This window comes from uncultured Methanobrevibacter sp. (genome assembly GCF_902771435.1).
Taxonomy (GTDB): Archaea; Methanobacteriota; Methanobacteria; order Methanobacteriales; family Methanobacteriaceae; genus Methanocatella.
Genome location: NZ_CACXXB010000004.1, coordinates 1 through 57,671, shown reverse-complemented (window position 1 = coordinate 57,671; position 57,671 = coordinate 1). Strand labels below are relative to the sequence as shown.

54 protein-coding genes, 1 tRNA gene and 1 pseudogene (1 of these 56 running past the window's edge) are annotated in these 57,671 nt (G+C 35.5%); 41 read left to right on the top strand and 15 right to left on the bottom strand.

What is annotated here, in order from left to right; all coding sequences use genetic code 11:
- The 3 genes from QZU83_RS01980 to QZU83_RS01970 all read left to right on the top strand — a co-directional run.
- Positions 1 to 879 carry the 3' portion of a Mur ligase family protein gene (locus QZU83_RS01980; RefSeq protein WP_295609282.1) on the top strand. The gene continues 405 nt to the left of window position 1, outside the view, so only the last 879 of its 1,284 coding nucleotides appear in the window; the start codon falls outside the window, past its left edge; its stop codon occupies positions 877 to 879.
- 92 nt (positions 880 to 971) lie between these two features.
- On the top strand, positions 972 to 2,159 hold the full coding sequence (locus tag QZU83_RS01975) for a hypothetical protein (protein WP_295609281.1): 1,188 nt from the start codon (positions 972 to 974) through the stop codon (positions 2,157 to 2,159).
- Positions 2,160 to 2,184: 25 nt separating this feature from the next.
- Entirely contained in the window at positions 2,185 to 2,838 is a 654-nt protein-coding gene (locus QZU83_RS01970) for an NTP transferase domain-containing protein (protein ID WP_295609280.1), read from the top strand.
- On the opposite strand, the gene QZU83_RS01965 is transcribed toward QZU83_RS01970, so the two are convergent.
- The 3 genes from QZU83_RS01965 to QZU83_RS01955 are packed head-to-tail and all read right to left on the bottom strand — an operon-like array spanning position 2,830 to position 7,239.
- On the bottom strand, positions 2,830 to 3,510 hold the full coding sequence (locus QZU83_RS01965) for a DUF169 domain-containing protein (protein ID WP_295609279.1): 681 nt from the start codon (positions 3,508 to 3,510) through the stop codon (positions 2,830 to 2,832). The genes QZU83_RS01970 and QZU83_RS01965 overlap by 9 nt on opposite strands.
- A gap of 25 nt (positions 3,511 to 3,535) precedes the next feature.
- Positions 3,536 to 4,753, bottom strand: a complete 1,218-nt coding sequence (locus tag QZU83_RS01960; protein WP_295609278.1) for a PD-(D/E)XK nuclease family protein — start codon at positions 4,751 to 4,753, stop codon at positions 3,536 to 3,538.
- An 11-nt stretch (positions 4,754 to 4,764) separates the two neighbouring features.
- Positions 4,765 to 7,239 carry a DEAD/DEAH box helicase gene (locus QZU83_RS01955; RefSeq protein ID WP_295609277.1) on the bottom strand — a complete coding sequence of 825 codons (2,475 nt, stop codon included), beginning with the start codon at positions 7,237 to 7,239 and terminating at the stop codon, positions 4,765 to 4,767.
- A gap of 313 nt (positions 7,240 to 7,552) precedes the next feature.
- Between QZU83_RS01955 and QZU83_RS01950 the strand changes: the two are divergent.
- Positions 7,553 to 10,126, top strand: a pseudogene (locus tag QZU83_RS01950) (DEAD/DEAH box helicase); the annotation flags it as partial.
- Between the two features lie 306 nt (positions 10,127 to 10,432).
- Here QZU83_RS01950 and QZU83_RS01945 read toward each other — a convergent pair.
- Complete coding sequence (locus tag QZU83_RS01945) at positions 10,433 to 11,572, bottom strand: aldo/keto reductase (protein WP_295609275.1); 1,140 nt, start codon at positions 11,570 to 11,572, stop codon at positions 10,433 to 10,435.
- 180 nt (positions 11,573 to 11,752) lie between these two features.
- Between QZU83_RS01945 and hypA the strand changes: the two genes are divergently transcribed.
- From hypA to QZU83_RS01900, 9 genes are all read left to right on the top strand, one after another.
- Positions 11,753 to 12,130 carry a hydrogenase maturation nickel metallochaperone HypA gene (gene hypA, locus QZU83_RS01940; RefSeq protein ID WP_295609274.1) on the top strand — a complete coding sequence of 126 codons (378 nt, stop codon included), beginning with the start codon at positions 11,753 to 11,755 and terminating at the stop codon, positions 12,128 to 12,130.
- 15 nt (positions 12,131 to 12,145) lie between these two features.
- The gene (gene hypB, locus QZU83_RS01935; protein WP_295609273.1) at positions 12,146 to 12,802 is read left to right on the top strand and encodes a hydrogenase nickel incorporation protein HypB; all 657 of its coding nucleotides are present in this window, start codon (positions 12,146 to 12,148) and stop codon (positions 12,800 to 12,802) included.
- Positions 12,803 to 12,819: 17 nt separating this feature from the next.
- Complete coding sequence (locus QZU83_RS01930) at positions 12,820 to 13,851, top strand: DUF354 domain-containing protein (RefSeq protein WP_394350255.1); 1,032 nt, start codon at positions 12,820 to 12,822, stop codon at positions 13,849 to 13,851.
- Between the two features lie 54 nt (positions 13,852 to 13,905).
- Positions 13,906 to 13,978, top strand: a tRNA-Ala gene (locus tag QZU83_RS01925).
- A gap of 32 nt (positions 13,979 to 14,010) precedes the next feature.
- Positions 14,011 to 15,093 (top strand): hypothetical protein, encoded by a 1,083-nt coding sequence (locus QZU83_RS01920; RefSeq protein ID WP_295609271.1) that lies wholly within the window; start codon positions 14,011 to 14,013, stop codon positions 15,091 to 15,093.
- Between the two features lie 11 nt (positions 15,094 to 15,104).
- Positions 15,105 to 15,563, top strand: coding sequence for a DUF1890 domain-containing protein (locus QZU83_RS01915; protein WP_295609270.1), 459 nt, complete (start codon positions 15,105 to 15,107; stop codon positions 15,561 to 15,563).
- Positions 15,564 to 15,878, top strand: coding sequence for a DUF1894 domain-containing protein (locus QZU83_RS01910; protein WP_292603436.1), 315 nt, complete (start codon positions 15,564 to 15,566; stop codon positions 15,876 to 15,878).
- Positions 15,875 to 16,819, top strand: a complete 945-nt coding sequence (locus tag QZU83_RS01905) for a methionine synthase (RefSeq protein ID WP_295609269.1) — start codon at positions 15,875 to 15,877, stop codon at positions 16,817 to 16,819. Before QZU83_RS01910 ends, QZU83_RS01905 begins: the two co-directional genes overlap by 4 nt.
- A 5-nt stretch (positions 16,820 to 16,824) precedes the next feature.
- Positions 16,825 to 17,280, top strand: a complete 456-nt coding sequence (locus QZU83_RS01900; RefSeq protein WP_295609268.1) for a hypothetical protein — start codon at positions 16,825 to 16,827, stop codon at positions 17,278 to 17,280.
- 76 nt (positions 17,281 to 17,356) lie between these two features.
- Here the strand turns inward: QZU83_RS01900 and cobM are convergent, their stop codons facing one another.
- Complete coding sequence (cobM, locus tag QZU83_RS01895) at positions 17,357 to 18,109, bottom strand: precorrin-4 C(11)-methyltransferase (protein ID WP_295609267.1); 753 nt, start codon at positions 18,107 to 18,109, stop codon at positions 17,357 to 17,359.
- Positions 18,110 to 18,206: 97 nt separating this feature from the next.
- On the opposite strand from cobM, the gene QZU83_RS01890 reads away from it, so the two are divergent.
- From QZU83_RS01890 to QZU83_RS01870, 5 genes are all read left to right on the top strand, one after another.
- Positions 18,207 to 18,602 carry a hypothetical protein gene (locus QZU83_RS01890; RefSeq protein WP_295609266.1) on the top strand — a complete coding sequence of 132 codons (396 nt, stop codon included), beginning with the start codon at positions 18,207 to 18,209 and terminating at the stop codon, positions 18,600 to 18,602.
- Positions 18,599 to 19,096, top strand: coding sequence for a hypothetical protein (locus tag QZU83_RS01885; RefSeq protein WP_295609265.1), 498 nt, complete (start codon positions 18,599 to 18,601; stop codon positions 19,094 to 19,096). Before QZU83_RS01890 ends, QZU83_RS01885 begins: the two co-directional genes overlap by 4 nt.
- A gap of 16 nt (positions 19,097 to 19,112) precedes the next feature.
- Positions 19,113 to 19,478 (top strand): carboxymuconolactone decarboxylase family protein, encoded by a 366-nt coding sequence (locus tag QZU83_RS01880; RefSeq protein WP_295609264.1) that lies wholly within the window; start codon positions 19,113 to 19,115, stop codon positions 19,476 to 19,478.
- 151 nt (positions 19,479 to 19,629) lie between these two features.
- Complete coding sequence (locus tag QZU83_RS01875) at positions 19,630 to 19,791, top strand: hypothetical protein (RefSeq protein WP_295609263.1); 162 nt, start codon at positions 19,630 to 19,632, stop codon at positions 19,789 to 19,791.
- Positions 19,792 to 19,795: 4 nt separating this feature from the next.
- Complete coding sequence (locus QZU83_RS01870; RefSeq protein ID WP_295609262.1) at positions 19,796 to 20,164, top strand: hypothetical protein; 369 nt, start codon at positions 19,796 to 19,798, stop codon at positions 20,162 to 20,164.
- Here QZU83_RS01870 and QZU83_RS01865 read toward each other — a convergent pair.
- Genes QZU83_RS01865 through mtxX form a run of 3 tightly spaced genes read right to left on the bottom strand, consistent with a single transcriptional unit; the run spans position 20,161 to position 22,454 of the window.
- On the bottom strand, positions 20,161 to 20,922 hold the full coding sequence (locus QZU83_RS01865) for a TatD family hydrolase (protein WP_295609261.1): 762 nt from the start codon (positions 20,920 to 20,922) through the stop codon (positions 20,161 to 20,163). The genes QZU83_RS01870 and QZU83_RS01865 overlap by 4 nt on opposite strands.
- 3 nt (positions 20,923 to 20,925) lie before the next feature.
- Positions 20,926 to 21,690, bottom strand: coding sequence for a polyprenyl diphosphate synthase (gene uppS / locus QZU83_RS01860; protein ID WP_295609260.1), 765 nt, complete (start codon positions 21,688 to 21,690; stop codon positions 20,926 to 20,928).
- 50 nt (positions 21,691 to 21,740) lie between these two features.
- The gene (mtxX, locus tag QZU83_RS01855; protein ID WP_295609259.1) at positions 21,741 to 22,454 is read right to left on the bottom strand and encodes a methanogenesis marker protein Mmp4/MtxX; all 714 of its coding nucleotides are present in this window, start codon (positions 22,452 to 22,454) and stop codon (positions 21,741 to 21,743) included.
- A gap of 131 nt (positions 22,455 to 22,585) precedes the next feature.
- Here mtxX and QZU83_RS01850 point away from each other — a divergent pair, with 131 nt between their 5' ends.
- A complete protein-coding gene (locus QZU83_RS01850) occupies positions 22,586 to 22,846 on the top strand; it encodes a transcriptional regulator (RefSeq protein ID WP_295609258.1) in 261 nt (86 codons plus the stop codon).
- Between the two features lie 267 nt (positions 22,847 to 23,113).
- Here the strand turns inward: QZU83_RS01850 and QZU83_RS01845 are convergent, their stop codons facing one another.
- Positions 23,114 to 24,493 carry a 2,3-diphosphoglycerate synthetase gene (locus QZU83_RS01845; RefSeq protein ID WP_295609257.1) on the bottom strand — a complete coding sequence of 460 codons (1,380 nt, stop codon included), beginning with the start codon at positions 24,491 to 24,493 and terminating at the stop codon, positions 23,114 to 23,116.
- Between the two features lie 46 nt (positions 24,494 to 24,539).
- Here QZU83_RS01845 and QZU83_RS01840 point away from each other — a divergent pair, with 46 nt between their 5' ends.
- The 7 genes from QZU83_RS01840 to hdrA all read left to right on the top strand — a co-directional run bounded on the left by QZU83_RS01840 (position 24,540) and on the right by hdrA (position 31,914).
- The gene (locus QZU83_RS01840; RefSeq protein ID WP_295609256.1) at positions 24,540 to 25,268 is read left to right on the top strand and encodes a UPF0280 family protein; all 729 of its coding nucleotides are present in this window, start codon (positions 24,540 to 24,542) and stop codon (positions 25,266 to 25,268) included.
- A 322-nt stretch (positions 25,269 to 25,590) separates the two neighbouring features.
- The gene (locus tag QZU83_RS01835; protein ID WP_295609255.1) at positions 25,591 to 25,878 is read left to right on the top strand and encodes a UPF0058 family protein; all 288 of its coding nucleotides are present in this window, start codon (positions 25,591 to 25,593) and stop codon (positions 25,876 to 25,878) included.
- A 135-nt stretch (positions 25,879 to 26,013) separates the two neighbouring features.
- Positions 26,014 to 26,784, top strand: coding sequence for a phosphosulfolactate synthase (gene comA, locus QZU83_RS01830; RefSeq protein ID WP_295609254.1), 771 nt, complete (start codon positions 26,014 to 26,016; stop codon positions 26,782 to 26,784).
- 12 nt (positions 26,785 to 26,796) lie between these two features.
- Positions 26,797 to 28,050 (top strand): methanogenesis marker 16 metalloprotein, encoded by a 1,254-nt coding sequence (locus tag QZU83_RS01825; protein WP_295609253.1) that lies wholly within the window; start codon positions 26,797 to 26,799, stop codon positions 28,048 to 28,050.
- A 9-nt stretch (positions 28,051 to 28,059) separates the two neighbouring features.
- Entirely contained in the window at positions 28,060 to 28,674 is a 615-nt protein-coding gene (gene hdrC, locus QZU83_RS01820) for a ferredoxin:CoB-CoM heterodisulfide reductase subunit HdrC (protein ID WP_295609252.1), read from the top strand.
- On the top strand, positions 28,658 to 29,593 hold the full coding sequence (gene hdrB / locus QZU83_RS01815) for a ferredoxin:CoB-CoM heterodisulfide reductase subunit HdrB (RefSeq protein WP_295609251.1): 936 nt from the start codon (positions 28,658 to 28,660) through the stop codon (positions 29,591 to 29,593). The genes hdrC and hdrB overlap by 17 nt, the downstream gene beginning before the upstream one ends.
- Positions 29,594 to 29,595: 2 nt before the next feature.
- The gene (gene hdrA / locus QZU83_RS01810; protein ID WP_295609250.1) at positions 29,596 to 31,914 is read left to right on the top strand and encodes a ferredoxin:CoB-CoM heterodisulfide reductase subunit HdrA; all 2,319 of its coding nucleotides are present in this window, start codon (positions 29,596 to 29,598) and stop codon (positions 31,912 to 31,914) included.
- 94 nt (positions 31,915 to 32,008) lie between these two features.
- On the opposite strand, the gene comE is transcribed toward hdrA, so the two are convergent.
- On the bottom strand, positions 32,009 to 32,548 hold the full coding sequence (gene comE, locus QZU83_RS01805) for a sulfopyruvate decarboxylase subunit beta (protein WP_295609249.1): 540 nt from the start codon (positions 32,546 to 32,548) through the stop codon (positions 32,009 to 32,011).
- 4 nt (positions 32,549 to 32,552) lie between these two features.
- The gene (comD, locus tag QZU83_RS01800) at positions 32,553 to 33,044 is read right to left on the bottom strand and encodes a sulfopyruvate decarboxylase subunit alpha (protein WP_295609297.1); all 492 of its coding nucleotides are present in this window, start codon (positions 33,042 to 33,044) and stop codon (positions 32,553 to 32,555) included.
- 194 nt (positions 33,045 to 33,238) lie between these two features.
- On the opposite strand from comD, the gene cofH reads away from it, so the two are divergent.
- Both cofH and QZU83_RS01790 read left to right on the top strand, forming a co-directional pair.
- Entirely contained in the window at positions 33,239 to 34,357 is a 1,119-nt protein-coding gene (cofH, locus tag QZU83_RS01795) for a 5-amino-6-(D-ribitylamino)uracil--L-tyrosine 4-hydroxyphenyl transferase CofH (RefSeq protein ID WP_295609248.1), read from the top strand.
- A gap of 12 nt (positions 34,358 to 34,369) precedes the next feature.
- Positions 34,370 to 34,942, top strand: a complete 573-nt coding sequence (locus tag QZU83_RS01790) for a thymidylate kinase (protein ID WP_295609247.1) — start codon at positions 34,370 to 34,372, stop codon at positions 34,940 to 34,942.
- Here QZU83_RS01790 and QZU83_RS01785 read toward each other — a convergent pair whose 3' ends face one another.
- Together QZU83_RS01785 and priS are read right to left on the bottom strand one after the other, a co-directional pair.
- Entirely contained in the window at positions 34,943 to 35,200 is a 258-nt protein-coding gene (locus QZU83_RS01785) for a hypothetical protein (RefSeq protein WP_295609246.1), read from the bottom strand.
- 1 nt (position 35,201) lies between these two features.
- Positions 35,202 to 36,179, bottom strand: a complete 978-nt coding sequence (priS, locus tag QZU83_RS01780; protein WP_295609245.1) for a DNA primase catalytic subunit PriS — start codon at positions 36,177 to 36,179, stop codon at positions 35,202 to 35,204.
- 154 nt (positions 36,180 to 36,333) lie between these two features.
- Here priS and QZU83_RS01775 point away from each other — a divergent pair, with 154 nt between their 5' ends.
- Positions 36,334 to 36,864: a hypothetical protein gene (locus QZU83_RS01775; RefSeq protein ID WP_295609244.1), complete on the top strand. Its 531-nt coding sequence runs from the start codon at positions 36,334 to 36,336 to the stop codon at positions 36,862 to 36,864.
- Here the strand turns inward: QZU83_RS01775 and priL are convergent.
- A complete protein-coding gene (gene priL / locus QZU83_RS01770) occupies positions 36,854 to 38,185 on the bottom strand; it encodes a DNA primase large subunit PriL (RefSeq protein ID WP_295609243.1) in 1,332 nt (443 codons plus the stop codon). The two genes, QZU83_RS01775 and priL, sit on opposite strands and share 11 nt — an antisense overlap.
- Before the next feature lie 223 nt (positions 38,186 to 38,408).
- Between priL and metG the strand changes: the two genes are divergently transcribed.
- The 7 genes from metG (at position 38,409) to QZU83_RS01735 (ending at position 45,539) form a co-directional block, all read left to right on the top strand.
- Entirely contained in the window at positions 38,409 to 40,397 is a 1,989-nt protein-coding gene (gene metG / locus QZU83_RS01765; RefSeq protein ID WP_295609242.1) for a methionine--tRNA ligase, read from the top strand.
- Between the two features lie 12 nt (positions 40,398 to 40,409).
- Positions 40,410 to 41,987, top strand: coding sequence for a DUF530 domain-containing protein (locus QZU83_RS01760; protein WP_295609241.1), 1,578 nt, complete (start codon positions 40,410 to 40,412; stop codon positions 41,985 to 41,987).
- 7 nt (positions 41,988 to 41,994) lie between these two features.
- Complete coding sequence (locus QZU83_RS01755) at positions 41,995 to 42,459, top strand: hypothetical protein (protein WP_295609240.1); 465 nt, start codon at positions 41,995 to 41,997, stop codon at positions 42,457 to 42,459.
- Positions 42,460 to 42,495: 36 nt separating this feature from the next.
- Positions 42,496 to 43,512, top strand: coding sequence for a glycosyltransferase 4 family protein (locus QZU83_RS01750; protein WP_295609239.1), 1,017 nt, complete (start codon positions 42,496 to 42,498; stop codon positions 43,510 to 43,512).
- A gap of 4 nt (positions 43,513 to 43,516) precedes the next feature.
- The gene (locus QZU83_RS01745; protein WP_295609238.1) at positions 43,517 to 44,185 is read left to right on the top strand and encodes a 2,5-diamino-6-(ribosylamino)-4(3H)-pyrimidinone 5'-phosphate reductase; all 669 of its coding nucleotides are present in this window, start codon (positions 43,517 to 43,519) and stop codon (positions 44,183 to 44,185) included.
- 138 nt (positions 44,186 to 44,323) lie between these two features.
- Positions 44,324 to 44,842: a hypothetical protein gene (locus QZU83_RS01740; RefSeq protein WP_295609237.1), complete on the top strand. Its 519-nt coding sequence runs from the start codon at positions 44,324 to 44,326 to the stop codon at positions 44,840 to 44,842.
- Between the two features lie 4 nt (positions 44,843 to 44,846).
- Positions 44,847 to 45,539 carry a hypothetical protein gene (locus QZU83_RS01735; RefSeq protein ID WP_295609236.1) on the top strand — a complete coding sequence of 231 codons (693 nt, stop codon included), beginning with the start codon at positions 44,847 to 44,849 and terminating at the stop codon, positions 45,537 to 45,539.
- Between the two features lie 269 nt (positions 45,540 to 45,808).
- On the opposite strand, the gene QZU83_RS01730 is transcribed toward QZU83_RS01735, so the two are convergent.
- Complete coding sequence (locus QZU83_RS01730; protein WP_295609235.1) at positions 45,809 to 46,474, bottom strand: histidinol phosphate phosphatase domain-containing protein; 666 nt, start codon at positions 46,472 to 46,474, stop codon at positions 45,809 to 45,811.
- 87 nt (positions 46,475 to 46,561) lie between these two features.
- Between QZU83_RS01730 and QZU83_RS01725 the strand changes: the two genes are divergently transcribed.
- The 5 genes from QZU83_RS01725 to QZU83_RS01705 form a co-directional block, all read left to right on the top strand.
- Entirely contained in the window at positions 46,562 to 47,785 is a 1,224-nt protein-coding gene (locus QZU83_RS01725) for an FprA family A-type flavoprotein (RefSeq protein ID WP_295609234.1), read from the top strand.
- Positions 47,786 to 47,882: 97 nt separating this feature from the next.
- Positions 47,883 to 48,389, top strand: coding sequence for a flavodoxin (locus QZU83_RS01720; protein WP_295609233.1), 507 nt, complete (start codon positions 47,883 to 47,885; stop codon positions 48,387 to 48,389).
- 81 nt (positions 48,390 to 48,470) lie between these two features.
- Complete coding sequence (locus tag QZU83_RS01715) at positions 48,471 to 49,319, top strand: pantoate kinase (protein ID WP_295609232.1); 849 nt, start codon at positions 48,471 to 48,473, stop codon at positions 49,317 to 49,319.
- On the top strand, positions 49,312 to 49,824 hold the full coding sequence (locus QZU83_RS01710; protein ID WP_295609231.1) for a bifunctional 2-polyprenyl-6-hydroxyphenol methylase/3-demethylubiquinol 3-O-methyltransferase UbiG: 513 nt from the start codon (positions 49,312 to 49,314) through the stop codon (positions 49,822 to 49,824). Before QZU83_RS01715 ends, QZU83_RS01710 begins: the two co-directional genes overlap by 8 nt.
- A 508-nt stretch (positions 49,825 to 50,332) precedes the next feature.
- Positions 50,333 to 57,671: Cna B-type domain-containing protein (locus tag QZU83_RS01705; protein ID WP_295609230.1), on the top strand; the 7,339-nt coding region annotated here is incomplete at its 3' end.

The following is a 57,671-nucleotide window of genomic DNA, read 5'->3' as shown; positions in this document are numbered from 1 at the left end:
GAAAACGCCGGCAAGAAAGTGTTGGTCGGCGGAAACGGTGGAGGCGGTTTTTCAGGATATTACGACCTGATTCTTGAAGCCAGTGAAGATGATTATGACATATTGCTGGTTGAAGTGTGCGATATGACCCTTGATTTCTGCAGATATTGCTTTGATTTTGACATGATAGGACTTACAAATATAGGCAATGACCATATGAATGTACACAAGACCATTGCAAATTATAAAAATACCCTAGTTAGATTTTTTGAGGATAAAATAATATTCACGGCTTTTAATCAGGACTTCAACGCTGACTTCAAGGAATCTGCAAGTAAAACTATTCCTTATTTTGAATATCAGGATGAATTAAAATTATTCGGTAAATTCAACTTGCTTAACGCAGGTCTTGCAAGTGCCATTGCCCGTGAACTGAAAGTGCCTAAAGATATCATCCGATCCAGCTTAAGTGATTTTGAAGCTGTTGAAGGCAGATTGGATGTATATAAAATCAATAATGCATCAATTTATGTTGGAAAAACTGATAATTCCGATGCTCTGGCATCCGTATTGTCTGAAAAGGATTTCTATGCACTATTTATAGGAACTCCAAGACACAATGAAGAGCACAGGCTTGATATTTTAGATGTTGCCGTCAAGTACAATCCTGAAGTTATTGTATTGTTCCCTGGATTGGAGGACACATTGGACATGGCAACATATAGGCTTAACTTATTGGGCTATAACGGAAACATCATTACTGTTCATTCACTGGATGAAATCATAGAGCTGGTTGCGGAATATTCCCATGAGGATGCAATATTGATTGGAGGTAACGGTCAGGAGGCAATTATTGAAATTCAGGAAAGGGTAAGATTAATATCTGAAAAATTATCATAATGATAATAATCTTTTTATAAGATAAACATTATATTATTACCCAGTATTAATTTTTACAATATAATATATTTTATCATTTTAGGAGTAAGATAATGAGAAGTTGGAGAAAAACATCAGTAAAAATATTTTTAGGATTATTATTTGCTTGTATTCTTTTATTTGCCTTTTCATTTGTTAACAGCACTCCATATACTGGTCAATCAGTAGCCGATACATATAACATATCAGTTGGTCAATCTATCTTTGATGGTGATTCTATTATAGGTCAAAATAAGACTATTGAAGTTCCATTAATCGGGAATTTCGGATTCTTAACTCATCAGTTACTTGCCTTTGATCTTCAAGGCATAATAATGTCACTTTCAACAGGTGTGGTTCCATTTGATTTTACAACAGTATCTGGAGAGGGCATTGATTCTTATGGAAATGCAAAAGATATAGACGGACCGGGATATATAACTTATGAAGGAGATAAATTAGCAGTTAAAGGACCAGATAATTATGTATGGGGGTACAGTGCTCCTTATAAACTATTATGTAAAACTGCTTCTGGAGTAGACCTTGTAGAAGACGGAAAAGTTGTTAAATCTATTCCTGCTAATCAGATTAAAAATTTAAATTACAGTACTAAATATTATAACACATCTACTATTGTTGACTGGTATAATTATGATGCAACTGAAGGTTCAACATTTACATTAGATAAGGGAATGGTTGGATTTTCAGACAATAGGTCTGATGTAAGCCCTGATCAGCTTCCAGTTATATTCGGTCAGGATGTAGTGGATTATGCGGCCGAATATCCTACTGGTTCACCAGTTTTATTGTATTCTGGAAATTACACACCACAGGCCGGTGAAGTTTACGGCACTTCATTAGGTTCTCACCCGGAATATGGTGATTCCATTAGGGAAGTTAACGCAAGACAATTCGTAGAAGCTTGGAACGGTACTGTCATTCCACCTAATTCCACAAGTTCCGGAAGAGATTACGTTTACTTCGAGTCTGCAGTTGACCCATCCGCTCCGGGCGGAAGTGCTGCACACGGTGTATGTCCTTCAGCTAGAGCTTTAAGAGCAGCAGTACTTGCAGAAGGATTCCCAATGCCTGTTGGTATGGATGACAGTGAAAATGCGGTATTGTACGGATACAACCCTGCAAGCGGAATTACCGTTACAAACAATCACGACTATCCTGTAAAAATCAACATGTGGCTTGAAGGTGAAGGTACCGGAATGGGTATCTACGGACAAGTTATAAGATATATTCCGAATAAGTGAATATATCCACTTTTTTTCTTTTTTTATGACTATTTCAACAGTTATAACTGCAGCTGGTAAAAATTCCCGAATGAGAAAAGATCAGCTGGCCAGAAATATCGATTTGAAAAACAAACTTATTTTGCCTTTTAAAAATAAAACAGTTATAGAGACCACTATTGACAATGCATTATCCTCAAATATAGATGAATGTATTGTAGTACTTGGGCATTATGCTAGTGAAATAAAAGATGCTATCTATGATAATTATAAAGATGAGGTTAAGTTCATTGAAAACAATCCTGTCGATGTAGGTTTATCAACATCTCTTTTCAATGGTCTGTCAAATATTGATTCAGATTTTGCACTATGCATTACTGCAGACCAGCCCACAGTTTCACCAGAAACATTCAATAAAATGATTGAAATAAGCCAGAACAGTGAAGATCCGTTTCATACAATATCAATTTTAAGAAGAAGAAAAACAGGTTTGCTGGATACTGCTGAAGGATTGGGAATGCCTTTTGTGGCGCCTAGGCTAAATTTAATGAAGTATCTGGAAAATGAGGATGACAATTTAAATCCGATTTTGAGGAAAATCTTTGCTGACGGTTACACATTTTATGGAATAAAAGAAAAAAATAGAAAAGAATTGTTGAATATTAATCATTATGAAGATTATTTGAATCTTCTAGATTGAGTCAAGTCCGGATATTACTTCATCAATCATTTCAGAACTAATACCAACAGCCATTTCATTGTCTTTAATGTCTGCCGCTTTTCTGGAACCGTCACAACCTAATGTGAAATTAACTCCTTTTGAAAGATATGGGTTTGCAAATGCATCTCCACATAATGATTGAATTCCTGCAAATGAAGGTTTAATTTTTTCACCGGTTTTGTAAACGATACTTTGTGCAAGTTTCATTCCGCCAACTGGTTCTGTAATGACCTGAATTACATCAGCTTCAAAATCGGCTTCATCTAAAGGAGCATATATGATTCCCCAATTGATGTCTTTAATAATGGATAGTTTTCCTGTGAGTTTTTTTGCGGTTTCCAAATCTTGGAATCTTCCAAGTGAGAAGTATTTTTCTCCGTTAGCTAATTTTTCTGGCATGTCCCTAAGCCCAATAGCTCCGGCTCCGCCTAAACACATTTGCTGGTCAATAGTTGAGTAAAACTTATTTCCCAAAGAGGCTTTTCTAACCATTTCGCAATGTCTGATTTTTTCATCAATCAAATCATAACCTTCAGGAAGGTCATCTTCGGTTTTGATTAATTTCATTGCAACTGGTTTTGCATCGAGTTTGATTTTACTTTCGATTGCTTCACAATATTTTTGATTTTTTTCTAAATTGGAATTAGCCATACAATCACCTAATAGATATTATGTATTAAGGAATTTTAAAGTCTTTTGTTATGTCACTGTTATTTTTACAGAATGTCTTGAAGTCACATGCCAAACATGTTCTCTCATCAGCATCAGCCTTCCACGCGTCCTGTATTTTGCATCCTTTCATTTCTTTAATCAGTGAATTTTCAATATCGCAGACAACCTTATCGAATTTTTTAAGAGCCTTGGAACGTTCTTCCTCGTTTATTTTAATAAATCTGATGGAACGGGCTATTTTAAATTCATCGCTTAGATTAGGCATCTTGTCATCTTCCTGCCAATCCAAAATCAACTGGATATCATCTTCAAACTCATCATCCTTTGGAATGTCGGTTAAATCATTAATCATTTCATCTTTTATTAAGGCCAAATCCTCTTTTGACGGGACTAGCTCATTTAAATATAGTATTATCCCTGCAGAAATGGTTTTAGCATCTTCCTGTTTTGACCGAAGCCATGAATATGTTAAAATTTGCTGTTTGTGATTTTCCCATTTGTCCTCGGCATGAGGTTTTGTAACTTTAACGGGAGGTCTTTTCATTCCCTTATAATCGATGATGATTTCATAATCTTCGATGTCTGTCTCTTCAAGATTTTTCTTTATAAATTTGATGATTTTGTTGTCATAATTGAATAGATTGCTTTGTTCATGGATTTTGTTGATTTTAGCTGATGTTAAAACGTCAACGACTCCGTTTATTCCATAATAATTGGACCTTGAGATATTCTTGTCATAATTCGGCATCGGCCGAACTCCCTTAATCAGAAGTTCTGATGAGTCAATTAATGGAAACAGGTGTTTTCCCCAGATGTTTATTGCTTTTTCAGCCCTTGCACTGGCTAATTTTTTATGGTCATGTTCATTTAAATCATCAAGTGTAAGTGTACTTCCCGGCTGATTGATGCTGAAAAACAGATCTTCATCATGAGGGTAGAGTCCCCTTACTTGCAGTCTCAAGTCAATTTCATCTTCAATAGGTCGGATGTCTTCTTTCCAGTCCCATGGAAATTCCTTTTTCTGATATTTCCAATCAAGGTATGCTTCCTCCATTACGCCATGAATGAATTCACCGAACCATCTCTGAACAGGTTTTGAAGGAGGTAGTGTTCCCTTATTCTGGTACCTGTATTGAAGTCCGCATGTAATGTAGGATAATAAATCTCCAGTCAAACTGTACTCTGGAATCATATATGATTTGGATCTTGCAGGCAATCTCATTGTAAAAACTCCTAAATTAAATAAATTTCTTTAAAACCGATATAATTTTCATCCCTGCTCCATCCAAGAGCAATGTTCGGAATGTTAAAGTGCTGGTCCTTTTTGTTGTACCCTTCAATTGCAGGGCTAAGTCCGACCAGTAACAAAACGCTTTCCGCCCTTGAAAATGCAACAAAGTAAAGTCTTGTCAAGTCGTCAAATTTTCTGTCCTTTTCACTTCTTTTGCTTTCACCAAGGACAGAATGTTTTCTGATGGTGTCTTCGATTGTAGTCTGTTCCTTTAATGATTTGGGAAATCTTAATCTTTGGGTTTTAATGTCGTTTGTTTTAAATCTGGAACCCACATCCACAATCACTAATGGAAATTCCAGACCCTTGGACTGGTGAATAGATAAAACATTTATCCTGTCGTCAGGAAGAGTTTCAAGAAGTGATTCGTCGATTTTCACACCTCCTGTTGAGAGAGGTATGAAAATATTCCATATGGCTTCCAAAACGGAATTTTTCTCATCAATCGGACTTTTAAATGATATGGTTGAGTGATACTCATTAAAAAATCCGGTTTGTGTGATTGATTTTGTAATCGCTTCAAGGTATACGATTCCCTCGACATCACCTTGCAGGGGTTCTATCCAGGTTGTCAGCTTATATGCAAGCTCCATTAAGCTTGCCTGTTTTGGCCATTTGTTGTCCCTGCCGTTTTCATCCTGTAAAGGGTAAGGCCTTCTAATTTGCCAGTGTGTTACAAAGGTGTTCAAGTCAATCGGTTCTCTAGGCTCGGGATTTAGCTTAATGTACTCCTTGGCTTTCGCCCTCCATCTGTTCATGTTGTATTTTGCCAGTTTTGGAATGCTTTTATCTAATTTTTGTATTCCTCCTTCGGGGTCAATGCATTCCAAAATCAGTCCGCAAAAGATGGCTACCATATCAACATCCTGAAGTTCGATTCCTCTAGGATTAAACATTTCAATCGGTTTTCTGGCTCTTTTCAAATTTTTTCTCAAATGATGTAGGAATGACTTGGATCCGTGGCTTCTTTCCTTTGGGGAATATGATAAAATGGCCATGTCAGATGCTGAACCGTATTCGCTGTCCAATTTCAGCTTTATTTTTTCTATTTTCTTTCCTTCACGGATATTTTTCATTTTAAGTTTTTGCAGCTCGGCAATGCTTATTTTGCCATTCACTTTTTTAAAGTAATCTTCATTCAGGACCTGCAGAACTTTCAGTTCGGCTTCCTTTTTGTTTACCAAATCGCTGATTAATTTTGCAAGGTCATTTGCTAGCATTTCAGGGTTGTTTCTAAACATTCCCAAAATAGGCATTTTCTCCTTTTCAAAGTCCGGCGCTATGATTTTTGGTTTGTTTTCAACTCTTGCATTCTGATATTCACTGTCAAGTTCTGCAAATTTATTGCAGTGTTCTATAATGTTTTCGGTTGAACGGTAATTTGTCCTTAAATTGATTTCCTCAACTTCTATTCCCAGTCTTTCATTAACGCGCTGTTTATAATTTGTAAATAAGTCTACGGTAGCTCCTCTGAAACGGTAAAGGGATTGGTCATCGTCTCCTACAACCGTGATGCTGCCGTCGTTTTCAAGGGCTGATTCTGCAATGGTGAAATAGATGTCTTCCTGAATTAGGTTGGTGTCCTGATATTCATCGATTAGGACAATTTTGATGTCATCTAAAAACTCTTCCATGGAACCGTCTTTGAGTTTTTCAAGAAATGTTGACTCAAGCATTGCAAAGTCAATTGTATGCCTTTGATTTAAGGTGTCTTCATATTCTTTTATGCAGTCCAGGGCTAATCTTTCACCGCTTTCAGGTTCTGTTTTCAAATAAAGTTCATCAAAGTCTACCTGGTCATAATATATTCTATTTTTAATTTCGATTAAAATTTCACTCATCCTTGATGGTTCTTCAAGTTTTTGCCTTCCGCTTAACTGTTTGAGATATTCAACAAGGTTTTTGTTAAGGTATTTTTCATCCTTAAGAAGTATCTTTATCATTGCTGAGTTTGCAACAAATTTCTCGACAACCACAGGTTGTGTTTCTCCGGGCTGTTTATACTCTCTCAACAATTCTTCGGCAACGCTGTCTGTTGTACCGATGTTAATCTGGTTAAAATCTATTCTTTCAATTGCCAATATTTTTGAGATGTCTCCAAAGTCATCTTCATCAAGTGAGCTGGTGAGGTAGTTTTTGATTTCATCTCCCCAACCCAGAATTCTTGAATACAACTCTTCGGCAGCTTTTCGTGTAAATGTTGTAGCAAGTATTTCGTTAGGGTCAATATCATCAACAAATATGTATTTCAATATTTTAAGAACCATAACTGTTGTCTTTCCGGATCCAGGTCCCGCTACAATAAAAAGGGATTTATAACTTTCTGACAGTATTGCCTTTTTCTGGTCTTCATTTGAAGATATATCTCTGTTAAGTATATTCACTACAATGTCTTCAAATTCCTCATATGAAATCATTATTTCCCTCTAAAGTATATAATAATTAATTTATATGTTTTAATTATTTATAAAGTAATTGTGAGAGCATTTGATGAGTATTCATAATTATTGGGATTTTTTCTGAAATAAAAAAAATTATTAATAAGAAAAATATACTATTAATTGTGGAAAACTTGGTTTTCCATAATATGCATAAATAGTTAGGAATATTATTTTCCTAACTTTATTTATAACATTGACTTGTTTTTATTGAATTATTTTTAAAATTAACGAATATTTTAAATATTATTTAAGTTTAAAATATATTTGTTAATTTAATTGAGCTGTTATTATGTCTGAGCCTAACAATATTGATATGTTTAAAAATGATGTGAGATATAGGGATAATATTGCACATGTTGAGACAATACCAGCCAAAAAAGCCAGTTTCAAAAAAGTTGACAATTTAAATGAAAAAATCGTTGACTATTTGGATTCAAGGGATGTTAAGCTTTACAAACACCAGGCTGAGACTTATGAAGCTATAAAAAACAATGAAAATGTTATCATAACAACCCCTACTGCATCCGGAAAAACATTGGCTTTCAATCTGCCGATAATGGAAACCATGATTGATGATATGGAAGCGACCGCCCTTTACATTTATCCTGCAAAGGCATTGTCAAATGACCAGCTTCACGTATTGGAGAATCTTGAAAGGGAACTTGAAATTGATATTAAGCCAAGGACTTATGACGGCGACACTCCCCGAGGAGAAAAGAAGGGCATCAGGGAAAATTCAAGGATAGTCTTAACAAATCCGTATCAGCTGCATCTTATTCTTTCATGGCACCATCAGTGGAGCAGGTTCTATAAAAACTTAAAATATATTGTCATTGATGAATCACATTATTATAAGGGGGTTTTCGGATCAAATGTGGCATTTTTAATCAAAAGATTAAAAAGAATAGCTAATTTTTACGGTTCAAATCCTCAGTTTATCTTATCTTCAGCAACACTTGCAAACCCTTTGGAACTGGCCAACAGATTAACCGGAGAAGAGTTCACGCTGGTTGATGAAGATGCATCTCCTAGCGGAGAAAAAGATTTTATTTTATATAATCCTTTTAAAAATTACAGAAGAAACAAGGTCAATACGCAAAATGCACCTTCGGTTCACATGGAAACAGAAAATATTTTTATTTATATGATGCTGAAAGGAATTCAAACATTATGCTTCACGGTTTCAAGAAAAACTACTGAACTGATAGCCATGTGGGCTAAAAAGGATATGACCCAGATTAAAGGAAAATTGGCCCATAGGATTGCAGCCTATCGTGCAGGTTACCAGGCTCAGGAAAGGCGTGAAATTGAAGAAGGCCTTAAAAGCGGAAAATATCTTGGGGTTACATGCACAAATGCACTGGAATTGGGTATCAATATAGGATCTCTTGATGCGGTAATCATTTCAGGCTATCCCGGCACCATGATTTCCACCTGGCAGCAGTCAGGCCGTGCCGGAAGGAGCAATCAAAAGTCACTGGCTATTTTAATCGCCTTTGAAAATCAGCTGGACCAGTATTTCATGAATAATCCGACCTTTTTCTTTGACAAGCCCCATGAAAATGCTATCATTGATTTGACCAATCCTATTCTGCAGGAAGCTCATATTTTATGCGCCGCCAAGGAGTTGCCTATTAAAAGAGGAGAAGTTGAAAGGTATTTTGGTGTTGATGAAGGCATTTTGGACGAACTGGTATCAAAAAAGGATTTGCACAAAAACATTCGAGGGGATTATATGTATCCCTATGATGACAATCCGGCGCTTGACCATTCACTTGACCAGATTTCAGGTCAGGAATTCAAGGTAATGAACAACGGAAGGCTGTTGGAGACAATGGAGCGCTCCCAGGTTTACAGGGAAGCTCATGAAGGTGCAATTCTCATCAACAAGGGAGACACTTATGTCGTAAACAGCGTTAATCTGAAAAGCGGATTCGTCAATGTTAGCCAAAAGACCGTGGATTATCATACGATGGTTTTAAACAAAACTGAAATCAGCATAGAAAAGAAATTATCCAAAACAAGATATGGTGATTTGACAATTCATTTCGGAGAGCTGACTGTAAGTGAGGATTACTTCAAATATAAAAAAATGCACTTTTCAAAGCCGATTGGAACCTATCCTCTGGATTTGCCTCCTTTGAAATTCAGAACCAAGGGGTTATGGTTCACTGTTCCAAAACAGGTAAAGGACACTCTTGAAGACATGTTTCCAAATGAAGAGGAAGTCTTTGCAGGAGGCCTTCACGGTGCAGAACATGCCTTAATCGGACTGTTCCCTCTCCATACAATGTGTGACAGGTTTGATATCGGTGGTCTTTCAACCAATTATCATGAAGATACTCAGGAAGCAACCATATTTATTTATGATGGTTATGAAGGAGGAATAGGTATTACTGAAAAGGCTGTTGACGTATTTGTGGATCTGCTTAAATCAACCATTGACCTTCTTGAAAACTGCGGCTGCAAAAGCGGATGTCCTGCCTGCATATATTCTCCAAAATGCGGAAACGATAACAAGCCGCTTCACAAGAATGCAACCAAATATATCCTTACATACATGTGCAAATTAATTTCCAAAAATGAAAATCCGCAAAGGGAAATAATTGAAGTGACTGCTGAAAAGGATGATGAAAATGATGTTGAAGCATTGTTTGGAGAAGCATTGGAGTTATATGAAAAGAATGACTATTCAACCGCAAAGGATATTCTCAACAGCATTCTGGCAATCGATAAGAAGCATGTCAACTCACTTGCCCTGATGGCTCAAATCTTATATAATCAGGAACAAAAGGATATTTCACTTTATTTTGTTAAAAAAGCTTTAGCACTGGACAGGACAAATGAAATGGCCAATGAATTGGATGTTCTGCTGTCTGCAAAACCTGAAAGTGAGGATGTTAATGTTGAATTTGAATCCCTTGACGATATTGATGTGATGTATGAAGAGGCATATGATTTGTATGTTCAGGGGGATCTGGAAACGTCCAGCGAAATACTGGAAAAGATTTTAAGCTTCGACGATAAAAATGCTGATGCGTTGGCCCTGATGGGATTGATCTATTATAATTCCGGAATTTTTACAAAAGCAGTTGAATATTATAAAAAAGCATCAAAAATAAATAAAAATGGTGAAATGGTTCGTGAATTGAAAATGAGGGTTGCTTAATCATCCGTATGGTGTAAATCCATTTTCAAAGTGTTCGCATACTTTTTCCAATTCTTCAGGAATATCTATTTTTTGAGTACAGTGTTCAATACATGTGCTGCAGTAGGTACATTCATCGGCAGGAACCTTTTCATTACCTAATTTGTCATAATACAGTCTGTAGATATCGGATTCCGGCTGATTTTTACTTGTATTGTATAAATGGAAGTATTCTGGTATTGGAATCATTTCAGGACATGCTTTTACACAGTATCCGCATTCACTGCAGGGCACTGCAACACTTTCTGCGAGCTTTTGAGCCATTCTTTCCAGAAATTCACTTTCTTCCCCGCTCAGGACTTCAAAATTTTCATAAGTGTCACAATTGTCCAGCAAATCATCCATTTTGCTCATTCCGCTTAAAACAATTTTTACATGCTCAAGTGAGGCACAGAATCTTATTGCAAAACTTGCTATTGATTTGTCGGGATTGAACTCGTTAAAGTCTTTTTTGATTTCTTCGGAAGGATTGACAATAACTCCTCCTTTTAATGGTTCCATTACATAAACATCCAGACCGTGCTCTACACACAAATCATAACATTTGTGAGCTTCAATTGACGGATCTTCCCAGTCGAGATAGTTCAATTCCAATTGGACAATATCCAGCATGTCTCCATATTTGTCTAAAACTTTTTTCAGTAGTTTGGAGTCGTCATGGAAACTGAAACCGATTTTTTTAGCTATTCCTTCTTCTTTCATATTTTTTACATATTCGAAGGTGTTGCATTTCTCAGCAAGCTTAAGCCATGGAACATTGATGTTGTGTATGAAAAATACGTCAAAATAGTCAATGCCCAGTCTTTCAAGCATTTCATTAACAAATTTTTCATTGTCTTTTTCGGATGTCAATGCCCAGGTAGGCATTTTATCACAGATTTGAAAGGATTCACGGAGATATCTTTCAACAACTGCTTTTCTGATTGCTGTTTCGCTCATTCCATTGTGATAAGCATATGATGTGTCAAAATAGTTGAAGCCTTTTTCCATATAGATGTCAACCATCCTGTTGAACAGTTCCTGGTCAATACTTGCTGGGTCATTTGCATCAGTTTGAGGAAGTCTCATGCATCCAAAACCGAATTTTGATTTGTAAGTCATAATAATGTCTCCTAATTAAATATTTGAATTCGGATATTATTTAAGTGTTGTCAATTGCAACATTAGTATTATTTTTTTAAAATGTCATTTATTACTTTAGTATTACTCAAATATTAAATAGCTTTATAAATAAATAAAATCAAATTTATAATATTAATATTTAATTATAGGAGAAATAAAATGCATGAATTATCTATGGCTCAGGGTATTCTTAATGCAGTAATCGATACTGCAGAAAGCAATAATGCGACTGAAGTTACCGAAGTCACTATTGAACTTGGCAGATTGGCAATGATAAATCCGGAACAGTTAAAATTTATTTTAGGAGTTCTTGTAGAAAACACAATTGTCCAGGATGCAGAAATAATCTTTGAAGAAATTCCCGTAGAGGTCGAATGTTCCCAATGTGAATTCCACGGAAATGCCATACTTGATGACAAAGATCATTATGCACCGATGGTAAAATGTCCCAAATGTGATAGTTTGGCTGTAGAAATTCTCAATGGAAGAGATATTGTTGTTAAAAATATTGTAATTGAAAAACCTGACGATAATTAAATAGGGGTGAAAAATATGCACCAAGTAGCAGATATAGAAGTAGCAAAAAATATTATGGATGCTAACAAAAGGTTAGCTGATAAAAACTTAAAACATTTAGAGGAAAAGGATATTTTCTGTGTTGATTTTGTAGGAGCAATCGGTTCCGGAAAAACAACATTAATCGAAGAAATAATTGACAATACCGATTATAATATTGGTGTTCTTGCAGGAGATGTAATCTCAAAATTCGATGCTGAACGTATTGAATCCCATAACGTTCCAGTAGCCGGATTGAATACCGGAAAAGAATGCCATCTTGATGCACATTTAGTCCATCACGGACTTCATGACTTGCCATTGGATGATTTGGACATGGTTATTATTGAAAACGTAGGAAACTTAATCTGTCCGGTTGACTTTGAATTGGGTTCACACATGAGAATCGTTGTCGTCAGTGTTACTGAAGGTGACGACACTGTAGAAAAACACCCGATTATTTTCCAGACATCAGATGTTATTGTAATCAATAAAATAGACTTGGCAGATGCTGTTGGTGCAGATATTGACAAGATGGTTGCAGATGCCAAAAAATTAAATCCTAATGTTCATGTCATTACATCTAATCTTAAAGACGGAAAAGGATTGGATGAAATTATTCAAGTTATTCAGGATAAGAAAGACAGCTTATAAAAATTTAGGTGATTTTCATGAAGGTATGGGTTGATATTTCAAATGCGCCTCATGTAAGGTTTTTCAAGGATGTTATTAAATATCTGGAAGCTGAAGGTGAAGATGTCATCGTTACTGCCAGACAATTTGGTGATATCCATAAACTGATGGAAATGTATGATATCGATTTCATTTCAGTTGGAAAGCATGGGGTCAGTTTATATGACAAGCTAAGAGAAAGTACAGCAAGAGTTTATAATCTTGTTGATATTATACATGATGAAAAGGTGGATGTTGCCCTTAGCAAGCATTCTATTGAGCTTCCTAGAATTTCTTTTGGTCTAGGGATCCCAAGTTTGTACGTTTTAGACAACGAACATGCACTAGCTGCTAATAAATTGACTCTTCCGTTATGTGACAGAATCATTACCCCAAAAATAATAGACATGTGGAAATTAATGAAATTTGGTGCTGACCCGAACACTATCATTTCATATAATGGAACATCCGAATTAATGCACTTTAAAAGTTTCGAATATAATGATAATGTTTTTGATGAATTGGATTTGGATTTGAAACATCCTAAAACTATTCTGATGAGACCTGAACCTTCACTTGCATCATATCTGGATGCTGACTGCAGAAAATCTGTTTTATCCCCTATTGTTGATGAATTAAAAAATGTTGCCAATATTTTAGTTCTTCCAAGATTCAGGGAGCAGGCGGAAATTTTCGAAGGCATTGATAATGTTTCAATATTAAAACCTCCTGTTGACACATCCAGTTTAATAAAAAAATGTGATCTGGTTATTGGTGCAGGAGGAACAATGAACAGGGAAGCTGCAATATTGCAGACTCCAGTAATTTCATGTTATCCTGGAGAAACATTATCTGTAGACCAATATTATATAAATCATGGATTAATGTACAGGTCAGTTGACACCGATGATGTCATTAACAAGGCACTTGATTTCATCGTCAATCCTCATGAACCTGTTGAAATGAAAACCGATGATTTATTCCAAGTCATTATAGATAACCTGTATGACCTGGCTAAAAATGGTAAATGATTTATATTAAGAATTTCAAATATTAGTAATAGTTTTTTAAATTAATTTTTTTTTGGGCTGGTAGCTCAGATGGTAGATCGTCGCCTTGGCATGGCGGAGGCCCCGGGTTCAAATCCCGGTCAGTCCATTTTTAAAATAAAGAGATATTGTGATATAAATATGTTATTAATTGCTCAAAATCATTTACAATTTATTTTAGAGATAGGATTAATGTTATTTGTTACATTAGTCTTTTGTCTTAACTTGATTCCGTTGTCATTAAGTGTGGTGACCTTCTTATCCTTATTTATCATAGGTGGTTTCACATTTATTTTCGGCGCAGACATTGTCATGCTGATTGTAGCTTCAAGTCAAGCGGAATTTACACATCCATTCGGTCCGATTGCACTTTTGGGCGCAGTAACAGCACTGGCGTCGCTGAAAGTAATGAAGGAATCGGGTGTTGATATAAGGCCTCTCAGAAGATTCGTAATATTATTCATAGCTGGAATTACCGTATTCGGTGGATTAATGCACAGGTCTTTCTTATTGTTATGGATTTTAGGTTTATTCATTGGATACTTAATCATTTCAAAATCCTTCAGAGAAAAATCCGTATTTACCGGAAAAAGAATTTTAATGTTTTTAGGAGCGGCAGGTATCGGATTCGTGCTTTTGGAGGTTATTGCAAGAGTATCCGGAATGACAATTTTCTCTCCACTTTTAAGGTTAGGTAGGATTGAACAATATTCCTTATCAAGTATTAAGACAGTATTGAATAATATTCAGCTAATAGGTCACAGTGCCAAAGCTTCCTATTGGGGAGCTGAAGGAACGGCTTTTGCTGAAGGTTATATTACACTACCGATGCAACTTGTGTTATTCTTCGGTCTTCCATTCCCGATGTTTTTCGGTATACTTGTAAACCAAAAGGATACAATCGATTATATGCTTCCAGGTATATTCGGTTACGGATTCGACTTCGGGTATTTGGGTCTCGTCGGTTTAATGGTATTTGTACTGGGAACAATTCTTATAGGTTTTAAAATCTTAACCATGTACAGAGAAAGAAGAGAGAAAAATAATAAGAAATACCTGGGAAGAGAAGTATTACTGACCGGAGCATTGGCTGCATTTTGTGCACAGGCCCTAATTGGTATGTTTGTATTCAACAGGACAATCAATGGTATGGCACTTTTATCTTTCATATTTATAGGTGCACTGATTTTAGCAAATGTGGTATCTCTTAAAACAAGATCATAGAGGGAAGTATTATGAAAGCTTTAGTTTTACTAGGATGTCCGGAAACTCCATCCCAGACTCCAATGTCAGTTTATGTTTTTAATAAATTAACAAAAATGGGGTATGATGTTACAATAGCTGCAAACCCTGCAGCATCAAAACTGGTTAAGATATCAGACCCTGAAGATTTATACAAACTTAAGTTGGTAGATTTGGAAAGGACTTTAGGCGACATTAACGAAGGCGATTATGATTTATTAGTTGGTTTTGTCCACAAGGACGCAGCGGCATCATTTTTCGTGACTTTCGAACAGATTCTACAGTGCAAATCTTTAGCACTTGTATTTTCAAGAGATGCTGATGAGATTGCCGAATTTGTAAATATGATAGAAGAAAGTGGAAGCAACGCCAAAATTACTGCTGTAAGAGCATTCCATAATCCTTCACCTATTAAAGTTAAATTTGACAAAGCAATAAAGGAGTTTGAATAAATGTCATTCTGTTTAGATACTTACCTTCAACAATCCGATAACTATGAGATTCATGCTTCAAAAGCAGGTTTTAAAGATTGTGCAATGATAATTAGATTTAAAGCTGATGATTTAGTATACATTAAACCGGGTGATGAAGTATTGGGCGTTAGAGTCATTGGAATTCCACCTATACCAATCGGTTTTGACCATGAGAAAGGAACTGTTTTTTTACCGTATACAAAACCATGTCATGGAACTTCAGTTGTGGAGTTGCCGATTGATGAAGAAGAAGTTGAAAAAATCAGAAAATTAGATACCGGTAATAAAAAATGAGATCAACTGTTGTTGGAAGTTTTCCGGTTGAGGAAAGCTCTCCCTCTAATTTTAAAGATAAACTGTTAAATTCTTTCGGAGCTTACGATCCCTTTAAGGAAGCTATTAAAGCTAGCGTTATTTCTCAACTTGATGCAGGAGTGGACATAATATCCGACGGTCAAGTTAGGGGAGATATGGTTTCTATTTTTACAAAATATATTCCCGGAATGAGGATTGAAGATGGAAACACTGTTATCGTTTCCAAAATAGTAAATCCGATTCAGGAAATTTCCGTCAATGACTTGCTGTATGCAAAAAAGGTAATGAAGGATTATTATAACGGCAGCATTCCGGAAGGAAAAGGGATAAAAGGAATAATAACAGGTCCAAATACAATCGTCCACTCTTCCAGAATACAGTATTTTTATAAAAACAGGGAAGATGCAATCATTGATTTGGCGCATTCTCTGAAATATGAGGTTAATGCAATTGTTCGCAGAGTAAAGCCTGCCTATATTCAGATTGATGAGCCGTTCTTGTCTACAGGAATGGTTGACATGAAAACCGCCCGTGAAGCTATTGACATAATTCATGACGGTTTGAAAGTTCCTTTGGCAATGCATGTATGCGGCATTTTGTCCGATACATTTAAGGACATTTCAAAATTCAACGTCGATATTCTTGACTTTGAATTTGCAGGAAATAATGTTAATCTGGGCGTTTTGGAAAAAAATGCTTCACTTTTGGAAGGTAAAAAGCTAGGTTTCGGCTGTGTCGATTCATCTGTCAATGAAGTGGATGACATTGCAGACATTGAAAATCTTGTCTGCAAGGCAATTGAAATTGTTGGTAAGGATAATTTGCTCTTGGATCCTGACTGTGGCCTTAGAAGAGCTCCAAAAGATGTTGCATTTAAAAAATTACAGCTCATGAATCAGATAAAAGACAAGTATAGTTAGATATTATGGATTTTTCATTTTCATGGGTTGGTTTGCTGTTTTTAGTGATGTTGTTCGCCCCCAATATTTTGTGGAGCAGATGTCCCCCTAAGGATTACGACAAATATTCCAAAAATGAAAATAAACTTTCGCTGGCATTGGAAAGAATCGGACAGGTTTTAGTTGTTGTATTATCCTTGTTTTGTGGTGTGAATTTCAGTTTCAATATAATTTTTCTAATCGCATTTCTTCTAATGGTAATCTATGAGATATACTGGATTAGATACTTTAGAAGCCAAAAAACAATGAATGACATGTATGACAATTTTTTGTTCATTCCCCTTCCAGGAGCTACATTGCCTGTAATTGCATTTTTCCTTTTGGGCGTTTGTGCAAATAACGTATTTTTAGTAATGTCCTCTATAATATTGGGCATTGGTCATATCGGAATACATCTGGGGCATAAAAGAGAAATAAGCTAAAAATATTATTGGTTTATAAGGGATGGTTGGATTTCCTCATGTGGTCTTATTTTTGAGGAATTTAATTTAAAAAAATTTATCTGTATTCGTGTTTGAAGTTTTTGTCATATAGCTTGGATGCATTAAAGTCTCCAGGGTCTAAAACATCTCCCACCACAATCATTGCAGTCTTTGTTATATTTGCATCTTTAACTTTCTCTGCAATATCTGCGAGGGTTCCTCTAATTATTTGCTGGTCAGGCCAAGTCGCCTTTTTGACAACTGCAACAGGAGTGGTTTCTTCATATCCAACAAGCAATTCATCGACTACCTTATCAATCATGCCTATGCCTAAAAAGATACACATTGTTGCATGATGCTTTGAAAAGCTTGACAGGCTTTCTCCTTCAGGTTTTGGTGTTCTTCCTTCAGGTCTGGTTATAATGACACTTTGTGAAATTTCAGGCAATGTCAATTCCGCTTCCAAAACACTTGCTGTTCCAAATAATGAGCTTACTCCGGGAATGATTTCATATTCAATATCATGTTTTTTAAGTTCACGGATCTGTTCGCCGATAGCTCCATAGATTGAAGGGTCTCCGGTATGTACACGGGCTACCAATTTGCCTTCCTCAACGGCTTCGGTAATGATGGCATCGGTTTCTTCTAAATTTAAATAGGCGCTGTTGTGAATTTCACAGCCTTCCTTTGCAGGGCATAAGACATCTTTATTTACAAGTGAACCTGCATAAATAATAACGTCAGCTTCTTCAATCACTTTTCTTCCTTTCACGGTAATTAAGTCAGGGTCTCCCGGACCTGCACCAATGAATATAACTTTTCCTTTCATGGTTTATTTTATATTTCAAATATTATTTAATAATTTTGTATCAAATTTGACTTTTGATTTGAGTAAACTTTATTAATTTTTAAAATAATTAAGAAATATGGACAATAAAGGTTTTATTTCAATAGAATATTTATTTTCATTCTTTGTTATTTTAATAATAGCTATTCCATTGTTATTTTTATCACAATCAGCTATTGAATCAAGTTTGAATATGCAGGATAGTGTTTCACACAGACTGATTCTGGATGATGTTGCCAACACAATCAGTCAGGTAAATTCCAATGGGGAAGGTTATTCAAAATCATTAACACTGCCTTCAGATAAGGGTTATTATGAAATAACAGTCGAAAATAACAAGTTAACTATTGAATATGGTGACAAGAAGGGAGAAACATTGCTTCCACTATCAATAACGGATTCAAAATATAAACTGCATAGCGGAAAAAGCTATTTGATTTCTAAAGACAGTGAAGGTAAACTGGTGATAGAATGATTGAAAGGAGAGGTCAAATCAGTGCTGAATATTTGCTTGTAACAGGTGTTCTGATTTTAATTATAATGATTTCAGCGGTTTTGATTTATAATCAGCAGGAACTTAATATTGCAATGGCCGCAGCAAAAAACGGTGTCAATGATGGTATTGTGCAATCGTCTAGTGGAATCTATCCAAAACAGACATACAGTGATTATTCAAAATCTAAAAGCAGTCTGCTGCTTCCTTATTCGGTGGAAGTGGTGAATATTTCTTATTCGCAAATAGGATCTGATGACCGTTATGATAAAAAGAAAATACAGTTTAAGGTATATGCCAAACCTTCAAAGGACTTATCCAAAAAGCAGTTGGACTCAATCGGTGATAGAATTAATTACAATCTGCGAAAATCCATTGCAGTAAGCTTCAATTCAACTTCCGCAACGAATAAACTATATAATCCGGTATTTTCTCCCCACTATGTTTTCACAACAGCTAATGTTAAATGGGTTTAGGAACATATTAGTTAACATGACTCGGTATGAAAAAGGAAAAGAAGTATTGGAATCAATTCAGGAAAGGCCAGTTGAAGAAATATTCAAAGAGATAGAGGATATTGCACCTGATTTGGGTCGTTTTGTAATTGAATATCCATACTCTGAAATCTATACTCGCTCACAAGTTGATTTGAAAACACGTGAATTATGCACTGTTGCCGCATTAACGGTTTTGGGAACAATTCCGCAACTTAAGGACCACATTAACGCAGCTTTGAATGTAGGCAATGATGAAACTGAAATAGTTGAAATCATAATGCAGATGAGTGCCTATTGCGGTTTTCCAAAAGCTATTAACGGTATTGTAGCGGCAAAAGAAGTCTTCAACGAGAGGGATTGAAATTACTGAAGATACCTTTAAGGTCACGGCATCCAAACTTCAAGAGGAACTGATAGATATAATTGAAAATGAAAAAGAGGTAAACGATTACGAGTTAATCGTTTACAAATATGTATTCATTAGTGAGCTTAAAATACCTCTTCTTGAGGATTTGGACATTGAAATTTCCGATGATGGATTTAATTTACATGTCATTCCTGACAATTTGGAATTTGATCTGTTAAGGAGACTGGATGATGAATTTGACAGATTCGAACTAAAATTCATGCCGAATGAATACAATATTATCAAATTGAAATTTTTGCTGATGTGATATGATGTATAATGATGAAGAAAAAAAGCAGCTTATGGACGATTTGGCTGAAATGGAAACATTCAGGGCAGACACAGGTGATGAAGGCAAAATTCTTCAGGAAGATTTGAAGGACTATTTCATCAACGGCAACGGGGATAAGCAGGACCTTATTTTCAGGCTGGAGCTATATTTCTATGCATTTAAGCTGTTCTGCAGAAAAGAAGTAAAAATAGATAGAAATCAATTTACAATATTTTTAAATGATTCCATTTTGGAATGGAATTTGATTAAATTGGTTATGGATGATTTCACTGATTTTGAATTTGAAATAGAAGCAGTAAAAGAAAATAATGATGTGCTAATCAATTTGAATTACACGCTTCACTTTTAGATTTTAAATATTTTACGGGCATTGTTGGTGGTGATTTCATCAACAACATTTACGTCCATATCCTTTAGTTCAGCTATTTTATGAACTGCACTTACAACATTGGCAGGTTCATTTCTCTCTTCTTTTGTCATAGCCAAATATGGACTGTCGGTTTCTGTTAAAACATAGTCAAGGTCAATTTTTTTAATTAAATCCTGATGGTGTTGTGAGTAACAAAGCATTGTGGAAAAGCTCATGAAACAGTTGTCCCTATTCATAATTCTTTTTGCAGTCTTTAGACTGCCTCCGTAACAGTGGAAAACAAAATAAGGGATATCATCATAATCTTCGATGATATTCACTGCCTTTTTTTCACAGTCCCTAACGTGCATTACGATTGGGACCTTATGGTTATTTGCAAGTTCCAAAAAGCTTGTGAAAATTTCCTGCTGTCTTTCGCGCAAAGCCTTATCAGTTACATAATAATAATCCATTCCCACTTCACCGACAGCAACGATATTATCTAAATTAGCTATTAAATGATTTTGTGCATCTTTCAATTCCTCATCGGTTGAATTTTGAGAACTGACTGGATGAAAACCAAAAGTAGGAAAAATAAAACCCTCATATTCTTTTGAAAGAGCTAAAACTTTTTCATTGCTTTGTTTGTCAAAACCGGATGCAATGACATAATCCAGTTTGTCCTGTGCTCTTTTAATCACGTCTGTGCGGTCTTCATCGAAATCTTCAAAATCTATATGACAATGGGTATCAATCATGTTTTATGCTCCAAATCGTCTGTCTCTTGCTTGATATGATCTGATGGCCCTTATGAAATCTACTTTTCTAAGTTCAGGCCATAAAGTTTCACAGAAATAAAGTTCTGAGTATGATGATTGCCACAGCAGGAATCCGCTTAACCTTTCTTCACCGCTGGTTCTGATGATTAGGTTAGGGTCATCTAAGCCTGCAGTATAGAGATTTTTACTTACAAGGTCTTCATCAACATCATCGATGGTAATGTTTCCTTCCTGAACTTCTTTAATGATTTTTTTAAAAGAGTCAATAATTTCCAAACGACCGTCATATCCTATAGCCAAATTAAAGAAACGTTTATTGTAATTTTTTGTTGCCTCTTCTGCATCTTTAATTGCTTCTTTCACACTTTCCGGAAGCAATTCGGTTCTGCCTACAACTTTCACTCTTACTTCATTTTTATGTATTTTTTCATGGTTTACCAGTCTTTTGAAGTTAATGACGAACAATTTCATCAATCCGTCGACTTCATGTTTTGGTCTGTTGAAATTTTCTGTTGAAAATGCATAGGCAGTTATTATTTCAATTCCCAGTTCGATACTCCAGTCAAGTACATTTTCAAGAGTGTCCACTCCCATTTCATGTCCTTTAAGGACATCAACATTTCCCTGGAGTTTGGAATATCTTCTGTTTCCATCCATAATTATAGCTACATGTTTTGGCATTTTCTCAGGAACCAAATCTCTTGAGATATACCATTCATATATTCTATAAAGAAAATTCTCTGCCATTTTTATCCCTTAAAAGTTTATATTAATTACTATTATGTAACTCAATGTTTTTAAAGTTTGGCTAAACTGTATGCAAATTTCAGACTTCTAAGGTAGCCTTCAACACTTTGGTCACGGCTGGTATCGATATAAATTCCGTTTATTCCAAATGTTATGGCGCCGCAGCTTGGCCAGGAATCAACTAAAATCAGTGTTCTGAATATAATATTTCCAATTATTCCGTCCGGCGCAATTATTACATTGCAATCCTCTTTCAGTGCCTGTTCGATTAGGATATAATAATTTTCAACGTTAAAATCAGTTTTTTCTTTAATCAGTCTTGTCAGCTCTTCACTTTCATCAATGGATTTTGAGATCCGTTCGCTTCTTCCGTAATCTCCTTTTCTACCGTCAGCAAGAATAGCTATTTTCGGTTCCTTTTTTAGTTTTTTTAGAAATTCTCCGCAGTTTATTGCAATTTTTAATTTTTCTTCAACGGTTGTTCCTTCATCTATTCCTACGGGTGTCAGTAAAAATTCATGGTCATCACCATTGACATATGTTGCTCTTGAAATGTCCGGGAAATGTTTTTTAACTTCCTTGATAACTCCTGATGCTGCAAGTGATCCCCTTACTACCGCATCGATTTCATCATCTAAAATCGCTTCAACCAATTCACTGTCGGTTTGTATTAATTTTATGTTTACGTTATGTTCATCGGTAAAAATATCAATTGCTTGTTTGATATTTTTGTTTTTTCCTATTCCAATTGCTATTGTTTTCATTATTTTAATATTATATTGTAGTATTTATTAAATTTTATTTTTTTTTAATTATTTATGTTGTATTTAAAGATGTTTATTTGGGTGCATTATAATATATACATTTTTTAAAGATAGGGTATGTAATTATTATTATGAACAATGATGAGATTTTTCAAGTTTTAGGTTATGTAATTGCCTCAGAGTATAGGACCAATATTATAAAAAGTATTGGTGATGGAATAAAAATTCCTTCCGCAATTGCAAATGACATAGGCTTGAGAACTAACCATGTTTCTAATGTTTTGAAAGATTTAAAGGAAAATGGTTTAGTTTTATGTTTGAATGAAAATGCCCGTAAAGGCAGGTTATACAAAAATACAGATTTGGGTCTTGAAATTTTAAAATATTTATGATTTTCAGTTTTTTTATAAAAACTTTAAACAAAATCTCATTAAAATTTCTATTTTTGAAAAAAGGAATTTATTTTAGTTTTAATTTTTCAGCAGTTTTTCATGATTTTTTTAAGTTATTTTTATGATTTTTATTTTATGAAAAGTGTTCATAATATGACTATTAATTTATAATGAATGTATAGAAAAATTAAAAATACTTATTTTTTTGATTATTATTTTTTAAAATTTTTTGAATTCACATATTTTGATTTTTATAAAAAAAGAAAATTATGATGATTTGTCAAAATCATCAATTGCACTGTCAACCAATTTCAGAACTGACTCTTTTAAATCAGGATATGAGTCATTTATAGGCACAGGAATGTTATCGCAGTAAACCACTTCAAGGCCTGCAGCCATCGCATCTTTTGTTGCAACATCGACCGCAGCAGCCTTAAGTTCTGTGAGCATTACATCGGCCTTGTCCATGTATTTTTTCATGTCTTCACGTAAAAGCGGTCTGTTGGATAAATGTGCGGTTGTTCCGATTATTTCACAGTCATAATTGCTTTCCAAGTACTCAACCAGTTTGTCCTTAACGTCTTCAGGAGCAGTTGTTGCAAACAATACCTTTTTTCCGGAAATGTCTTCTAAAGGTTTCGGTCGAAATACTGTTGAGATGACTGTTGCCTCGGGATTGACTTCACTGACAAATTCCTCTATTTCCTTAATTTTTTCATCAGAACACATTGGTTCTTCACACATTGTCAATATGACAAGATCGCCCAAACTTACTCTGTAGGGACCGAAGTAGGTTGTTAAGTTTTCAATAGGCTGGTTGGCTCCGACAAGTGCGATTTTTTTGTTTGTTTTAATTGGAGGTATTGCCGCTCCGCTTCCTTCAAAGATTGCAAATTTTGATTCGACTTCGTTTGCAAGTCTTGCACCTTTTTTCATGTTTGTTAAAAACACTTCACCGGCCATTCCACCACCACAACGCCTGCAGCCAATGGTTAATATTCTGCTCATCAATGCATCTTCCCAGTGATCGCTTGCCGCATGAACTCCTTTTTCTGACTGTTCCAACAGGAATTCGGCATTGATTTTTAGTTTTTCACCATGCACGATTTCAGGTTCTTCAGGCCCTCCTCTTCCCATTGCAATTACGCACGGTTCATATCCGTTCTTGTCTATAAGTCTGGATACAAAGCCGGAAACGGCGGTTTTTCCGATACGTTTTCCAGTTCCTAAAATGGTAATTGAAGGTTTTTCCATAATGTCATACTGTGATGTTGGTTCGAACTTAAAGTCGGGTCCTTCATATGTAATTCCTTCGTTGAGGACTTTGCATGCAATCTTGAATCTTTTCGCATAGTCAAGAATCGGTTCGTCACTCAAATCAAATACTGTATCAATGTCATATTTTCTAATCATGTCGACGATAATGTCGTATGGAATGTCCTTATCCTTTGCAAACTGAACAGGAACTCCAAGTTTTTCAGAGTAGGTATCCTCTGAATCGTCCCTAAGCTTTTCGGTTCCTCCTATAAATACTGCAGCCGCTATATCGATATGTTCCAAGTTGTTTAATGTATCTATTGCCTCTTGAGTCACTGGCAGGTAGTGTTCACCATCAACCAAACAGAGCATTTTGTTTAGAGCTTTCATGATAATAGATATAATTTTAATTAATATAAAAGTTTAATAATTAAACATGAATTTCTCGCACATTGACATTGACGAAACCCACATCAGGCTTACAACCGATTTGGCAAATCATGATTTGAAAAGATATATTTTTGACATCAGGCGTGATTTGAAAGATTACATTTTTAAAAATGATGAGTTTTCATTAGCTATTGAACCTCTTGAAATTCCTGATGATGATTTGGCAGATATTGTTTTCAGGATGTATGAGTCCTCGAGTCATGCTGATGTTGGACCGATGGCATGTGTTGCAGGTACAATTTCTGAATTGTCCCTTGATTATCTTATTGAAAGGGGATCATCATATTCGATTGTTGAAAACGGGGGAGATATTGCCATTGTCAATGATAAGAATGTTTTGTGTGGAATCTATTCAAACAATGAAATTTTGGGAAACAGTATAGCATTTGAAATTAAAAAACGCAAAAGACCGCTTGGAATTTGCACTTCATCAGGTAAAATCGGCCATTCAATAAGCTTTGGTAATGCAGAAAGCGTAACAGTGATAGGCAGGTCGGCATCTGTGTGTGACGGTCTTGCAACAAGAATAGCTAATTCTGCCGTTGGCGAATCAGGCCAGGACATGGTTTCCGGAGCACTTGAATGCGCTGACAGTTACAGGGAATTTTTTGATGGTGCACTGATAATCTGCGGTGAACATGTTGGAACTGTCGGCCGGCTTCCAAAAATTGTCGAAACAAATGAGTTTATAGAAGGTTCGAATTCAGGTTATTGAAATATTAAAACAATGGTTAATTAAAATGGTATCTGTTCTTACTAAATATATTTTAATGTGGGACATATCTTAAAATAATCAATAAAATGTTTTGATATTCTAATAGATGTTTGTAAATCTATATGCCTCATGCAATTTTTGCAAATCTAACAGTAACTATAAAGGTTAATTTAAGAAATATTGAAAGATATTTGATTAATTTGCTATTGTAAAGTATTTTTTAATGCAATATTTAAATATGATTAGTATATAATATTAAAGTATATAAAAATTGGAGTTAATTTTTAACTAAAAGAAATTAGTTAAATGGGTTAGGATATATATGTACAAAGACGAAATGATTCAATTACATCAATTTTTAGTATACGTTTTAAAATACTTAGCAGAAGATGACCAAATTACCAATGATTGCAGTGAATATATTACACTCAAAATTAGCCCACACCATATTCATAAGACAAAGGCAGAACATAAGCACGCCATATTTGTTTTGTGTAAAATCATCGCTCAAGTAATAGCTGATAAAGAAGATAACTCTATTCCAGAAAATGTTCGCAATTCCCTTTCCGATCTGGTGACAAGATCAGAAAATGAACTTCGTGTGGATTAATTTTCCATTACTTTTTTTTTTTAAAATTTTATTTTTATTTTAATTGTTTTTGCCTAAAAGCAAAGTGTTAATAATATTTAAATACTATATCTTACTATTAATATTTAATAAAATTAAATTAACACGTGTGATATTTTGAAATCTTTTGAATTTTTATCAAAAAAAAGAGAAGAAAAGCCTAGAAAATGTGGAATCACCATGGTTTTAGACAAAGGTTTAGGCCTGCAAACAGCCGAAAGCCTGATGGATATTTCCGGAGAATATGTGGATTATTTGAAATTCGGTTGGGGAACCTCAATCGTACATGAACAGGACATAATAAAAGCCAAGGTTGAAATGTATAAGGCGCATGAAATCACTCCTTATACTGGTGGAACATTGTTTGAACTTGCTTACATGAATGATAAACTGGAGGAATTCTTCGATGAGGCCCACATGTTAGGTTTTCCGGCCATTGAAGTATCTGACGGTTCAACAAATATTGCGCATGAGCGTAAAGTGGAATGCATAGAACTTGCCAGGGACAATGGATTTGAAGTGTTGTCTGAAGTCGGGAAAAAGGACCCTAATCTGGATAAGGAACTCACATTGGACGAGAGAATTCAATATATGCAGGAAGAATTGGATGCCGGCTCTTCATTGATTATTGTAGAGGCAAGGGAAGGTGGAAAAAACATAGGAATATTTGATAAGGCAGGTAAAGCAAAAGAAGATGAAATTGACTATATTCTGGATAATTTTGACTCCGATAAAATACTTTGGGAAGCACCTAACAAGGACCAACAGGTATTTTTCATTTTAAAACTTGGAAATACTGTTAATTTAGGAAATGTCTCCTCAGATGACATCACCTCTCTTGAAACCCTAAGGAGAGGATTAAGGGGAGATACTCTGGGAAAAATATAAAGGTTGATTAAATTGACTAAAAATCGTACTATAACCCAAATCAATGAAAAGATTGAAAAGGGCGAAGCTAATATCTATACTGCTGAAGAATTCAAAAAGCTGATAAAGAAAGGAAACGCTCCAAGTTTTGAAGATGTTGATGTTGTAACAACAGGAACATGTGGAGTAATGAGCGGAACTGCAGCCATTCTAAACTTCATCGTGTCAGAGCCTGGAGAATTCATAAGAGCATCTGAAGTTTATCTGAATGGAGTGCCTGCATATGCAGGGCCATGTCCAAACGAATGGCTGGGCTCAGTGGATGCAATACTTCACGGAACTGCACATTCGATATATGATGAAAACTATGGTGGAGGATTCCTGCTGAAAGACCTTCTTGAGGGTAGGGAAATTGATGTACGTGTGGAAAGCGCCGACGGCAAAACAATTGAAAACACAATAACCATTGAAGATATCACCCGTGGACAGCTCATCGGTGCACGAATGGCATTTAAAAATTATACTGCATTTACAAATCCAAACAAGGAAGCAGTTAGTTCCATATTCGCTGCAACACCTCTGGAAGGTAACTTAAGGGGTCTGACATTTTCAGGTTGCGGAGATTTGAATCCGCTTCAAAACGATATTCCTCACAACGTAATAAAAGAGGGTTCAAAAGTTCTGATAAATGGCGCCCAGGGATACATATTGGGTGACGGCACAAGATCAAGTGCAGAAAAACCGAATCTTATGCTGGCTGCCGATTTGTGTAAAATGGACCCATATTATATAGGAGGATTCAAGACAGGTCAGGGCGGAGAAATATATGATACTGTAGCTATTCCAATACCTGTATTAAATGAGGAAATCTATAATAATCTTTTAATAACTGATGATATGGTTGATATACCTGTAGCGGATATTAAAGGACGTCATTTGCCGCTTGCTGAAACCAATTATGCTAAGCTTTGGGGAGAATATGACTTAAGACCCCAATATAATAGAGATAACTGCTCAAAATGTGATAGTTGTATAGTTGAAGAAATCTGTCCGACAAACGCATTCAAAAAAGAGAAATTAAACATTGCGCACTGTTACGGATGCGGAATGTGTGTCAGTTACTGTAAAAATGATGCATTTGACATGGACATAGGCAGTGTTGATTTGAACATTAACGGCAGTGATGTTAACATTCCAATCATATGCAGGCAATCAGACAGATTAAGGGGAAATAAGCTGTCCTTAAAATTGAAGAAAATGATTGAATCAAAAGAGTTTAAGTTATGAGGTGTAAATTTGTCCAGCCAACAGAAGATTACAGATTCGCCAATCGAGTTTGCAGTGGAAATCATTAATGATGTAAAAAACTCAAAAGATGAGGGAGTTTTGAAATGCGTCCAGTGTGGAATGTGTACATCAACATGTCCTGCTGCCCGCCACTCTGATTATAATCCCCGTGAAATTATAGAAAGGGTCTTGGATGGTGATGAAACAATTTTAGAGGATGATAATATCTGGAACTGTTTTTACTGCTACACATGCCACAGCGTTTGTCCTGTCGGAAACAGCGTATGTGAAGTAAATCAGATTCTAAAGCAGATTGCAATCGAAAATGAAATGGGATATGAAAAGCTCTATGAATATATGGGCTTTGCAGATTCATACTTCACTGCAGCAATTGGAGCAATTCCTGAAATATTTTTCACAGACATTGACCGTGATGTTCCGGGATGGTGGGACTTCAGACAGCATCTGGATGAAATAAGAAATGAACTGGAGTTGGACCCTCCATTAATGCCGTCTGATGATGTAATAGATGAGGTCAGTAAAATATTAACAATAACTGGTTTTAAAGCAAAGATTGAAAAAATAAGAGCATCTCAGGAGGGAGACAATGAAGAACATTCCTGATAAGGACATTTTACTTTTTAGAAGTTGTCTTGTAAGCGTTGAATATCCCGGAGTGGAGGCATCAACAAAATTCGTTTTCGATAAGCTCGGAATTGACTATGCAATTTCAGAAAAACAGACATGCTGCACAGGTCTTGGGCATTATTCTGATGTATTCAACCAGATAGACACATCAGCTATTGGTGCACGTAATTTTAAAATAGCTAAAGAACTTGGAAGGCCGAACATTGTCATGATGTGCGCAACCTGTTATGCAATCAACAAAAAATCAGTAAAATTATTAAACAAAAAAGATGATTTAAGAGAGCACATTAACAGATTATTTGATGAAAACGGTCTATCTCACTTGAAATACGAAAAGGATGATTTGAATCCTACAGAAAACATTTTTCATGTAGTTGATATCCTTTACGGAAAGAAAGATAAAATAAAGGACAATATTAAATATGATTTAAGTGATTATACAATAGCTACTCATCATGGATGTCATTATTGCAAAGTGCACTATGAAGACACTATTGGTGGCGTAAGAGATCCAAACATCATGGACGAGCTTATTGAGGAATGTGGATGTGAGACAATCGGATGGTATGACCATAAAAGGGCAACCTGCGGAACAGGTTTCAGACAAAGGTATTCCAATCCGGATTTGTCATTTAATGCTACAGCAGATAAGATGAATGCAATAGCAGATGAGGATGTTGATATTTTGGTTCATTTGTGTCCGAACTGCCATATTCAGTTTGACAGGTATCAGCATCTGATTGGGGAACGTGAAGGAAGAAACTTCAGGGCAATACACCTGAATATAACACAATTTTTGGCACTTGCTATGGGAGGAGATTTGGATAAGGTAATTGGACAAAAAGCCCATACCGTGCCGATAGATTCAGTAATCAAGGAGTTTAAGGAGGTTTAAAAATGAGGGGTGATTTGAAAGTTGGCGTGTTTTTATGTGAATGCGGAGGAAATATTGCAGATATTGTTGATTTGGACAGGGTCAGACAGGAGCTTGACGTGGAATTCATTGGGCAGTTTGAGAACTTATGTTCCTTAAATGGCCGTAAGATAATTCGTGATGCAATATTTGACCATGACCTTGACCGTGTTGTGGTTGCGGCATGTTCACCGATTTCTCATGAAAAAACTTTCCAGGACTATGTAAAACCTCTAAATCCCTATTTGATGGATATGGCAAATATACGTGAGCAATGTTCATGGGTTCACGATGACAGGCAAAAGGCAACTGACAAAGCAATTACTCTAATAAATGCATCTATTGAAAAGGTAAAGCAATCCGATGCGGTGGATCCGATTTACTGCCAGACTCCGGACGAAGTTGCTGTCATTGGAGGGGGAATTGCCGGAATGAATGCTGCGCTGTCACTTGCAAAGCAGGGAATCAAGGTAACATTGATAGAGCAGTCCCCATCAATCGGAGGACATATGGCCAAAATAGGTAAGGTTTTCTCGCCGGTAAAAATAGCTGAAGAATGTGGAATGTGTCTATTAAATCCAATTCTAAACGAGCTTGTCTGGAATGAAAACATTTGCGTTTTAACAAACACTAAGGTCATTGAAGCTGAAAGAAGGGCAGGAACATATAATCTGATTTTAGAGAAATCCCCAAGATATGTTGACACTGAAAAGTGTATCGCATGCGGAAAATGTGCAGAGGCATGTGAAGTGGAGGTTCCGAATGACTGGAATGACAATCTCTCCACAAGAAAAGCAATCTACAGACCGTTCGGTCAATCTTATCCTGAAAGCTATGTAATTGACATGGACAACTGTACTAAATGCAGTAACTGTGTAAAGGCATGTACCATGAAGGCAATCAAGTTAAGAGGAAAGCCTGAAAGGATTCCTCTTCAGGTAGGATCAATTATCGTGGCGACAGGCCATAAGCTGTTTGACATGGACAAGCGTCCTGAATACGGTTATACAAGATATGATGATGTAATAACCCAATCAGAACTGGGACGTATCACAGGAGTTAACGGTCCTACAAAAGGAAAGCTCCTTAAATCAAACGGTGAAGTTCCAAAACGTGTTGTAATGATACAGTGCGTCGGTTCAAGAGATGAAAAGCCGGACGGACATAAATACTGTTCAAAGATATGCTGTACTGTAGCCCTAAAGAATGCAAACATCATAAAGCACAAATATCCTGATACTGATGTTTTAATATGCTATACGGATATCAGAACTCCTGGAATGTTTGAAAAATACTACAAGCACACTCAGGAAAATGAAGTGAGGTTCTTGAGAGGCCGTCCTGGTGAAGTGGTCAAAAAAGGAGACAATTTCATAGTAAGGACTGAAGATACCCTAAAAGGGGAATTTGTAGAAATCGAGGCGGACATGGTAGTGCTTTCTACTGCAATGGAACCGTCAGAAGGTACAAAGGAAATAGCTGAAATCCTGAATGTCGGAACAACTGAAGACGGTTTTATCAAGGAATCCCATCCGAAAATCAAGCCGATTGCCACTGATGTTCAGGGAATTTTCGTCTGCGGAACGGCACATGACCCAAAAGACATAACAGATTCAATCATGCAGGCGACAGCCGCAGCAGCAAAGGTCAGCGAATATAATTATGGCGGTGTGGAAATAGAACCGTTCATTGCTGAAATCGATACTAAAAAGTGTACCGTTTGCGGCGAATGTATCAAACGTTGCAAATACAAATCAATGAGCATTCAGAATGATGAAATCTATATAGATCCTATGAGCTGTACCGGTTGCGGTAAATGTCTTGTTGGATGTAACCAGAGGGCTATTCATGTAAACGGTAACATTGACGAAAAGATATTGGCTACCATCAAGGGAGTATTGTCTAAAAAGCAAGAGGGCGAGCGCATGATACTTGTATTTTTAGATAACATCGGATACACTGCAGCTGATAACATTGGAGTTAACAGACTCAAATATCCGGAATCAATCCATATCATTAAAGTCATTTCAGTAAATCGTGTAAGTCCAAAGCATATTCACTATGCACTGGATAACGGTGCTGACGGAGTGTTCATCGGTGAATTCCCTGGTGATTTGATGTATGATGAGGTTGAACGTAAAATACAGCGTGTTAAAGACAGAATTGAAGAGTTGGGAGAAGATTCTCAAAGACTCACATTCTCAAAAGTTTATATCCCTTATTTCTCAGGTCTTGCCCGTAAATTCAATGATTTTGATGCTAAAATTGCAGAGCTGGACGAAGCTGAGAACACTGTAAATTAGTGCTTAACTAATTTGCATTTTTTTCTTTTTTTTAGTCTAATATGGATTTGATGATGGTTTTTTTAAGGAAAAATAGAATTCAATGTAGCCATTGCTATTTGATGGCGTTCATGAATCTTTTTTTAATTTCAATTGGTGTCAAATCAATGATTGGTGCTTTTGAATTGCCGGATTCTGTATTGTAGACGATAAAGCTTGCATCTTCGCTGGCTATTATCTCCTTTAAATCAATGTCCTTAAAATCATAGCTGTTTTTAAATCCGACGCTTTTTGCAATTTCAACCAAATCAATTAGCTGTGCATAGGTGTCCTGATTGCCTGTTGAACCATAGGCGCCATTGTCAATAACAATCCAGGTTAAATTTGAAGGGTTTGCAGCAAAAATAGTTACAAGTGATCCCATGTTCATCAGAAGTGATCCGTCTCCGTCAATGACAACTATGTCCTTATCAGGTCTTGCCAGTGCCAGTCCTAAACCTATTGATGAGGCAAGCCCCATTGAACCAATCATATAGAAGTTTTCATCCCTGTCGTCAATTTCGTATAATTCTCTTGATGGAAATCCGATATTGCAGACTATTAGTTCATCGTCAATGTTTTTCATTATATCTTCGATAGCTTCATATCTTGCCATGTTATCACCAGTATTTTATCTCCAATAGTACGCTGACAGGTCTTCCCTCTTCTGTGGATAAGTCCCATGCTTCAATTATGTCTTCATATGCTCCTTCAGGATTTCCTGGTTTGAAGAATTTGAAATCCATGCCTTCCAAAATTCTTGGAGTTGACTGGCCCATAGGAACCTGTCCGCATATGTTTTCGCCTTCTGTTCCCCTATGGCTCATTATCATTAAAAGTGGAAATTCATACAGTTCCATCAGGGATTTCAATGCATTGATTGAGTTTCCAAGTCCTGAATTCTGCATCAGAATTGCAGGGTTTTTCCCGCCGAGATATGCTCCTGCACATATTCCAATTCCTTCCTCTTCACGTGTAACTGGAATATGGATTATCTCTGAATCTTCATCAATCATATTCAATAATTTTGATAGGTTTACGCAGGGAACGCTTACAATAAAATCGATTCCGCTGTCTTTAAGTCCATCATAAATAGCTTCACTACTATCCATCATATCACATCATTATTTATATTAACTTATTTTATTTAAAATAGTATAAAAATATATTTAAATTATAAATAATCATTTAATTCAGCATATCATGAATAATTTTATTATAATTTAACTTTAATTAATCTATATTTTCATAAAATAACTATAATTAATAGTAACCTTTTTATTTAACTTTTAACTTATATAAAATCATGTTTGATAAACTACCCATTTCTTCTAAAACAGAAAGGATTCTAACAAAATCATTGGATGAATCAATCACTGTTGAGGAAGCTAATCATTTAATGAATATTAAAGGGCCAGAACTATACCCTTTACTTGCAACTGCTGATTTTTTAAGACACAAACTCGTTGGAGACGACGTAACATTCATTAACAACTGTAATATCAATTTTACAAATATCTGCACTGTTAGATGTAGTTTTTGTGCATTCGGAAAGGATGCCGATGACCCTGATGCCTACATCTTGAATGACGAGCAGATTCTGGCCAAGGCGGAAGGTGCCGTGGCTAACGGCGCTCGTGAATTCACATTGATGGGTGGTGTGCTTAAAGATGCTGATATTGACTATTATGTACATCTGTTGACTTTGCTGAAGGATGCACATCCTGATGTTGCAATACACGGTTTTTCACCTACAATGGTCAGGGATGCCTGTAGGGTTTCCGGAATTGACATTGCGGAAGGATTTGAAATACTTAAGAATGCAGGTCTTGACACATTGCCGGGAACAGCTGCAGAGATATTGACAGACAGGTCAAGGGAAATAATATGTCCCCAAAAGGTTAGTGTGGCTGAATGGATTGATATTGTAAAAACAGCTCAGGAAGTCGGAATTCCTGGCTCAGCAACAATAATGTACGGTCATGTTGAAACTTTAGAGGAAAGGGTGGAACACATTGATATTATCAGACAAATTCAAGAGGATACTGGAGGATTTACAGAGTTCATCCCAATGACATTTATGCGTGAATACGCTCCAATATTTTTAGAAGGTAACTCTGATCTTGGAGCTACAGGAACTCAGGATTTAAAGTTATATGCAGTTTCAAGACTAATGCTTAGAGACATTATCCCTAATATCCAGGTGTCATGGGTAAAATTGGGATTCAGGTTTGCACAGGTCATACTGACTGCAGGTGCTAATGATTTGGGCGGTACATTAGGTGGAGATGAACTGTCTGAAGCATCCGGAGCACCAGATGGTGTAGATGCCTCTATTGATTTCCTATCCAGGATGGTTAAGGATTTGAACCGTAATCCAGTAGAGAGGAATTCAAAATACACAGAATTTTATCCCATTGACTGATTAAGTGATGATATGAATAAATTTATTGTTATTGATGGATTGGATGGTTCAGGCAAGGACACACAGGTCAATCTGATTGCCGAAGCATACCAAAAAAAGGGAAGGGATGTTACTATTCGTTCCCATCCGTGTTCTGACAATAAATTCGGTAGAAAATCAAAACAGGCTCTCTTAAAAACAGGAAAATTAAATCACATTAAAGCTACAATTTATTTCGGTCTTGATGCAATCAGGTCAGTTCACATGTACTATTACAACAGTGATGTTGATGTAGTAATCTTTTCAAGGTATATCCTGGCGGTAATGTATCTTCCGGATATTATTAATACAATAACCTATAAGATTGTATCATTCGTTCTTCCGACATCTGACTGCATGTTCTTTTTGGATATCACTCCTGAAGAGTCACTTAGAAGAATCAGTTCACGTGATGAAGAAACGGAAATGTTTGAAAACATTGAATCACTTAGGGAAAACCGTGAAAGGTCACAGAAATTCACTTATAACTGGAATGTTGTTCCTGCCGATGATGCCCCTGATGTGATTTCTCGAAAAATAATAGACAAATGTTTCAGTACAGACTGATTACAATACTTTTTTTATTCCGTCACTGGTAATGATCATCATTGAGTTAAGGTTATCCAGGACGATGGAGACAATCGGATGGGTTTGGATGTCCTTGTGCATGAATATCACTTCATTTTCTACAATGTCTATCCAGTTTACATGATATACGACAACGCCATTCACAATCAAACCTAAATACTCAGGAACGAATCTATTTTCATTTATTTCATCAAAATGAGGACTTTTTCTTAAAATATCACTTAAAATATCTTCCATTTTAAACACCTTTTCTTTCATAGACAAATTTTGGAACGGCTTTGTCAAATGGGTCGAATGTCTCTCTGTTTTTAACTTCCATACATTTCATGCTGACCTTTGAGTGAAGTGATGAAGGAAGTCTTAAAATCCTTTTCAGGTCAATGGTTACCTTTGCATCGATTGTTGCCAGATTGACTCTTGCCATGGCTTCAACAAGATTTTTATAGCGCCTAGGTCCGATTTCACTTTTAAACAGTCCCCAGTTGTCCTGTTCAAGGTGATGTCTTGAAGCCATAATGTCCTTCATTAACTTGGGATTGATTCCGTCAAGCTTTTCATTGCCAACCAGATGCTGGATATTGAATTTGACCTTATCTGTAAATATTTTGGAATATCCTATTGGAATTGAGAAGTGTTCAAAGTTAAAACTCTTATTGGAAATCTCTGAGTTTATGAATTGAGATTTAGGAACTTCCGCTCCCGCAACATACTTCAATACTTCAGACCTCAGCTCGCTGTTTGCAACCATCATCTCCTCATCAAGAATCCTTATGTGATATCCTCTTCCTGAATATATCAAATGAATATTTTTAAGACCCAAATCCCCTTCCAGAGTGTCAATGAGTGTGTTAACAATTTCCAAAGCTTCGCCAAGACATATTTCACATACACCATCGCATTGACATGACCTGATTGGAATGTCTTTTGCATCAACATCGAAAATATATTCGGCTTTCAGCCAGTCTTCCCTTCTTCTGGGATTATTGTAAAAAGCTACTGAAATGTATGCTGCAAATGGCGCCTTATATCGTAGGAATTTTCTTAAAGATTCAGTTCCTCTAAAGACTTTGTATCTGTCGTTAGGACCTTTTCCGTTATGGTCAAAACCGAACTCTCTTTTTTTAATTTCTTTGGAGATGAATTCAGGCAAGTCTTTAGGGTCCCATTCCTCCCGGTAATATTGTCTTCGCTCTTTTATTGTAGCTTTTGAAAACATGATTATAATTTTATTTTCAAAGTATTTATTTTATTTGATGTGTGCTTTTGTGCAATTGTGGTCTTTGGCTAATCCTATTAAATGAAATGATTTAGGCGTTCAACATTAATTCTTCCCATTCTTTTTTTTTTAAAAAAATTTATTATTAATAATTATGAAATATAACTGCATGGAAGAGTTTGTAGAAGTAATTGGTGTCGAACACTTAAAAACAGTTTTATCAGGTTTATCTCCCGAAGAGATTGTAAAGCCGGCTTATGACAATTGGCAGGCAGGCATTAAAACAGGCCACACTGTCCTAAATCTGGAAACCGGAAATGTTTATGGATTGGGTGTTGATTTTAATCAGCTGCATTTGGCCACTGAAATTTACATTGAATTATTCACAATTGAATCTCATGAACAGCCGGTTAGTGAAGAGGATTTCTTTTCCAAAAGCGAATATGAGGAATTTCTGGAATTCAGCAGTGATGACCCCTGTGAATACATTCCGGATATAATTACTGATTTTTGTGAAAATAAGGATATTGACGAGTACGAGCGTACCATTGGAATATTGGCTTATAATTTCGAGAAAAACGAACGGGCCAACTATAACATGTGGGAATCAAAGATTTTAAACAAGTATTATGATGCAATCTATGAAGACCACAATCCATTCAAATTTTCAGAATCTACTCTTTAGGTGCTTCCTTGTCAAGCTGGAATTTTTTGCGGCTATAACAGGATAGGGGATTGTTGATGCCTTTGCATGACTTGTCAGGATGGCATAGATGAGGCAGATGGATTTTTATTTTCTCGCAGCTCATTGGAGTGTACCATTTTGTTTCGCCTTCATGGTTGATGTCGACCTTATCGTGCATTCCAAAGCCCAGTTTTGATATGATGTTTATTTTTTCCTGAGGTTGGTCTTCAAACAAAGGTGGTGTACAGTTGTCTGCAGCATCAAAAATCAACGGTAGAATCTCATTTTCGGTAATTGACAGGTCGGGATCCATGTCTGATACTTTAACGGTTTCATCTGATGCAAATATTCTAGGATATAGTCTTGCGTATGAAGCAAACGAAGTCAGTAACAGTACAATTGCATCATTACGTCCACCGGAAGATACTCCTTCAACGGTTGCTTTAATGCATGGTGGAAACGCTTCAGGGTTTAATTTTCCTGCTTCAACTGAGCCGAACAGCCCTCCGCTTCCTGCATAATACTGATTGTATTTGCTGGTTTCATCCGGTATGAACTCTTTTAGATTTTCACCTATTTCAATGATGGCGGGATGGATTTCGATTCTTGCAGACATTTCCTTAATTCTGGCAATGTACTCTTCGGTTTTTTGCATTATTAATCTTGATAGGATTTGTTCCTTAACGCTGTCACCTACAAGTATTCCGTACATTCTCTCAGGACTTCTGTCTTTAAAATTATCACTGAATCTTTCTAAAAAGTCTTCCTGCTGAAGAATTATGTCTCCCCTGTCAATTAATAAATCGGTAAGTTTAAGCTTTTTGGACCCGACAACGTCACGCAATGACTTCCAATGGATGGAACCGTCGACTTTTACTTCATCAAGAACTTCATCGATTATTTCAGCTCTGGTCATTGGGGGTATTTTAGCCAATCTCTCTAAAATAAGTGTTCCCTGGGATTCAACAAAAAGCCTTGTTTCACGTGAACCCAAATTAAACTGGATGGCTATTGCCTGACATAAAATGTGAAAGACGACAACATCCTGTGTGAATAAATCTGAATTTGTAAGGTATTCAAATTCAGCCTGAACGAAATTCTTATTATTCTTTTTCTCGATTGCCCATTGGATACGTTTAATGGCATAATCAGCATAGGATTTTGGGATTATTGAATCGTCGGATATTCTTTGGTTGGTTGTATGGATGATTGTGTCGACCATCGATTCGTCTTCATCAAATATTTGATTTAAATCCCCGTATTGTCTTATAATCTGTCTTCCTTCGTTTGACAACGGGTTGATATATGAAACTTCAGCCATGTTTTTAACTCTTTATTTTATAGATTAAATAAGTAACTCATTTTTAGAGTCAATATTGAATTAGATTTGAATGGTTGATGTTTTGATTGATTTCTCAAATTTTTGAAATTAATTTTTTTTCAAATATCCAATCCCTATAAATTGCACGGTCAAAAATATTAATTTTATTATATATGAGTAACATAATTATATCATGTTTAAAATAATTAAGGGGATTAGATAAATGTCAAAGATTTTTATTTCATGTGCACTTCCTTATGCAAATGGACCATGTCATTTAGGCCATATCCGTTCTACATATCTGCCTGCAGATATTTTTGCCAGGTACAACAGAATGGTTGGAAATGATGTTTTACTGGTTTGCGCTACAGATGAGCATGGAACTCCAATTGCAGTAAAGGCAGATAAGGAAAACAAAAAACCGATTGAAATTTCAAAAAGATATCACGATATGATTGTTAAAGATGTCGAATCAATGAACATATCATTGGACAATTTCACAAGAACTACCGATGAAAAACATTATGAGATTGCAAAACATTTCTTTAAGGATTTATACGATAACGGATTTATCTACAGAGAGGATATCCAGCAGCTGTACTGTCCGAACTGTAACAAATTCCTTCCTGACAGATATGTGGAAGGGTTATGTCCGGTTTGCGGTTCAGAAGCAAGAGGCGATCACTGTGAAAAATGTGGAAAAGCATTGAATCCGACAGAACTTGATGAGCCTCACTGCATTACATGTGGAACAACTCCAATAATCAAGGATACATTTCAGTATGCATTCAAATTGTCCGAATTTGAAGATGACCTGAAGGAATACATCACTACCAATGAAAACCTTCCTGCCAATGTAAAAAACTATGCCATAAACTGGCTGAACGAAGGTTTGACTGACTGGATTTTGACCCGTGATATGGATTGGGGTATTCCTGTACCTCTTGATGAAGCCAAAGGCAAAGTATTATATGTTTGGATTGAAGCATTCCTTGGTTACATCTCATCTGCTTCACAATGGTCTGAGCAATCTGGCATTAAATGGGAGGACTATTGGAATGACTATGTGGTTCACTTCATCGGAAAGGACATCATTTACCACCATTCAATTTTCTGGCCTGGACTTCTCAAGGCATACGGCTGCAAATTGCCTGATATGATTTATGCAGGTGAATTCCTGTCCCTTGAAGGGGAAAAGATGTCAACAAGTAAAAATTGGGTTATATGGATAGCTGATTTTGTCAAAGACTATGAACCTGATTTGCTCAGATACTATCTGACAATCAACGCTCCTTTAAATAAGGATTCAGACTTTTCATGGGATGACTTCCAGAGAAGAAACAATGATGAGCTTGCTGATGTAATCGGAAACTTCCTGCACAGAACTTTTGTATTTACCAAAAAGCAGTTTGACAGCAAAATCCCCGAATATACAAATCCTACAGATGAAGATGAGGAATTCAGACTTGCAATTGAGGAGCTTCCAGACAAAGCCGGAGAATACATAGCAAATTATGAATTCAGGGAAGCTTTGCTTGAAATATTTAAGGTAGCCAAAAAAGGAAACAAATATTTCAACGATGCAGAACCATGGAAAGCTATCAAAGAAGACAAAATTAAGGCAGCTAACTGTTTACACTTATCCAATCAATTAGCAAAAACCTTAGCTTACACATTAAAACCGTTCCTTCCAACAAAAGCGGATAAAATCGCAGATATAATGAATATAGACAGTTTGGATAATTGGGAGGATGCTAAAATACCGTTGCCTGTAGGTCATGAAATCAACAAGGCAAAACCTTTATTCAAAAAGATTGAAGATAAGGAAATTGAAGCTCAAAAGGCTAAATTAAAAGAAAACTTAAATGAAAATGAGGATGAAACTATGACTGATTTAGTAACAATAGATCAATTTGACGAATTTGTAATTAAAATAGGCGAAGTAAAAGAAGCGGAAAAAATCGAAAAATCAGATAAACTGTTAAAATTACAGGTTGACATTGGAGAAGAAAAACCAAGACAAATCGTTGCGGGACTTGCCAAATTCTACTCTCCGGAAGAATTAGTCGGAAGAAAAGTCTGTGTAATAGCTAACCTTCAGCCTGCAAAATTATTCGGAACATTATCCGAAGGTATGATTTTAGCAACCGGTGCATCAGGAGCATTGCTCTCACCTGATGAAAATGGAAGCGTCGGCGAAAGAATTCAATAAAATTAGATTAAAATGGAAGAATCTGTCCTAGTAAATAAAGCCGAGAACTACTTAAAAGAAATAGCAAACGATTCAATTGTTCTAGATGATATTGACGAGTTTGACAATTTCAAAAGTCTTTACTTTAAGCTAGTTGACAGATTAAACTATTTGCAAAACTTAAAGGATGACATGGATGCACAGGGATACACAACCCCTTTTACATCTCTGAACAGATACGGTACAAAGGCTGTGGCAGACGTATCACTTGAAGAGGTAGGTGAAAACTCCCGCCACAATCAGATATTCAGAATGAAGGCAAACTCCAAGAAAAATATCTTGGATAGGGTTAAATCAGCCATTGACTCTCATAAAATTGCAATAGGAAATCTTGAGCAATTCGGATATGTAAAGTGCAATTCATGTTACAAAAAATATTCCATAGATGAATATAAGCAAAGGGAAGCTAAATGCAGTTGCGGATCACAGGGCTTTACATTCAAAATCAATAAGGAAGCTACATTCAGACTGGAGATAATCCCCTTTTTGCCTCTTTCAGGAAATTATATGGTTTTGATGAATGAATTCTCACCTTATGCCAGAGAATCATTCAAACAGGTTCTAAACATTCTAAAACAGGAACGTAAAGGTATTGTAAAAACCATTTCACTTGTAATCAGATTCAGGGATAAGAATAACCGTTTAATAAGAAAGAATGTTTCCCTGGGCTCTGAATATGTAAGCAATTATGAGGAGGAAGTAAAGAGACAATACGGTCGGAATGTCAGAATTGAAGCTCTGAGGTTTCATAAAACCAAACCAGCCATAATTGATGACAAGCATGCAAGGACAGCTCTTGCTATTGCTTATGTTAAGTATTCACAATCCATCATCCATGAAATTAAGGATGACATCCTAAAAAGAAGACTTACTGATTTTAAAAGATTAAACAAGTATTATGAGATAATCTCAAAATATAAGAATCAGACTCCTGACTTTATCGACAAATATGATTCAAATTCCATTGAAAAGTGGAGGGAGTCACAAATCCAAAATGAATTCATAAAACTGAATTATGCGGATAAGTTTGGAAATCTTAAAAGATCATTAAGCCGTGATTTGAAAATCAGGGATTCGATTTATAAGAATACATTTAAAAATATAGCTTCTGCACTGATAATGTGGGATATTTTCAGATATTATCTAACAACCTCAAACAACTCCCGTAGAATTATCACAGGTCCGTTCCCATATATCAGGGTGGAATTGGACCGTGAACAGAGAAAAGTTTTCAAAACCACCTATTCAAAGGTTATAGAAACCCTCAATGCATTCACGGATATTAAAATCATAACCATTCCCGAAATGGATTTATTGCTTTATGAAAAATTCAAGTTTGATAAGCAGTCCAGAAGTTCAAACATCAAGTTCAACTATGTGGCTTTAGGAGCCGCACTGATACACCAGAACTCACAAATCAGCTTGGAAGAAATAAGCAATGCATTAAACGTCAACGAATCCAAAATCAAAAAGGAATTAAAAAACATAGACCAAATCAGAAATCCGAAAAGCGACAAATCTAAAAAATTCCTTGATCTGATTAAGAAATAGTGATAATATGGATGAAGATGTAACTACGATTCATATTACAAAAGCACTGTCCTCTTCAATGATTGTGGAGCTGATAGAGAAGTATCCCAACCTGTGTGAGATTACCTGTTCTCCAAGCGTTTATGAAAGAACCTCAAAGACATATATTGACGCACTCTCACAGCTTGATATTGAAGTGGTCAAAAAATATAACTGGGGAGCCAAATCACAAACCAACGGTGCCGAATTTGAAGTTTTAAAACTGTCAGATGAAGGATTAAAACCAAAGGAAATCTCTGAAAAATTAAACATCACTTTAAATAGAGTATATTACCTTTTAAGAAAAGGTGAAGCTAATTTTGATAACAGAAAAAGAAAATACAATCACGCCGAAATTAAAAACCTTAAAAGTGAAGGTTTATCTGCAAAAGAAATTTCAAACAAATTAGATATTCCTTTAAGAACTGTTTATTATATTTTAAATAAAAAATAATTACTTTTTTTAATAATGAATGAAATATAATTAAATATGATGATTTTACCACAACTTCCTTTATATGTAATAGCTATAATCTGTGGTTTACTTTCTTTTTCAATGACCAGATTATTTATGCCTAAAATTATTAAAAAGCTTGAAGAAGCAGATATTGTAGGAAAGGACATTCACAAATCCTGGAAGCCTGTTGTAGCTGAAATGGGCGGATTCGGTATTATATTCGGATTTGTGCTTGGAATGTTTTCAGGAATTTATATGCATGAAATCCTGGCGTTTCCACTGCTCATTGTTCTGGTTGTAATACTTCTTGTTGGAATGATTGGTATTCTGGATGACCTGCTTGCGCTTTCATCAAAATCCAAATTCTTCCTGCTGTTTATTGCTGGCCTTCCGTTGATGTGGGCGGCACCTCCAAACGTGGGTATATTGTATCTGATTACAATTCCGATAGCACTGTCAATCGGAGCTAACCTGACCAACATGCTGGCAGGTCTAAACGGTATCGAATCAGGTTTGGGTGTTATTTCAATGACATCACTGACTATTGCATGTATTATTTTAGGAAAATATGATGTAACAATCATATCCATGAGTATGCTTGGAGCATTGGCTGCGTTTTTATACTTTAACAGATATCCGGCTCAAATCTTTCCGGGAGACACCGGTACATTGATTATTGGTGCAGCTATCGTATGTATTGCATTTATTGGAAGGGTAAAACTGATTGCACTTATTGTAATGATGCCGAACATTATTGATGCAGCTTTAAAATTCTATTCAGCAGGAGTAATGAACCGTTCCCAACAAAAACCGACACAGATTAACGATGAAGGAAAATTGGTAAGGCCTGAGGTCGGATTCAAATCATTAATCAGATTAATTTTAAGAAAACCGATTGCTGAAAAAGATGCAGTTAAGATAATCTGGGGAATTGGAATTGTATTTGGAATTTTGGGAATTATTGTAGCATTGATTATGCCTGGAATGCTTGAAAATCAGACATTAGTGAATTTCCTACAAATTAAGGAAATGTTCTATCATATAGGATGATAATATGAGGCCATATGTAATATTGAATGCTGCAATGACATTGGACGGCAAAATCGCAACTGCAACAGGTAGTTCAAACATTTCTGGTGAAGAGGACTTGAAAAGGGTTCATGAAATCAGAAAGGACTGTGATGCGATAATGGTTGGAATAGGAACTGTACTTGCCGATGATCCAAGGCTGACAGTCCACAAAATTGACGCAAATCCCGAAGATAATCCTGTCCGTGTGGTTGTTGACAGCAAATGCAACACCCCGATGGATGCCAGAATAACCAATTCTGATGCAAAAACAATAATTGCATGCGCCAATGAGTATAAAGATGAGTTTATGGCTTCTGATAAATATGAAACATTCAAAAAGCGCGGTGTAAAGTTTTTCTGGAGCGGTGATAAACGGGTTGATTTGACATCTCTTATGAGCTATCTTCATGAGGAAGGAATTGAAAAGCTGATGCTTGAAGGGGGAGCTACCCTAAACTTTTCCATGATTAAAGCAGGACTTATTGATGAGATAAGCATTTGTGTTGCTCCGATGGTTGTTGGAGGAGCTAATGCAAAGACTTTCTTTGATGGTGAAGGATTTGACACCATGGAAGAAGCTGTCAGATTGGAGTTGACTGATTCTTATACTTTGGGTAAGGACTTAATTTTAAAATATAAAGTTCTAAAATAGTTATTTTTTAATTTAGACAAAAAGTTGTCTGAGTATGTAAAATTGAAGTCATTTTTTCCAAAAAATACTTAAATAATGGAGATTATATAACTTAATAACTTAAAAACCATTGTTTATGTGATAAAAATGTATGTGGATATGAATGATAAAAACATTATTGATTTAAATAGTATTGTAAATGATTTAAAAAGTCTCTTAGATAGTATTTATGATAAATTTTCTTCAATTAGACTAAATGAAACTTCTTTGGATGATTTAGTTACAAGTTATTCTAATGATAATGAATTTATTAATAAATTAAATCTAATTATCAAATTAAGTGATGATATTGCAGAAACTCTTGAAGGATTAGAATTATTTCAAGAAGAATTTTATTTCTATTTGTCAATACGAAATATGATAAATTATATTCTAAGAAATATTAAATATTATATTTTGTATTCTTCTTTTGTCCATGATTTAAGTGTATTATTTTGTAATTTGATTAAAATTAAAATAACTCATTTAAGAAATTCTACTTTAAATGATTATACGAATGAATTTGAGTTATTTAAGAAATTTTATTTTGAAAAAAAGGAGTTTTTTTATTCAAATATTTATATTTGCTCACATGAATATGATGAGTTGGTCGGGGAAGTAACAGAAATCTTTAGGTGAAACTATGAATTATTTTCTTGATTCAAATGTTATTGTGAGTCATATTTTTTCATGGGATTCATTAAATATAATATCTAATAATTTCATTTCTTCAGAAAATTATTTTTGTTCGGATAATGTTATAAAAGAAGTTGAAAATGTGTTTAATGAGAACTGTCAAGAATATGATTATTTTCTATTGATGTTATGTAGATTATTTGAAAATTTTTCAGACAATAATTTCATTTATTTTAATGATGTTTACAGATTTCTTAATAGGGTTAAACCTAAAAGCAAATTTGATATTGAAGATATGCGGCAGGCATTAAGAATAATTTGGGAAAAACTAGGTTTTAATGAATATCATGATGCCTTTGATGTGAAAAATAAATTTTCATTATTTCAAAATGATTTCCAATCAGTTCAGAATAAAAATAAACAGAAGACATTTAATTATTTGAAAATTGTGCCAAATCATACCATTAAAGATAAAGATATTATGGATATGATTGAAAAAGAAAAGCTTAGGGATTATCTATTGCATGGTTCTGATGAAAATATTCTATTTGATGCTAATGAGTTCTGCAAAAATAAACCTGAATTAAATCTTAAGTTTGTTAGTGCAGATCAAGATTTCCTAAAAGCGATTAACATTTTGATGGAGTATTTGTGTATTAGTGATTGTATTAATTTGTTGGAATTCAAACAGAACAATTAAAAAATTTTCTAAAACTGGTTTCAAACATAACATGTAAATGATTTTTTATCGTGGAGAATTTCACATAACTTTTGATGTGGAAATTCCATTACTTTTCAAATTCATGAAATTTCACTGTCACCTGAAGATATTTTTCAAAATTGCATACAATATATGGATTCAATATTTCAATAATATTCCCTTTTGTTACAAAATCATCTAAAATAACTGTGTCATATATATCATAATATGCAGATTGGATATTTTCTTTATTTTTTTTGAAAGTGTCTTTATAAAATTCCTTTTGATTTCAGTAATTCACGAGGATTGTCAACAATGGCTTTCATCGCTTCGTCATGAGTCAGTCCTGCACCTAAAGCAATTTCGTAGGATTTTTCAAATGTGATTATATTGTCGGGTGAATGTGTATCTGTATTGACCAGCAATTTGTTTCCAACTTCACGTGCAACGTTTGCAACATGGCCGTTTCCAAGGCAATGTCCCTGGCGGGCGGAAATCTCTAAATAGATATCATTATCCTTTGCGATTTCTGCTTCCTCAACGGTTATCAAACCCGGATGGCCTAATATGTCAATATTTTCGGATTCAACTGCTGCACGATTAGTTCCTGGAGTCACCGGTTCGTTTAAGGTTTCACCATGAACAACAACGATTTTGGCTCCCAGATCTTTTGCCCTTGCAGCGATTCCGTCGATTGATTCACATGGAGCGTGGGTAACTTCAGCACCCAAAACAACGGTAATGTCCCATTTGGAATTGATGTCGTCAATAGCATCCTGAATGGCAGGGATTGTATCGACATTTGACCAGTCAACATGGTCTGTAATAGCTATTGCTTCATGGTTTAATTTTAAAGCTCTTCTTGCAAGTTCGGAAGGCAGTAATTCTCCGTCACTGAATAAACTGTGCATATGTAAATCTATTCTTTTATTCAAAATAATAACCTCTGTCTATAAATATAATATTATATATAGTACATTTAATATAAACTTATATAACTTAAATATTTTTGAGGTATAAAAATGAAAGCAAAAGCAGTAAAAATAGCTGATGGTGTTTACTGGGTAGGTGTTATCCACTGGAACAGCAGAACTTTCCACGGATATGGAATTCCAGGAACCACATACAATGCATATTTAGTATTTGGTGAAGAAAAAACTGTATTGATTGACAATACTTACACAGGATTGCAAAATCAATTGGATGCAAGAATTGAAGATGCATTTGCACAAGAAGGAAAAGATGTTAAAATCGATGTTTTCGTACAAAACCACTCTGAAATGGATCATTCAACTTACTTGAGAGATACTATTGATAAATATAATCCTGATGCAGAAATATACGCATCCGCCAACTGTATCAAATTCTTGGAAGATCAATACCACAACTTCTCAGATTTGGAAATCAATGCCGTAGCTACCGGCGATGAAATCGATATTGGTGGCAGAACCTTAAAATTCATCTCAGCACCAATGCTTCACTGGCCTGACAGCATGTTCACTTTCCTGGCTGAAGAAGGAATCTTATTCTCAAACGATGCGTTCGGACAGCACGTATGTCACTCCAAAAGATTCGATGAGGACTATTCCGTTGACTACTTGCTTAAGGAAGCACAAAAATACTATGCTAATTTAGTCACTCTCGGTTCTCCAATGCTTAGAATGAAATTAAATGAACTGACCGAAACAGGTTTAATTAATGAAATCAAAATGATTGCTCCATGTCACGGTCAAATCTGGAAAAACCCAGCTCCAATCGTAGAGAAATACACTGAATGGGGATCTGGAGTTTGTAAAGATAAAATCACTGTTATTTATGACACTATGCACCACTCAACCGAAAAGCTTGCATACCAAATTGCTGAAGGTATAATGAGTGAAGGTGTTGAAGTTGAAATGTACTTCATGCAGGAAGACGGTCCTGATGATGTAATTACAGACATTTTGGACTCTAAAGCTATTGCTCTGGGTGCTCCAACAATGATGAACAAGCCGTTCCCAAGAATAGGTAACATGATGTACTGGCTTGACTGTGTCAACTTTAAAGGAACAGGCAGTGAGAAAAACGCATTAATCTTTTCATCCAAAGGATGGGGTGGAGGAGCTATTGCAAAACTCCAAAGAGACCTTGAAGAAGCAGGTTTTACTGTAACTGACACTTTGGATGTATTGTTTGTACCTGATGAGGATGTTTTAGCTGAAGCATTTGAAAAAGGTGCAGAATTAGCACGTTCAATTAAAGAATAGTTTTTAAACTATTCATTTTTTTTATTAAAAAAGTAATTGTTGTAATTAGCAACATTTTTATATGGATAACTTATTAATATAGTAATGAGGGATTTTTATGGCAAGTTTAGTTATTTATTTTTCAAGAAGCGGTGAAAACTACTTCGGCGGTGAACTTAAAAATATTGAAAAGGGAAACACTGAAGTGATTGCAGAATACATTCAGGAATTGGACGGGGCTGCTTTATTTAAAGTCGAACCGGCTGAGGAATATCCTGCAGATTACATGAAATGCATTGATGTTGCCAAAAAGGAACAGCAAGCCGATGCAAGACCTGAAATCAAAGAAACATTAGCCAGTATTGATGAATACGATACAATTTATATAGGTTTTCCAAACTGGTGGGGAACCTTGCCGATGCCAATGTTTACCCAACTGGAACAGCTTGATTTTACAGGAAAAGTCGTAAAGCCATTTGTAACTCATGAGGGATCAGGTTTCGGCTCATCACAAAGGGATTTGGCAAAATTATGTGAAGGCGCTGAAATTAAAAACGGCCTTTCTATTCCGGGCGCAAATGTATATGATGTAAAAGACACTGTAAAAGCATGGATTGATGAATAGTTTTTATTTCACTTTTTTTCAATTTTTCTCATTTTCTTTTTTTAGTTAATTATAATTAAAATAGATAACAAATTTATTTACATGACTAATTCAGTATTTGTACCCGGCCACATTACAGGTTTTTTTACAATTGAAAACCATGAAATCAAACTAAAAAATGGGTCATGTGGTGTAGGTTTTTTACTCACAAAAGGTGTGAAGACAACTGTCTCCCCTTCAGATAATCTGATTATAGATGTTAATCAGGGAGGTTCAACAGTAATTGATGAAGTCTTGTCTATTTTAGAGTTAAAAAATACAGATTTTAAAATCACACAAGATATTCAACTTCCAATCGGTGCAGGATTTGGAACATCTGCAGCATCTGCTTTAAGCTTAACGATGGCTTTAAACGAGTTTTTAAATTTGGGTTATTCCGATGAGTTATGCGGCCAGATTGCACATATGGCTGAAGTCAATCTGGGTGCTGGATTGGGTGATGTAATAGCACAAACAGGTCATGGAATGGTTTTAAGGACAAAACCGGGAGCTCCTGGAATCGGTGAGATAAAATCATTTGATGAGGATGTGTTTATTGGCTGGAAAACCTTTGGGGGGATTGAAACATCCGATATTATTTCAGACTCTCATTATACGGAAGTTATTTCAAATTCCGGCGACAAATATCTGGAACTTTTTGAGGATAATCCGACATTGGAGAATTTTCTGGAATTTTCTTCAAAATTTTCACATGAGATAAACCTGATGTCAGATGAAGTGAAAAATCTAATTGATTATTTTAAATCTTCCAGTGATATTTTAGGTAGTTCCATGGCAATGTTGGGAAATACGGTATTTGCATTTGCATATGATGAAGATGCATTCAAAAAGCTGAACATTGAAAACTTGCATATAGATAAACTCAACAATACAGGGATAGTTCATGATTAAACTTAGTTATGATGTTAAAAATTATAGAAAAGATCTTCGGAACCTGGTTGGTGATGGGGATACTATAATTGAATTGGGTTGTCATGTCGGTGGAACAACCAGACTGTTTTCAGACAGATGCAGGGTGATTGCTGTTGACAACTCCCCGGAATCAGTAGAGGAAATGTCAAAACTTGATGTTGAATTTATAAAAGGCGATGTTCGACTTCATGATGTTCTTGGAGAAGTTTTTTCTAAAATTCAAAAATGTGATGTGCTGGCTATTGATTTAGGTGGAGGATATCATCCGGATACGGTATTTAAAGTTTTCTACATCTGGTCTTCGACATTTAAGCCGAAGCATGCTGCAATCAGAAACCGAGGCCTTTTGGAATTTTTCAACTCTGCTGAAGGCAGTGGGGAAGATTATGTGTCAAATGAAGGATATCTTGAAAGTTATCATGATTCAGGCATTCCACCTCAAATTAAAGAATTTGACTTGTGGACTCCGACACTCAAAAAATAGATTGTTTAAAATTGTATGATTAGACGAAGCAATTTTACAGAGTAAAATCAATTTTCAAATTTATTAATTGTAAATTATATCAATTAAATATAAATTTAGATTTTTCATATTAACTTTAAAAAATCTCAATCTAAATTATTATCTGTCATTCCCAAATTTTCATATTTTTTTAATGTTTTTATGTAGGTTAATAATCTCATTTACTATATTTTTTGTTTTTTTTGTATTTCTGAAAAAATATTGTAAAATTTATTGTATGATGTTTATTTGATATTTAGAGTCCATTTTGTAATTTAATTATAACATTTATATACTTTCATATTCTAATATATACTTCGTAAAGGAGTTTCTATTTTTTGTTTTAATTAGCTTTGTTCATTAATTAAAATGATTCTTAGACATTCTTTTATGATTTAATCATATATTGTGATTAAATTGGTATGATAAATTTGATTTATTATACGGGTAAGTAAAAAATTGTATTCATAATGGAGGAGATAATATCAGAATGAAAAAACCAATTCTATTTATTTTGATATTATTCTTGTTCGTATCTTTAATGGGAGTAGTTAGTGCATCGCAAGATTCGGCAATGAATAATATGACATTAACGCAAACGAGTGATGAAATGTCGGGTTTACTGTCGAGTGAATCTGCGATGGATAACCTACAAATTAGTAAAGATAATGAGATTTTAACTGCAACTGTGCATAATCTCTCAGGAAATACCTTCCAGGATATTAAGAACTTTTTTGATGACCCTACGGGTAATAATTTGAACCCAGGAGATACTGTTTATTTAGGTGGCGATTACAATAGAGGCACCTGGGAGCAGTGGAATCAAAATTGCCTGATAAGGGTTACTGTTCAGGACATTACTATTAGTGGTGGGACAAGTTCAAACCCTGGTAGCTTTTCAACTTTAACTGCCGGGATTAATGCAGATAATGGTTGTAAAGTTTTTAAACTTGAAGCATCCGGAATCACTTTGACAAATATCATATTTGTTAATTCTTTAGGTGGGTCTGTACCCGGTCAAGGAGGTTTTGAGTATGGTTCTGCAGTTAATGTTGATGCATCTGATTGTACAATATCAAATTGTGTATTTGATAGCTGCCAATATGCATATGGTGGTGCAGTATATATTACTCAAGAAGGTTCAAATACCAAGATTGACAATTGTAATTTTACAAACAATTTTGCGAGATGGGGTGGAACTGGTGGAGCAATTTATGTAGATGGTTCTGATTCAAAGATTACTAATTGTAATTTTAATAATAATCGGGCTGAAGGTTCTGCTGGAGCCATTGACATTGATGCTGCAAATATTAAGATTGATAATTGTAATTTTGTAGAAAATTCTGCTTCACAATATGCTGGTGCCATACAGGTAATGCATGACTATGCAAATATTTCCAATTGTAATATCCGTGATAATAGAGCTAATTTTGGTGGTGGAATATCTATTGGCTCTGATTGTTATGATACTGTAATCGACAATCTTACTTCCATAGGCAACACTGCTAATCAAGGTACTGGCATTTACAGTGACGGTGAAGGTTTGCAGGTTTCAGACTCCTGCTTTGAAGGAACATCAAATATGGATGTTTCCAGAGGAGATGATTCTTTAATATTCACTTTAAGTGGAGATTTTGGAAATGCAATAGTCGGTGGTGCCGATTTAAATAATTTAAGTTATTGGGATGGTCATAAAAGAGTTTCTGTTGACATTACAGAAGGAACAACATATACTTTAAATGACATGGATGTTACTGTGGAAATTAATTCTGGCAGTACTTTAATTGATACTGTTACAAAACCGACAGATGAGAACGGTCAAATAGAATATGATTACAGCAATATCCCATTTGGCGAATATACTTATAAGGCATATTGTCCAGATGATGAATCCCTTGTGAAAGAAGGTCCTTTATATAATATAGTTACCGGAAATAGATTCAGCGATATTCAAAATGCCATTAATGCGGCAGCTCCTGGAGACCTTATTTATCTATCAGGAGTCACTTATATCAATGATCTTAGTGATGAAATGGTAATTAATAAACCAATTTCAATCATTGGTGTTGACGGTACCGTATTAAATGCTGAAGGAAAATCAGGAATATTCACAATAACTAATGTTGATGGTGTAACTCTCCAAGGCATCACATTCATCAATGGTAACAATACCGATTATGGTGGTGCCATTGATATAGTAGGAGGTACTAATGGAGCAATCAATAATTGTACTTTTATCAACAACACCGCTAATATCGGTGGTGGTGCTGTAAGAGTAAACAATGATGCTGCTGGCTGGAATTTCTACAATTCCACTTTCATTAATAACACAGCATTAAGTACCTTCGAAGATGGTCATGGGCCTGGAAGATCCGTTCCAAACGGTGGAGGAGGTATCTGGTCATGTGTACAGGAAGTAAACGTTTATAATTCTTCTTTCATAAATAATACTGGTTCTTATGGTGGAGCTTTAAGAGGTAGATTCAACACATATGATTCAGAATTAATTAACAACACTGCTTTCAACGGTAACGGTGGTGGTATTGACGTTACAATCGACGATATTGTAACTCCAAGGCCATCATTAAGTTACGTAAACACAACATTCATCGGAAACACCGCTAAAGGAGACCGTGCTGACGAAAGGGCTCAAGGTGGTGCTCTTCACATGTATCATATTGATCATGTAGACATTGTAGACTGTGAATGTTACAATAACACTGCAGACAGAGGTGGAGCAGTTGACTTATTTATTATTGAAACTGTTTCAGTTCTCAACAGTAGCTTTGAAAACAACACCGCTATTTCTGAAGGTGGTGGATTTTTCATCAACGCTACATCTTCACCTACAGAATTCATAAATTCTGACATATCAAACAATAAAGCAGGTACCGACGGTGGTGCTATTTATCTGATTACAGAAGGTGCATATTTCAACAACATTACCTCAAATAACAACACTGCTGTTCGTGGTGGTTCCTCATTTATTAGAGGTAACAATGCAGTTATACTGAATTCCACATTCAATAACAACAGTGCTATTTATAATGGTAATGAAGGTTCCGGTATCGGTGGAGCATTGGATATCCTCGGTGACAACTGTAGACTCGTTAATGTGACTGCAAATTATAACAATGCTAGCCTTGGTGGTGCCGCATTCGTTCGTGGTAACAATACCTTAGTAAATAATTGTACCTTTGATAATAACAATGCTACTTTGCGTGGTGGAGGATTAAATGTTGCAGGTGTCAATTGTAATGTAACTAACGTTGATGTGTCTAATAACCGTGCAGGTACTGATGGTGGTGCTATTTACGTCGTCGGTAATGATGCATCATTCACTGATGTGTATTCATTTAACAACACAGCTAATCGTGGAGGTTCCACATTTGTAGAAGGTAATAATGCCAATGTTCACAATTGTACTTTAATTGGCAATAGTGCTTTCAATTCTTCTGCTACTGGTTTCAGTGGTAGAGGTGGTGGAATTGACCTTGCTGGTGAAAATTGTAATGTTTACAACTTAACTGTGTCTGATAACCATGCTGACGGTGAAGGTGGTGCTATCTACATCAGAACCAATGACCTTGAAATATATGACATTTATTCTGTTAATAACACAGCTGCGCTTGGTGGTTCAACATTTATCATAGGAGAGAATATTGTTGTTCATAATTCTACCTTTGATAATAACAATGCTACTTTGCGTGGTGGCGGATTGAACATTGCAGGTGACAATTGTCATGTCTATGATGTTGATGTGTCCAATAACGTTGCAGGTGCCGACGGTGGTGCTGTTTACGTTAAAGGTAATGGCGCAACATTTGAGGATGTTCATTCTATCAACAACACTGCTTCTAGAGGAGGTTCCACATTCATTGAAGGAAACAATATTCTTGTACATAACTGTACATTGGATAACAACAGAGCTCTTTTCAACGGATCCAACACTAGTGGTAGAGGTGGTGGATTGGACATCGCCGGTGAAAACTGTCAAATCTATGATATTGACGTTTCAAACAACTATGCAGACCGTGATGGTGGTGCAGTTTACGTAAAAAGTGATGGAATCCATTTCTATGATATTCATTCTGTTAACAACACTGCTCAACGCGGAGGTTCATCATATATCCTCGGTGACAACACAATAGTTGAAAACTCCACATTCAACGGTAACAAAGCTATATACAACGGTACTGATGGTACTGGTTTAGGTGGAGCATTGGATGTAGTCGGAAACGGCTGTACTTTCATCAATGTTACATCAACTAATAACTCCGCTTACCGTGGTGGATCAAGCTTTATTCGTGGAAACAATACATCCATTAAGGATTGTGTATTAGACGGAAACAATGCAACACTCCGTGGTGGTGGTCTAAACATTGCAGGTTACAACTGTACAGTAAACAATATTAGTGTATCCAACAACAAGGCAGGTACCATGGGTGGTGGTCTATACATTTTATCCAACAGTACTACAATAAATGGTATCACTGCAGATAACAACACCGCCGAACGTGGAGGATCTGCATTCATTAATGGTACAAATGTTAAAGTACTCAACGGTGAGTTGAACAACAATAGAGCTATCTTCAACGAAACCAGAAACGAGACTTCCGGTTTAGGTGGTGGATTTGATATTGTTGGTGACAATATCTTGGTCGATAATGTTCACTCAAACAACAACTCCGCTTACCGTGGAGGTTCCACATTTATCAGAGGAAATAATGTTACAGTTACAAATTGTAACCTGGACAATAACACAGCCGATTTGAGAGGTGGCGGTTTGAACGTTGGTGGTGACAATTGTACTTTTGAAAATCTTACCATATCCAACTGTAACGCTACTGAACAAGGTGGGGCAGTTTATGTTATAGGAAACAATAATGTATTTGATAATGTAACTTCTGTAAATAACACAGCTAGATTTGGTGGTTCCTCTTGTATTGAAGGTGATGACAATACAGTTAGAAATTGTGTCATGGACAATAACACAGCTGAGGTAAATGGTGGAGGATTAGCCGTTTACGGAAACAATTGTGATTTTATTAACGTAAGCCTTTCAAATAACCAGGCTAAATCCGAAGGTGGTGCTGTATACGTCTTAGGAAACTCTACCTTTTTTGATAATATCACATCAAAAAACAACACAGCTAAAGATTTCGGTGGTTCAACACAAGTTCACGGAAACAATGTTACTGTTAAAAATTCCATTTTTACAGACAACAATGTAACTGCAGGTGCAGGTGGTGCAATTTCAGTCGATGGTGATGAATGTAGTTTCATAAATAACACTATATCATCTAATGAAGCATCAGGTTTCGGTGGTGGAATTTATGCTGCTGGAAATAACTGTACATTTTCAGACAACAATATATCAGATAACACTGCTAACTTTGGTGGTGGAATCAGTGTATTTGGAGAAAATTCAAATTTCACCAACAACAATATCACATTCAATGAAGCCCATACAACTGGTGGAGCAGCTTATGTAGAAGGTTGGGGTGAAGAGATTACATATTTCACAAACAACAATATTTCATCCAACCATGCTAAATTAAGCGGTGGTGGAATAGGCGGTCTTGATGTAACCTTGAAATTAGACCAAATCTATGGATATAACAATACTGCCCTAAAAGGCGGTTTTGCAGAAGTTAGAAATGGTTATGAGGTAACAGTTGAAAATTCAACATTCATCAGCAATCATGCATTAGGTGATATCGCCGATGGTGACGGTATAGGAGGAGGTTTCCTAATAACCGGTTCACATAATGTAGATGTTCAGGCGGATTTCTACAATAACACTGCAACTAACGGTTCAGCAATTTATGTGGGCGATACAGTAGGTTTAAGCATACATGACTCAAAATTGTATGATAACCAAGCTCATTCCTATTATCTTCTTGCAGCTCCGGAAAATGGTACTGTATATCAAGTGGGAGATGAAAAAATTGTTAAATTCAGCCATATAGGAGGAGACAATATTGCTAATGCAATACATAACCTTAATGCTGAAAGCGCTATAACAATAAGAAATATCACATTCCCATTCTATCATAATGGAGTAGTGGAAGATAGAAGAACACCTAATGAAGATTTAACTCCTGTTTTAGGATATTCTAATTTCAACGGAACCAACATATACATTGATGATCTCGAAGATAATCAGGTTATATATTATGAGATATACAATAATGAAACCGGCGAACTAATTAGAAACGGCTCTGCGATAACTGACATTGATGGAAGTATCTCAATTGACCTTTCTGATTTGGGCGTTGGAGTATATCTTATCAAAGCATGGTATAATGAAACAACCTATTATACAGAAATCAGCAATGAAACAATTATTGTTGTCGTTGACAGTTATGGTCCTAATATGACTGTTGATAAAGATTCATTAAACGGTACAGCAATTTTGTATATTGATGATATTGTTGCATTCAATATTACTGTAATCAACACAGGAAATCGTGTCTTAGGAAATGTGACCGTAAACGAGATTTATAACAGTTCCGAGTTGGAATACCTTGACCACACAGATAATGCGTTGTGGAATAAGTCAGGTGATGTTTTCACTTATCAAAATGTTTTGGGCATTGGTGAAAATGCAACATTTACAATTTGGTTTAGAACATTAACCAATGGTACTTTAATAAATAATGTAACAGCCAAGTCCAATATTACTAACGAGACTAATTCCAGTGCTAATGTAACTGTCTACAATAAAATAACAATCAACGTTACTAAAGTTTGGAATGACAGTGATGACCATGATGGTTTCAGGCCTCAGAATGTGACCTTTGTGTTATATGCTGACGGTAATGAATATGCCCGAATTTATTTAAACGGTACTGGTAATGTTTGGACTGGTAATTTCACTGATTTACCAACTATGTACAGTAATGGTACAGCGATTGTTTATACTGTTGATGAGTTACCTGTTGCTAATTATACTTCCAGTGTAACCAATAGCAGTCTTGCTAATTACACTATTACTAACACTCGTGTGGTTAATTTCACAAGTGTGAATGTTACTAAAGTTTGGAATGACTATAATAATTATTATGGTAATAGGCCTCAAAACGTAACCTTTGTGTTATATGCTGATGGTGTTTATTATGCTAATGTTACTTTAAGCGGTACTGGTAATGTTTGGAATGCTAGTTTCACTGATTTACCAGTTTATGCTAATGGTAAAGAAATTGTTTACTCTATTCAAGAGTTGACAGTTGATAATTACACTTCTACTGTAACTAATAGCAGTCTTTCTAATTACACAATTACCAACAATTACATTCCTCAAAATCCAAACATGACTGTTGAAAAGATTACTCTTGATAATGGCGTATTTGTTAATAATACTGTTAGATTTGTGATTGTTGTTACTAACACTGGTAAATGTAATTTAACTGATGTTAAAGTTACTGAAGACTTTGATGCTGCTGAATTGAGATATGAAAGTATTGTTGATTCTACTGGTAGATGGTCTAAATCCGGCGACTTTGTTTTCGATTATGATGGTAATTTGACTGTTGGTGAGAGTGCTAACTTCACTATTGTATTTACTGCTTTAGTGAACGGTACTTTATTAAACCAAGTTAATGCTTCATCTAATCAGACTGATAACAAAACTGGTAATAATACTACTACAGTTTATAAACCTAATATGTCTGTTGTTAAAGTAACTCTTGATAATGGTGTATTTGTTAATAATACTGTCAGGTTCTTGATTGTTGTTACTAATACTGGTGATTGTAATTTAACTGATGTTAAAGTTACTGAGATCTTCAACACTAAAGAATTGAGATATGAGAGTATTGTTGATT

Coding starts and splice junctions, on each gene's coding strand:
- QZU83_RS01840 (WP_295609256.1), top strand. CDS start 24,540: ATGAATTTCTCGCACATTGACATTGACGAAACCCACATCAGGCTTACA.
- QZU83_RS01735 (WP_295609236.1), top strand. CDS start 44,847: ATGAATTATTTTCTTGATTCAAATGTTATTGTGAGTCATATTTTTTCA.
- comD (WP_295609297.1), bottom strand. CDS start 33,044: ATGGATAGTAGTGAAGCTATTTATGATGGACTTAAAGACAGCGGAATC.
- cobM (WP_295609267.1), bottom strand. CDS start 18,109: ATGAAAGGAAAAGTTATATTCATTGGTGCAGGTCCGGGAGACCCTGAC.
- priL (WP_295609243.1), bottom strand. CDS start 38,185: ATGGCTGAAGTTTCATATATCAACCCGTTGTCAAACGAAGGAAGACAG.
- hdrA (WP_295609250.1), top strand. CDS start 29,596: ATGAGGGGTGATTTGAAAGTTGGCGTGTTTTTATGTGAATGCGGAGGA.
- QZU83_RS01880 (WP_295609264.1), top strand. CDS start 19,113: ATGACTCGGTATGAAAAAGGAAAAGAAGTATTGGAATCAATTCAGGAA.
- QZU83_RS01790 (WP_295609247.1), top strand. CDS start 34,370: ATGAATAAATTTATTGTTATTGATGGATTGGATGGTTCAGGCAAGGAC.
- QZU83_RS01970 (WP_295609280.1), top strand. CDS start 2,185: ATGACTATTTCAACAGTTATAACTGCAGCTGGTAAAAATTCCCGAATG.
- metG (WP_295609242.1), top strand. CDS start 38,409: ATGTCAAAGATTTTTATTTCATGTGCACTTCCTTATGCAAATGGACCA.
- QZU83_RS01865 (WP_295609261.1), bottom strand. CDS start 20,922: ATGATTGATACCCATTGTCATATAGATTTTGAAGATTTCGATGAAGAC.
- QZU83_RS01920 (WP_295609271.1), top strand. CDS start 14,011: ATGTTATTAATTGCTCAAAATCATTTACAATTTATTTTAGAGATAGGA.
- QZU83_RS01960 (WP_295609278.1), bottom strand. CDS start 4,753: ATGAGATTGCCTGCAAGATCCAAATCATATATGATTCCAGAGTACAGT.
- mtxX (WP_295609259.1), bottom strand. CDS start 22,454: ATGAAAACAATAGCAATTGGAATAGGAAAAAACAAAAATATCAAACAA.
- QZU83_RS01965 (WP_295609279.1), bottom strand. CDS start 3,510: ATGGCTAATTCCAATTTAGAAAAAAATCAAAAATATTGTGAAGCAATC.
- comE (WP_295609249.1), bottom strand. CDS start 32,548: ATGGCAAGATATGAAGCTATCGAAGATATAATGAAAAACATTGACGAT.
- QZU83_RS01775 (WP_295609244.1), top strand. CDS start 36,334: ATGAAATATAACTGCATGGAAGAGTTTGTAGAAGTAATTGGTGTCGAA.
- hdrB (WP_295609251.1), top strand. CDS start 28,658: ATGAAGAACATTCCTGATAAGGACATTTTACTTTTTAGAAGTTGTCTT.
- QZU83_RS01760 (WP_295609241.1), top strand. CDS start 40,410: ATGGAAGAATCTGTCCTAGTAAATAAAGCCGAGAACTACTTAAAAGAA.
- QZU83_RS01930 (WP_394350255.1), top strand. CDS start 12,820: ATGAAGGTATGGGTTGATATTTCAAATGCGCCTCATGTAAGGTTTTTC.
- QZU83_RS01710 (WP_295609231.1), top strand. CDS start 49,312: ATGATTAAACTTAGTTATGATGTTAAAAATTATAGAAAAGATCTTCGG.
- QZU83_RS01835 (WP_295609255.1), top strand. CDS start 25,591: ATGTACAAAGACGAAATGATTCAATTACATCAATTTTTAGTATACGTT.
- uppS (WP_295609260.1), bottom strand. CDS start 21,690: ATGGCAGAGAATTTTCTTTATAGAATATATGAATGGTATATCTCAAGA.
- hypB (WP_295609273.1), top strand. CDS start 12,146: ATGCACCAAGTAGCAGATATAGAAGTAGCAAAAAATATTATGGATGCT.
- QZU83_RS01725 (WP_295609234.1), top strand. CDS start 46,562: ATGAAAGCAAAAGCAGTAAAAATAGCTGATGGTGTTTACTGGGTAGGT.
- QZU83_RS01910 (WP_292603436.1), top strand. CDS start 15,564: ATGTCATTCTGTTTAGATACTTACCTTCAACAATCCGATAACTATGAG.
- QZU83_RS01845 (WP_295609257.1), bottom strand. CDS start 24,493: ATGAAAGCTCTAAACAAAATGCTCTGTTTGGTTGATGGTGAACACTAC.
- QZU83_RS01885 (WP_295609265.1), top strand. CDS start 18,599: ATGATTGAAAGGAGAGGTCAAATCAGTGCTGAATATTTGCTTGTAACA.
- QZU83_RS01915 (WP_295609270.1), top strand. CDS start 15,105: ATGAAAGCTTTAGTTTTACTAGGATGTCCGGAAACTCCATCCCAGACT.
- QZU83_RS01905 (WP_295609269.1), top strand. CDS start 15,875: ATGAGATCAACTGTTGTTGGAAGTTTTCCGGTTGAGGAAAGCTCTCCC.
- cofH (WP_295609248.1), top strand. CDS start 33,239: ATGTTTGATAAACTACCCATTTCTTCTAAAACAGAAAGGATTCTAACA.
- QZU83_RS01870 (WP_295609262.1), top strand. CDS start 19,796: ATGTATAATGATGAAGAAAAAAAGCAGCTTATGGACGATTTGGCTGAA.
- QZU83_RS01900 (WP_295609268.1), top strand. CDS start 16,825: ATGGATTTTTCATTTTCATGGGTTGGTTTGCTGTTTTTAGTGATGTTG.
- QZU83_RS01785 (WP_295609246.1), bottom strand. CDS start 35,200: ATGGAAGATATTTTAAGTGATATTTTAAGAAAAAGTCCTCATTTTGAT.
- QZU83_RS01955 (WP_295609277.1), bottom strand. CDS start 7,239: ATGATTTCATATGAGGAATTTGAAGACATTGTAGTGAATATACTTAAC.
- QZU83_RS01755 (WP_295609240.1), top strand. CDS start 41,995: ATGGATGAAGATGTAACTACGATTCATATTACAAAAGCACTGTCCTCT.
- hypA (WP_295609274.1), top strand. CDS start 11,753: ATGCATGAATTATCTATGGCTCAGGGTATTCTTAATGCAGTAATCGAT.
- QZU83_RS01975 (WP_295609281.1), top strand. CDS start 972: ATGAGAAGTTGGAGAAAAACATCAGTAAAAATATTTTTAGGATTATTA.
- priS (WP_295609245.1), bottom strand. CDS start 36,179: ATGTTTTCAAAAGCTACAATAAAAGAGCGAAGACAATATTACCGGGAG.
- QZU83_RS01715 (WP_295609232.1), top strand. CDS start 48,471: ATGACTAATTCAGTATTTGTACCCGGCCACATTACAGGTTTTTTTACA.
- QZU83_RS01740 (WP_295609237.1), top strand. CDS start 44,324: ATGAATGATAAAAACATTATTGATTTAAATAGTATTGTAAATGATTTA.
- QZU83_RS01850 (WP_295609258.1), top strand. CDS start 22,586: ATGAACAATGATGAGATTTTTCAAGTTTTAGGTTATGTAATTGCCTCA.
- QZU83_RS01720 (WP_295609233.1), top strand. CDS start 47,883: ATGGCAAGTTTAGTTATTTATTTTTCAAGAAGCGGTGAAAACTACTTC.
- QZU83_RS01945 (WP_295609275.1), bottom strand. CDS start 11,572: ATGACTTACAAATCAAAATTCGGTTTTGGATGCATGAGACTTCCTCAA.
- QZU83_RS01745 (WP_295609238.1), top strand. CDS start 43,517: ATGAGGCCATATGTAATATTGAATGCTGCAATGACATTGGACGGCAAA.
- QZU83_RS01890 (WP_295609266.1), top strand. CDS start 18,207: ATGGACAATAAAGGTTTTATTTCAATAGAATATTTATTTTCATTCTTT.
- QZU83_RS01750 (WP_295609239.1), top strand. CDS start 42,496: ATGATGATTTTACCACAACTTCCTTTATATGTAATAGCTATAATCTGT.